The sequence below is a fragment of the Streptomyces sp. NPDC052012 genome (assembly GCF_040689265.1).
In the GTDB taxonomy this organism is placed as follows: domain Bacteria; phylum Actinomycetota; class Actinomycetes; order Streptomycetales; family Streptomycetaceae; genus Streptomyces.
Genome location: NZ_JBFAXA010000001.1, coordinates 440,210 through 497,438 on the forward strand (window position 1 = coordinate 440,210; position 57,229 = coordinate 497,438).

The 57,229-nt window shown below is 70.8% G+C and carries 49 protein-coding genes (2 of these 49 cut by a window edge); 23 read left to right on the forward strand and 26 right to left on the reverse strand.

All coding sequences use genetic code 11. The features are described from left to right. Window positions 1-227 carry the start of a 3-methyl-2-oxobutanoate hydroxymethyltransferase gene (gene panB, locus AB0412_RS02020; RefSeq protein WP_366400490.1) on the reverse strand. The gene continues 649 nt to the left of window position 1, outside the view, so only the first 227 of its 876 coding nucleotides appear in the window; the start codon lies at window positions 225-227; its stop codon lies off the left edge, out of view. A 171-nt stretch (window positions 228-398) separates the two neighbouring features. On the opposite strand from panB, the gene AB0412_RS02025 reads away from it, so the two are divergent. The 4 genes from AB0412_RS02025 (at window position 399) to AB0412_RS02040 (ending at window position 5,248) form a co-directional block, all read left to right on the forward strand. Further along, window positions 399-1,988, forward strand: coding sequence for an MFS transporter (locus tag AB0412_RS02025; RefSeq protein ID WP_366400491.1), 1,590 nt, complete (start codon window positions 399-401; stop codon window positions 1,986-1,988). Window positions 1,989-2,019: 31 nt separating this feature from the next. After that, the gene (locus AB0412_RS02030; RefSeq protein WP_366400492.1) at window positions 2,020-2,649 is read left to right on the forward strand and encodes a TetR/AcrR family transcriptional regulator; all 630 of its coding nucleotides are present in this window, start codon (window positions 2,020-2,022) and stop codon (window positions 2,647-2,649) included. 164 nt (window positions 2,650-2,813) lie between these two features. After that, window positions 2,814-3,866 carry an endonuclease/exonuclease/phosphatase family protein gene (locus AB0412_RS02035; protein ID WP_366400493.1) on the forward strand — a complete coding sequence of 351 codons (1,053 nt, stop codon included), beginning with the start codon at window positions 2,814-2,816 and terminating at the stop codon, window positions 3,864-3,866. A 134-nt stretch (window positions 3,867-4,000) separates the two neighbouring features. Next, window positions 4,001-5,248, forward strand: a complete 1,248-nt coding sequence (locus AB0412_RS02040) for an MFS transporter (protein ID WP_366400494.1) — start codon at window positions 4,001-4,003, stop codon at window positions 5,246-5,248. 352 nt (window positions 5,249-5,600) lie between these two features. On the opposite strand, the gene AB0412_RS02045 is transcribed toward AB0412_RS02040, so the two are convergent. From AB0412_RS02045 to AB0412_RS02055, 3 genes are all read right to left on the reverse strand, one after another. Then, on the reverse strand, window positions 5,601-7,373 hold the full coding sequence (locus tag AB0412_RS02045) for an NAD+ synthase (protein ID WP_366400495.1): 1,773 nt from the start codon (window positions 7,371-7,373) through the stop codon (window positions 5,601-5,603). A gap of 78 nt (window positions 7,374-7,451) precedes the next feature. Next, the gene (locus AB0412_RS02050) at window positions 7,452-8,081 is read right to left on the reverse strand and encodes a DUF305 domain-containing protein (RefSeq protein WP_366400496.1); all 630 of its coding nucleotides are present in this window, start codon (window positions 8,079-8,081) and stop codon (window positions 7,452-7,454) included. 14 nt (window positions 8,082-8,095) lie between these two features. Continuing rightward, entirely contained in the window at window positions 8,096-8,758 is a 663-nt protein-coding gene (locus tag AB0412_RS02055) for a DUF3105 domain-containing protein (RefSeq protein ID WP_366400497.1), read from the reverse strand. A 122-nt stretch (window positions 8,759-8,880) separates the two neighbouring features. Here AB0412_RS02055 and AB0412_RS02060 point away from each other — a divergent pair, with 122 nt between their 5' ends. Continuing rightward, complete coding sequence (locus AB0412_RS02060; RefSeq protein ID WP_366400498.1) at window positions 8,881-9,342, forward strand: Rrf2 family transcriptional regulator; 462 nt, start codon at window positions 8,881-8,883, stop codon at window positions 9,340-9,342. Between the two features lie 90 nt (window positions 9,343-9,432). Here AB0412_RS02060 and glnA (AB0412_RS02065) read toward each other — a convergent pair whose 3' ends face one another. Then, the gene (gene glnA, locus AB0412_RS02065) at window positions 9,433-10,794 is read right to left on the reverse strand and encodes a type I glutamate--ammonia ligase (RefSeq protein ID WP_366400499.1); all 1,362 of its coding nucleotides are present in this window, start codon (window positions 10,792-10,794) and stop codon (window positions 9,433-9,435) included. A 289-nt stretch (window positions 10,795-11,083) separates the two neighbouring features. Between glnA (AB0412_RS02065) and AB0412_RS02070 the strand changes: the two genes are divergently transcribed. Together AB0412_RS02070 and AB0412_RS02075 are read left to right on the forward strand one after the other, a co-directional pair. After that, a complete protein-coding gene (locus AB0412_RS02070; RefSeq protein ID WP_366400500.1) occupies window positions 11,084-12,271 on the forward strand; it encodes a globin domain-containing protein in 1,188 nt (395 codons plus the stop codon). 204 nt (window positions 12,272-12,475) lie between these two features. Next, window positions 12,476-14,032 (forward strand): pectate lyase, encoded by a 1,557-nt coding sequence (locus tag AB0412_RS02075; protein WP_366400501.1) that lies wholly within the window; start codon window positions 12,476-12,478, stop codon window positions 14,030-14,032. A 72-nt stretch (window positions 14,033-14,104) separates the two neighbouring features. Here AB0412_RS02075 and rox read toward each other — a convergent pair whose 3' ends face one another. From rox to AB0412_RS02090, 3 genes are all read right to left on the reverse strand, one after another. After that, entirely contained in the window at window positions 14,105-15,532 is a 1,428-nt protein-coding gene (rox, locus tag AB0412_RS02080; protein WP_366400502.1) for a rifampin monooxygenase, read from the reverse strand. A gap of 172 nt (window positions 15,533-15,704) precedes the next feature. Further along, the gene (locus AB0412_RS02085; RefSeq protein ID WP_366400503.1) at window positions 15,705-16,151 is read right to left on the reverse strand and encodes a VOC family protein; all 447 of its coding nucleotides are present in this window, start codon (window positions 16,149-16,151) and stop codon (window positions 15,705-15,707) included. A gap of 22 nt (window positions 16,152-16,173) precedes the next feature. After that, window positions 16,174-16,689, reverse strand: coding sequence for a pyridoxamine 5'-phosphate oxidase family protein (locus AB0412_RS02090; RefSeq protein WP_366400504.1), 516 nt, complete (start codon window positions 16,687-16,689; stop codon window positions 16,174-16,176). 161 nt (window positions 16,690-16,850) lie between these two features. Here AB0412_RS02090 and AB0412_RS02095 point away from each other — a divergent pair, with 161 nt between their 5' ends. Beyond that, window positions 16,851-19,850: a bifunctional [glutamine synthetase] adenylyltransferase/[glutamine synthetase]-adenylyl-L-tyrosine phosphorylase gene (locus AB0412_RS02095; protein WP_366400505.1), complete on the forward strand. Its 3,000-nt coding sequence runs from the start codon at window positions 16,851-16,853 to the stop codon at window positions 19,848-19,850. A 128-nt stretch (window positions 19,851-19,978) separates the two neighbouring features. Here AB0412_RS02095 and AB0412_RS02100 read toward each other — a convergent pair whose 3' ends face one another. Beyond that, window positions 19,979-20,845: a phosphatase PAP2 family protein gene (locus AB0412_RS02100; RefSeq protein ID WP_366400506.1), complete on the reverse strand. Its 867-nt coding sequence runs from the start codon at window positions 20,843-20,845 to the stop codon at window positions 19,979-19,981. 88 nt (window positions 20,846-20,933) lie between these two features. Beyond that, window positions 20,934-21,965, reverse strand: coding sequence for a LacI family DNA-binding transcriptional regulator (locus tag AB0412_RS02105; protein WP_366400507.1), 1,032 nt, complete (start codon window positions 21,963-21,965; stop codon window positions 20,934-20,936). A 486-nt stretch (window positions 21,966-22,451) separates the two neighbouring features. Here AB0412_RS02105 and AB0412_RS02110 point away from each other — a divergent pair, with 486 nt between their 5' ends. The 8 genes from AB0412_RS02110 to AB0412_RS02145 all read left to right on the forward strand — a co-directional run bounded on the left by AB0412_RS02110 (window position 22,452) and on the right by AB0412_RS02145 (window position 36,056). Next, complete coding sequence (locus AB0412_RS02110; RefSeq protein WP_366400508.1) at window positions 22,452-23,723, forward strand: extracellular solute-binding protein; 1,272 nt, start codon at window positions 22,452-22,454, stop codon at window positions 23,721-23,723. A gap of 93 nt (window positions 23,724-23,816) precedes the next feature. Further along, window positions 23,817-24,821 (forward strand): sugar ABC transporter permease, encoded by a 1,005-nt coding sequence (locus AB0412_RS02115; RefSeq protein ID WP_366400509.1) that lies wholly within the window; start codon window positions 23,817-23,819, stop codon window positions 24,819-24,821. A gap of 13 nt (window positions 24,822-24,834) precedes the next feature. Further along, a complete protein-coding gene (locus tag AB0412_RS02120) occupies window positions 24,835-25,746 on the forward strand; it encodes a sugar ABC transporter permease (RefSeq protein ID WP_366400510.1) in 912 nt (303 codons plus the stop codon). A 191-nt stretch (window positions 25,747-25,937) separates the two neighbouring features. Then, a complete protein-coding gene (locus AB0412_RS02125; RefSeq protein WP_366400511.1) occupies window positions 25,938-27,650 on the forward strand; it encodes a glycoside hydrolase family 13 protein in 1,713 nt (570 codons plus the stop codon). 144 nt (window positions 27,651-27,794) lie between these two features. Continuing rightward, window positions 27,795-29,168, forward strand: coding sequence for an alpha-amylase family protein (locus AB0412_RS02130; protein ID WP_366400512.1), 1,374 nt, complete (start codon window positions 27,795-27,797; stop codon window positions 29,166-29,168). Window positions 29,169-29,320: 152 nt separating this feature from the next. Further along, window positions 29,321-29,983: a hypothetical protein gene (locus AB0412_RS02135; RefSeq protein WP_366400513.1), complete on the forward strand. Its 663-nt coding sequence runs from the start codon at window positions 29,321-29,323 to the stop codon at window positions 29,981-29,983. Window positions 29,984-30,235: 252 nt separating this feature from the next. Next, window positions 30,236-35,644 (forward strand): pullulanase-type alpha-1,6-glucosidase, encoded by a 5,409-nt coding sequence (gene pulA / locus AB0412_RS02140; protein ID WP_366400514.1) that lies wholly within the window; start codon window positions 30,236-30,238, stop codon window positions 35,642-35,644. Window positions 35,645-35,699: 55 nt separating this feature from the next. Continuing rightward, complete coding sequence (locus tag AB0412_RS02145; RefSeq protein WP_366400515.1) at window positions 35,700-36,056, forward strand: isomerase; 357 nt, start codon at window positions 35,700-35,702, stop codon at window positions 36,054-36,056. Between the two features lie 21 nt (window positions 36,057-36,077). On the opposite strand, the gene AB0412_RS02150 is transcribed toward AB0412_RS02145, so the two are convergent. The 3 genes from AB0412_RS02150 to AB0412_RS02160 form a co-directional block, all read right to left on the reverse strand. Continuing rightward, a complete protein-coding gene (locus AB0412_RS02150; RefSeq protein ID WP_366400516.1) occupies window positions 36,078-36,770 on the reverse strand; it encodes a TetR/AcrR family transcriptional regulator in 693 nt (230 codons plus the stop codon). A 64-nt stretch (window positions 36,771-36,834) separates the two neighbouring features. Next, a complete protein-coding gene (locus AB0412_RS02155) occupies window positions 36,835-38,757 on the reverse strand; it encodes a hypothetical protein (RefSeq protein WP_366400517.1) in 1,923 nt (640 codons plus the stop codon). Between the two features lie 56 nt (window positions 38,758-38,813). Continuing rightward, the gene (locus tag AB0412_RS02160; protein WP_366400518.1) at window positions 38,814-39,332 is read right to left on the reverse strand and encodes a tetratricopeptide repeat protein; all 519 of its coding nucleotides are present in this window, start codon (window positions 39,330-39,332) and stop codon (window positions 38,814-38,816) included. Between the two features lie 141 nt (window positions 39,333-39,473). Here AB0412_RS02160 and AB0412_RS02165 point away from each other — a divergent pair, with 141 nt between their 5' ends. Continuing rightward, window positions 39,474-39,917, forward strand: coding sequence for a hypothetical protein (locus AB0412_RS02165; RefSeq protein ID WP_366400519.1), 444 nt, complete (start codon window positions 39,474-39,476; stop codon window positions 39,915-39,917). 68 nt (window positions 39,918-39,985) lie between these two features. Here AB0412_RS02165 and AB0412_RS02170 read toward each other — a convergent pair whose 3' ends face one another. From AB0412_RS02170 to AB0412_RS02215, 10 genes are all read right to left on the reverse strand, one after another. After that, complete coding sequence (locus AB0412_RS02170; protein WP_366400520.1) at window positions 39,986-41,539, reverse strand: DUF1996 domain-containing protein; 1,554 nt, start codon at window positions 41,537-41,539, stop codon at window positions 39,986-39,988. 214 nt (window positions 41,540-41,753) lie between these two features. Then, a complete protein-coding gene (locus tag AB0412_RS02175) occupies window positions 41,754-42,407 on the reverse strand; it encodes a response regulator transcription factor (protein ID WP_366400521.1) in 654 nt (217 codons plus the stop codon). Then, window positions 42,392-43,678 carry a sensor histidine kinase gene (locus AB0412_RS02180; RefSeq protein WP_366400522.1) on the reverse strand — a complete coding sequence of 429 codons (1,287 nt, stop codon included), beginning with the start codon at window positions 43,676-43,678 and terminating at the stop codon, window positions 42,392-42,394. The genes AB0412_RS02175 and AB0412_RS02180 overlap by 16 nt, the downstream gene beginning before the upstream one ends. A 70-nt stretch (window positions 43,679-43,748) precedes the next feature. Beyond that, window positions 43,749-44,753, reverse strand: a complete 1,005-nt coding sequence (locus tag AB0412_RS02185) for an SDR family oxidoreductase (RefSeq protein WP_366400523.1) — start codon at window positions 44,751-44,753, stop codon at window positions 43,749-43,751. 60 nt (window positions 44,754-44,813) lie between these two features. Then, window positions 44,814-45,431, reverse strand: a complete 618-nt coding sequence (locus AB0412_RS02190; RefSeq protein ID WP_366400524.1) for a winged helix-turn-helix domain-containing protein — start codon at window positions 45,429-45,431, stop codon at window positions 44,814-44,816. 103 nt (window positions 45,432-45,534) lie between these two features. Continuing rightward, entirely contained in the window at window positions 45,535-45,657 is a 123-nt protein-coding gene (locus AB0412_RS02195) for a hypothetical protein (RefSeq protein ID WP_366400525.1), read from the reverse strand. A gap of 171 nt (window positions 45,658-45,828) precedes the next feature. Continuing rightward, window positions 45,829-46,857, reverse strand: a complete 1,029-nt coding sequence (gene glnII / locus AB0412_RS02200) for a glutamine synthetase (RefSeq protein ID WP_260827811.1) — start codon at window positions 46,855-46,857, stop codon at window positions 45,829-45,831. Between the two features lie 354 nt (window positions 46,858-47,211). Further along, a complete protein-coding gene (locus tag AB0412_RS02205; protein ID WP_366400526.1) occupies window positions 47,212-47,940 on the reverse strand; it encodes a hypothetical protein in 729 nt (242 codons plus the stop codon). 109 nt (window positions 47,941-48,049) lie between these two features. Continuing rightward, window positions 48,050-48,409 (reverse strand): arsenate reductase family protein, encoded by a 360-nt coding sequence (locus tag AB0412_RS02210; protein WP_366400527.1) that lies wholly within the window; start codon window positions 48,407-48,409, stop codon window positions 48,050-48,052. Window positions 48,410-48,446: 37 nt separating this feature from the next. Then, window positions 48,447-49,910, reverse strand: a complete 1,464-nt coding sequence (locus tag AB0412_RS02215) for a regulator (protein WP_366400528.1) — start codon at window positions 49,908-49,910, stop codon at window positions 48,447-48,449. Window positions 49,911-50,153: 243 nt separating this feature from the next. Between AB0412_RS02215 and lipB the strand changes: the two genes are divergently transcribed. The 4 genes from lipB (at window position 50,154) to AB0412_RS02235 (ending at window position 53,227) form a co-directional block, all read left to right on the forward strand. Further along, window positions 50,154-50,951 (forward strand): lipoyl(octanoyl) transferase LipB, encoded by a 798-nt coding sequence (gene lipB, locus AB0412_RS02220; RefSeq protein ID WP_366400529.1) that lies wholly within the window; start codon window positions 50,154-50,156, stop codon window positions 50,949-50,951. A 108-nt stretch (window positions 50,952-51,059) separates the two neighbouring features. Beyond that, the gene (gene lipA, locus AB0412_RS02225; protein ID WP_366400530.1) at window positions 51,060-52,025 is read left to right on the forward strand and encodes a lipoyl synthase; all 966 of its coding nucleotides are present in this window, start codon (window positions 51,060-51,062) and stop codon (window positions 52,023-52,025) included. 267 nt (window positions 52,026-52,292) lie between these two features. Beyond that, the gene (locus AB0412_RS02230) at window positions 52,293-52,493 is read left to right on the forward strand and encodes a hypothetical protein (RefSeq protein ID WP_366400806.1); all 201 of its coding nucleotides are present in this window, start codon (window positions 52,293-52,295) and stop codon (window positions 52,491-52,493) included. Between the two features lie 32 nt (window positions 52,494-52,525). Continuing rightward, window positions 52,526-53,227 carry a DUF4191 domain-containing protein gene (locus tag AB0412_RS02235; protein ID WP_366400531.1) on the forward strand — a complete coding sequence of 234 codons (702 nt, stop codon included), beginning with the start codon at window positions 52,526-52,528 and terminating at the stop codon, window positions 53,225-53,227. 112 nt (window positions 53,228-53,339) lie between these two features. On the opposite strand, the gene AB0412_RS02240 is transcribed toward AB0412_RS02235, so the two are convergent. Continuing rightward, on the reverse strand, window positions 53,340-53,807 hold the full coding sequence (locus AB0412_RS02240) for an RDD family protein (protein WP_366400532.1): 468 nt from the start codon (window positions 53,805-53,807) through the stop codon (window positions 53,340-53,342). A gap of 210 nt (window positions 53,808-54,017) precedes the next feature. On the opposite strand from AB0412_RS02240, the gene glnA (AB0412_RS02245) reads away from it, so the two are divergent. Then, the gene (gene glnA / locus AB0412_RS02245; protein WP_260829824.1) at window positions 54,018-55,427 is read left to right on the forward strand and encodes a type I glutamate--ammonia ligase; all 1,410 of its coding nucleotides are present in this window, start codon (window positions 54,018-54,020) and stop codon (window positions 55,425-55,427) included. Window positions 55,428-55,562: 135 nt separating this feature from the next. Further along, window positions 55,563-55,820 (forward strand): hypothetical protein, encoded by a 258-nt coding sequence (locus AB0412_RS02250; RefSeq protein ID WP_366400533.1) that lies wholly within the window; start codon window positions 55,563-55,565, stop codon window positions 55,818-55,820. 440 nt (window positions 55,821-56,260) lie between these two features. Here the strand turns inward: AB0412_RS02250 and AB0412_RS02255 are convergent, their stop codons facing one another. Further along, window positions 56,261-56,575 (reverse strand): hypothetical protein, encoded by a 315-nt coding sequence (locus tag AB0412_RS02255; RefSeq protein ID WP_366400534.1) that lies wholly within the window; start codon window positions 56,573-56,575, stop codon window positions 56,261-56,263. A 214-nt stretch (window positions 56,576-56,789) separates the two neighbouring features. Beyond that, a protein-coding gene (locus tag AB0412_RS02260; protein ID WP_366400535.1) for an NAD(P)/FAD-dependent oxidoreductase crosses the window boundary here: on the reverse strand, window positions 56,790-57,229 show its final stretch. The gene runs 958 nt beyond the window's last position; 440 of the gene's 1,398 nt are visible here — the last part of the coding sequence; its start codon lies beyond the right edge, outside the window; the stop codon is at window positions 56,790-56,792.

The window sequence follows — 57,229 nt, forward strand, 5'->3', positions numbered from 1 at the left end:
CAGTTGCCGGCCGAGTCGCCCACCAGCATGACCGGGATCCCGGCCTCGTCGAACACGGACGCGGTCATCGCGTCGTACGCGGTGAGCATGGGCCACTTCTCGCCCCGCTCCTTGGCGAGGGCGATGTCGCGGACGGTGATACGGCGTGTGCCCTTGCCCCCGTACAGCGCCTTGCTGCCGTCGGAGGATGCTGACTTCGCAGTCTGGGCAGCCGAAAGCTGCGTCATTGCAACGGCTCCTAACACGTCATCTCGAGGCGCCCTGACGGCGTCCCCGGACCACGTCCATGGTGGCACCTCGACCGGACGGAGGCCAGAGGCACCCCTGTGAGTTCATCCCTTGGCAAAGAATTCCGATACGAGACGGTCTCGTATCGAAAATCGTGAGAGTCTGGCCGTATGACTACTCCCGCCGCTCCCGACCGCCGCGTACCCGAGGCCGTGCACCGGCGTCGCTGGGCGATCCTCGGCGTGCTGATGCTGAGTCTGCTGATCGTCGTCCTGGACAACTCGATCCTGAACGTCGCCGTCAAGACGATCTCCACCCCCGCACCCACCGGCCTCGGCGCCACCCAGAGCGAACTCGAATGGGCCATCAACGCCTACACGCTCGTCTTCGCCGGTCTGCTGTTCACCGCCGGTCTGCTCGGGGACCGGCTCGGCCGCAAGAAGGTGCTGCTCGGGGGCCTCGCCGTGTTCGGCATCGGCTCGGCGCTCGCCGCCTTCTCCGGCTCCCCGGCCGAGCTGATCGGCTTCCGCGCGGTGATGGGCCTGGGCGCGGCCTTCGTGATGCCGGCCACCCTGGCCGTGCTGATGAACGTCTTCGAACGCGACGAACAGCCGAAGGCCATCGGCATCTGGGCGGGTGGCGTCGGCCTCGCCATCGCCATCGGCCCGATCACCGGCGGTCTGCTCCTGGACCACTTCTGGTGGGGCTCGGTCTTCCTCGTCAACGTGCCGATCGTGCTCCTCGCCCTCGCCCTGATGCTGTGGCTGGTGCCCGACTCCCGCGATCCGCACCCCGGCCGGATCGACCCGCTCGGCGTCGTGCTGTCCGTGGCCGGCCTGGTCCTGCTGGTCTACGGCATCATCAAGGGCGGCCAGCTGGCCGACTTCACCGACGCCACCGTGCTGTCGACGATCGGCGCCGGTCTCGCCGTACTCGTGGCCTTCGTGGTGTTCGAGAAGCGCAGCGACCATCCGTCCATCGACGTGACGTACTTCCGCAACAAGGTGTTCTCGGCCGCGATCGGCGCCGTCGCCCTGGTGTTCTTCGCCCTCATGGGCGTGACGTTCTTCGCGGTCTTCTACACCCAGAGCGTGCGCGGCTACTCGCCGCTGGAGACGGGCCTGCTGATGCTGCCGCTCGCCGCCGCGCAGATGATCTTCGCGCCGCGCGCCCGGCTGCTGGTGGACCGCTTCGGCGACAAGGCCACCACCACCGCGGGTCTGCTGCTGCTCGCCGCGACACTCGCCGCCTTCGCCGCCCTGGACGCCGACACCCCCATCTGGCTCCTGGAGGTCGTCTTCTTCCTGATGGGCGCCGGGATGGCGCACGTCATGACTCCGGTCAGCGTCGTCATCATGCAGACCCTGCCCCGGGAGAAGGCGGGCTCCGCCTCCGCGCTCAGCAACACCTTCCGCCAGGTCGGGGGCGCCCTCGGGATCGCCGTGCTCGGCTCGGTACTCTCCACGGCGTACCGCACGAGCATCGAGGACGAACTGACCGTGCTGCCGCCCGGCGCCCGCCACGCGGCCGGTGAGTCCATCGAGGCCACGCTGGCCTTCGCGGACCGGCTCGGCGCGCGCGGCGAGGCCCTGGCCGGCTCCGCGAACGACGCGTTCCTGCACGCCATGCACGTCACCGCGCTGTGGGGCGCGGGCGTCGCGCTGATCGGCGCGTTCGTCACCGCCCTGTTCCTGCCCGGCCGGGCGTCCGCGCCCGAAGACGACGAGCATGACGGGGAGTTGGTGAGGACGGCGGACTGACGCACACCGGCCCGGAGAAGGAGACGACGACGTGAGCCTCGCCGACACCGGCACCGACACCGACGCCCGGCCGGACGGCCCCGCACGCGGCCGCCCCCGCAGCGAGGCGGTCGAACGCGCCATCATCGAGGGCGTGATGAAGCTCCTGGAGGAGGGCGTGCCCCTCGCGGAGCTCTCCATCGAACGCATCGCCCGCACCGCCGGCGTCGGCAAGGCCACCATCTACCGCCGCTGGAGCGGCAAGGAGGAACTCTTCGTCGACGTCGTACGTGCCGCCGAGCCCCCGGACCCCGAACTCCCCGGCACCTCCGTGCGCGACGACCTCGTCGTCCTGCTGGAGTCCCTGCGCCGGCGCGGACTTGCGAGCAGAACCTCGGCGATCCTGCACAACGTGCACGCCCAGATGAAGAGCAGCCCGAAGATCTGGGCCGCCTACCACGCCACCGTCATCGTGCCGCGCCGCCGCCTCGGCCTGGAGGTGCTGCGCCGCGGCCAGGAGAACGGCGAACTGCGCACCGACATCGACCTGGAGCTGCTGAACGACATCGTCGTCGGCCCCATCCTCGTGCGCACCGTCATGCGCCCCGACGCGGACCTGCCGGACGACCTCGCCGCCCAGGTCGTCGACACCCTCCTCGAAGGCCTGCGCCCCGCCCGCTGAACCCCCGCATGTGCGCGTTTCGTCACAGACGGAACTCGCGCACCGGCCTTGTACGTCATCGCCCCAGTACGGCCGTCCAGGGACGGCAGGAAAGGAACCGATCATCCCCTAGGGTCTTACGGACACGGGGAGACGGTGTGCACGGCAGGTTGTGAGGCGACGGTATGGCGCAGCAGGCGTACATGACGGAGACGGACAACGGCGGCTCGGGTCACGAGCCTCGGACATCCCGGCTTCAGCGCCTGATCGACGCCCTGACCAGAGGCTGGCGCGGCGACCGCCGCATCTGGCGCCGGGGCCTGGTGCTGGCGGCCTGCGCGGTGATCCTCGCCCTGGTCATGCTGGCCCACGCCCACATCCCCAACGCGGTCGGCAACCTGGGCAGTCTGGTGGAGACGTTCCTGCCCTGGCTGGGCCTGTTCATCCCCCTGCTGCTCCTCCTGGCGCTCTACCGGAAGTCGGCCACGGCGCTGATCGCGACGGTGCTGCCCGCCGTCGTCTGGATGAACCTCTTCGGCGGTCTGCTCACCGACAAGACCACCGGCGGCGGCGACCTCACGGTGGCCACGCACAACGTCAACGCGGAGAACCCCGACCCGTCGGGCACCGCCCGTGAGGTGGCCGCATCCGGCGCCGACGTGCTGGCCCTGGAGGAGCTCAAGGCGTCGGCGGTCCCGGCCTACGAGAAGGCCCTGGAGTCCACGTACCGCTACCACGCCGTCGTGGGCACGGTCGGCCTGTGGAGCAAGTACCCCCTCAGCGACGTCGAGGCCGTCGACATCCGCCTCGGCTGGAAGCGCGCCATGCGGGCCACGGTGACGGCGCCCGCCGGCCAGGTCGCGGTCTACGTCGCCCACCTCCCGTCGGTCCGGGTGAAGCTGGAGGCCGGCTTCACGGCCCGCCAGCGCGACAAGAGCGCCGACGCCCTGGGGGAGGCCATCGCCGACGAGCCGCTGGAGAACGTGGTCCTGCTCGGCGACCTCAACGGCACGATGAACGACCGCGCCCTGAACGCGGTCACCTCCCAGATGCGCTCCACCCAGGGGGCCGTGGGCAGCGGCTTCGGCTTCAGCTGGCCGGCGTCGTTCCCGATGGCGCGGATCGACCAGATCATGGTCAAGGGCGCGGAGCCGGAGAGCTCCTGGACCCTCCCGCAGACCCCGAGCGACCACCTCCCCATCGCGGCCCGTGTGAGGCTGACCACAGGGCAGGACTGAAAACCCCAGGTCACCGCGGTCTGTCCGCCTCCCGGACACCCGTGGGTCACCCGATGGAGAGACGGACCTGCGAGACTTTGTTCAGTCGCTGAACATAAGCATCGAACGCAACGTCCCGAAAGGTCCGCCCCTCCATGCCCCTGGCCCTCCTCGCCCTCGCCGTAGGCGCCTTCGGCATCGGCACCACCGAGTTCGTCATGATGGGCCTGCTCCCCGACGTCGCCGCCGACCTGGGCACCTCCATCCCCAGCGCCGGCCACCTGGTCTCGGCGTACGCGCTCGGCGTGGTCGTGGGCGCACCCCTGCTGGCCGCCGCGACGGCCCGCATCCCGCGCCGCACGGTCCTGATCCTCCTCATGGCCCTCTTCGTGGCGGGCAACGCGCTCTCCGCGCTCGCCCCCGACCACACCTGGCTGCTGGCCGCCCGCTTCCTCAGCGGTCTGCCGCACGGCGCCTTCTTCGGCGTGGGCGCCGTGGTGGCCGCCGACATGGTGACCCCCGACCGCAAGGCCCGCTCGGTCTCCCTGATGTTCCTCGGCCTCACCCTCGCCAACGTGGTGGGCGTCCCCCTGGCCACGCTCATGGGCCAGCACTTCGGCTGGCGGGCCACGTTCCTGGCGGTCTCCGCCATCGGCCTGGCGGCGATCGCGTCCCTGGCCGTCCTGATCCCCGCGGCCGCCACCCCCGCCACCCCGCAGACGGGCCTGCGCGGCGAACTGGCGGCCCTGCGCTCCCTGCCCGTCTGGCTGGCCCTCGGCACGACCGTCGCGGGCTTCGGCGCGCTCTTCGCGGCGTACAGCTACATCACCCCGATGCTGACGGACGCGGCAGGCTACACCGACGGCACCGTCACCCTCCTCCTCGCGCTGTTCGGCGTGGGCGCCACAGCCGGCAACCTCCTGGGCGGCCGCCTGGCCGACCACTCCCTGAGGGCGACCCTCTTCGGCGGCCTGGCGTCCCTCACGCTGGTCCTGACCCTGTTCCCCCTCCTGATGAGCACGCGGGCGACGGCGGCGATCGCGGTGACCCTCCTCGGCACGGCCGCGTTCGTCACGGGCTCCCCCCTCCAGCTGATGGTGATGGAGAAGGCGTCCTCGGCCCCGTCCCTGGCCTCCTCCGCCAACCAGGCGGCCTTCAACCTGGCGAACGCCGGCGGCGCCTGGATCGGCGGCCTGACCCTCTCCGCGGGCCTCGGCACCACGTCCCCGGCACTCGCGGGCGCGGCCCTGGCGGCCCTGGGCATCGGCGTCGCGGCGGCCGCGTACGCGGTGGACCGCAGGGCCGACGCCACACCGGGACGGGTGGTGGCGGCGTACGCGCCGCCGGAGACGACGAGCCGGCCGGACGGTATCCGGGTGCACCGAGAGGGCGAGCGGGCCTAGGTCACCGATGCGGTGGCCCCGGGCTCACCTCCCAGGGCCACCGCCACTCCGTCTCCGCTCACCGTGCGTCGTGGCCGTCCTCGGCGCACAAGTCGGCGCGGCCGTCACTGATCACATGCCGGTGCGCACCGGGGGCGACGTCCGCCGGCCCCCGACGGGCACTCCCGGGGGCCGGCGGAGCCGCGAGCCCGGCCCCTGACAGCGCGGTTCACCACACGACTGGCGTCGCGCAGGCTCGAACGCGCCCTGCCGAGGGCAGGGCGAACGCGAGCTCGGCCCCCGGCGGGGATGCCGAGGGCCGGTGGAGGCGGGAGCTCTGCCCCCGGCGGAGGCCGGCGGGGCCGGGGAGTCGTCAGACCGCCGGAGGTACCTGCTCGCTCCAGCCGTTCGTGATCGGCAGCCGCCGGTCCTTCCCGAACCCCTTCGGGGAGATCTTCGTCCCCGGCGGGTACTGCCGCCGCTTGTACTCCGCCCGGTCCACCATCCGCAGCGTCTTCGCCACCAGCTCGGCGTCGAACCCGGCCGCGACGATCTCGTCCGCCCCCCGGTCCCGGTCCACGTACAGCTCCAGGATCGCGTCCAGCACCGGGTAGTCCGGCAGCGAGTCCGTGTCGACCTGCCCCGGCCGCAGCTCCGCACTCGGCGGCTTCGTGATCGAGTTCTCCGGAATCGGCGGCGTCTGCCCCCGCTCCGCCGCCGCCCGGTTCCGCCACTCGGCCAGCCGGAACACCGACGTCTTGTACACGTCCTTGATGGGCCCGTACGCCCCCACCGAGTCCCCGTACAACGTCGAATAGCCCACCGCCAGCTCCGACTTGTTGCCCGGCGCCAGCACGATGTGACCCTCCTGGTTGGAGATCGCCATCAGCAGCGTGCCCCGCAGCCGCGACTGCAGGTTCTCCTCGGCCAGCCCGGTCAGCCCCAGCGCCCCCATGTACGCGTCGAACATCGGCTCGATCGCAACGGTGCGATAGTTCAGGCCGGTCCGCCGCGCCAGCTCCGCCGCGTCGTCCTTGGAGTGCTCGGAGGAGTACTTCGACGGCATGGACACGCCGTACACGTTCTCCGCGCCCACCGCGTCGCACGCGATCGCCGCGACCAGCGACGAGTCGATGCCCCCGGACAACCCGATCAGCACCGAACGGAACCCGTTCTTCGCGACGTACGCCCGAAGCCCCACGACCAGCGCGGAGTACACCTCTTCGGCGTCGTCGAGCCGCTCCGCGTACCCCCCGGTCCGCTCCGGCTCGTACGCCGGCACCGGCTCCTGCGACAGCACGACCCGGTCGATCCGCAGCCCGTCGTCCACGACCCCCGTCGGCGCGTCCGCCACCGGGACGGCCGCCGGCAGCTCCAGATCCACCACCACGCACGCCTCGGCGAACTGCGGCGCCCGCGCGACGACCTCACCACCCGCGTCCACGACGATCGAGTCCCCGTCGAAGACGAGCTCGTCCTGCCCGCCCATCATCGCGAGGTACGCCGTCGTGCACCCGGCCTCCTGTGCCCGCTTGCGCACCAGCTCCAGACGGGTGTCGTCCTTGTCCCGCTCGTACGGCGAGGCGTTGATCGACAGCAGCAGCCCGGCCTGCGCGGACCGCGCCGCGGGAACCCGCCCCCCGTCCTGCCACAGGTCCTCACAGATGGCGAGGGCGACATCCACGCCCCGCACCCGCACCACCGGCATGGTGTCCCCGGGCACGAAGTACCGGAACTCGTCGAAGACGCCGTAGTTCGGCAGGTGGTGCTTGGCGAAGCTCAGCACCACCTCGCCGCCGTACAGCACGGCGGCGGCGTTCCGCGGCGCGCCCGCCGGCTGCCCGTACTTCGGCTGGGCGGTGGCGCTGCGGTCGAGGTAGCCGACGACCACCGGCAGCTGCCCGAAGCCCTCCTCGGCGAGCCGCGCGGCAAGCGACCGCAGGGCGGCGCGGGAGGCCTCCACGAAGGACGACCTGAGGGCCAGGTCCTCGACGGGGTACCCGGTGAGCGCCATCTCCGGGAACGCCACGAGGTGCGCTCCCTGCTCGGCGGAGTGCCGGGTCCAGCGGACAATCGTTTCCGCGTTGCCGGCGAGGTCACCGACGCGCGTGTCGATCTGATTCAGGGCGAGGCGAAGTTGAGGCACGCGCCCAGTGTAATCGTCAAAGCGACGCGATGTGGAAGAGCGGGCGGCAGATCACACGGCCGCGCACCCACCCGCGGCTCACCGAGCGCGAGCGCCCCGCTCCCGGAGCATCCCGGCCATCAGCTCGATCTCCGACCGCTGCCCCTCCACCATCGTCCGGGCGAGCCGCTTCTCCACCCCGACCTCGCACTTGCTGAGGCACCCCTCGGCCATGTGCACGCCACCCTTGTGGTGGTCGGTCATCAGCCGCAGATAGAAGACCTCGGCCTGCTTGCCGTTCAGCTCGCCGAGCCGCTTCATCTCGGCGTTCGTCGCCATCCCCGGCATCAGCGCCCCGTCAGGGTCCTCGCCGGAGGAGCCCCGGCCGCCCATGCCCATCCAGGTCATCGGCGGATCGGCCGACACCTTCGGCAGCTCCCACAGGTCCAGCCACCCCAGCAGCATGCCCCGCTGGTTGGCCTGCGTCTGCGCGATGTCGTACGCGAGCCGCCGGACCTCCTCGTCCTTCGTCCGGTCCCGCACGATGTACGACATCTCGACGGCCTGCTGATGATGCACGGCCATGTCCCGGGCGAACCCGGCGTCGGCGGACCCGGCGGAAGGGGTGCCGCCGGACTCCTCGCCCCCGGCGACGGCGGCGTAACTGATCGCGCCACCGGCGACCAGCACGACCACCGCGCTCGCCGCGATCAACCCGGACTGCCTCATGAAGCCGGGCTGCCTCACTGAGCCAGCCCGTTGGTGCAGGCCGCCCCCGGCTCGGGCGTCTGCTGCCCCTGCACGAACTTCTCGAGGAACGCGTCGACCGCCGGGTCCTCGGCACCGGTCACCGTCCGCTGGTGCCCCCACGCGGTCAGCATGATCGGGTCCTTCTGACCGTCGACCGGGCTCATCAGCGTGTACGGCGTCTTCTTCACCTTCGCCGCGAGCGCGTCGACGTCCGCCTTGTCGGCCTGGGAGTTGTACGTCACCCACACCGCGCCGTGCTCCAGCGAGTGGACGGCGTTGGTGTTGTTGATCTCCTTGGTGTACACGTCCCCGTTGCAGTTCATCCAGACCGGGTTGTGGTCACCGCCGACCGGGGGTGTCACCGGGTAGCTGACCGACTTGGTGACGTGGTTGCGGGCCAGCGTGCCCTCCCACTTCTTCACGCCGTCCTTGCCGGTGACGAAGCGACCGGAGTTCTTGGAGTCGCTCGCGGCGCTGTCGGAGTCGTCCGACTGGGACCGCACGAGGAACACCCCGCCGACCACGAGACCGGCGACGACCACCACGCTCGCGCCGATGGTGAGGATCCGCCCGCGCCGCTCGCGGGCCTGCTCTGCGCGCCGCATCTCCTCTATGCGTGCCTTGCGTGCCGCGCTGCTCTTCTTGGCGGAGCCCATGGGTGTGCCCTTCGGGTGAGGGGTGGGACGATCGGGTGAGCTGATCGTAATGGGGAAGGTGAGACCAGTCGTAGGGGCGCAGAAATTTGAACCCCGGATGCGCATTACCTACGCTGCCCGGTATGCGGCTGCTGCGCTCCACCGACCTGGCCCTGCGCCTGCTGATGCGCCTCGCCGCGACCACGGACCCGAACCCCACGACCCGTGACATCGCGGCGGCGATGGACGTGCCCTACACCCACGCCGCGAAGGTCGTCGCCGAACTCCAGCACAGGGGCCTGCTCACCGCCCGCCGGGGCAGGGGCGGCGGACTCGCGCTCACCGAGCGGGGCCGCACGGCGTCCGTGGGCGCCGTGGTCCGCGCCTTCGAGGGCGAGGGCGACGTCGTCGACTGCGAGGGCACGACCACCACCGCCCCCTGCCCCCTGAACTCCGCCTGCCGCCTGCGCGGAGCCCTCCGCAACGCCCAGGAGGCCTTCTTCGCCGCCCTGGACCCCCTCACCCTCGAAGACCTGATCAGCACCCCTACGGGCCCGCTCCTGCTGACCATCTCGCGAACGCACACCGCGACGGGAAGCAGCTGACGCCGGCCGACGCCCGCGGGCAGCAGCAAGGGCGACGACCCGTGGCCGTCGCCCCTGGTGAACCCGCGAGGCCTTGCGCGGACCCCGTGCCTACAGCACCGGCAGGTTCTTCCGCAGCTCGAACGCCGTGACCTCCGAGCGGTACTCCTCCCACTCCTGGCGCTTGTTCCGGAGGAAGAAGTCGAAGACGTGTTCGCCGAGGGTCTCGGCGACCAGGTCGCTGCGTTCCATCAGGGTCAGGGCCTCGCCGAGGTTCTGCGGCAGCGGCTCGATGCCGAGCGCGCGGCGTTCCGCGTCGGAGAGGGCCCAGACGTCGTCCTCGGCGCCCGGCGGGAGTTCGTAGCCCTCCTCGATGCCCTTCAGGCCGGCGGCCAGGAGGACGGCGTAGGCCAGGTACGGGTTGGCGCCGGAGTCCAGGGAGCGGACCTCCACCCGGGCCGAGCCCGTCTTGCCGGGCTTGTACATCGGCACCCGGACCAGCGCCGAGCGGTTGTTGTGGCCCCAGCAGATGTACGAGGGGGCCTCGCCGCCCGCGCCCGCCGTGCGCTCCGTGCCGCCCCAGATGCGCTTGTAGGAGTTGACCCACTGGTTGGTGACCGCCGAGATCTCCGCCGCGTGCCGCAGCAGGCCCGCGATGAAGGAACGGCCGACCTTGGAGAGCTGGTACTCGGCGCCCGACTCGTAGAACGCGTTCCGGTCGCCCTCGAAGAGGGAGAGGTGCGTGTGCATGCCCGAGCCCGGGTGCTCGGAGAACGGTTTCGGCATGAACGTCGCCTGCACGCCCTGCTCCAGCGCCACCTGCTTCATCACCAGGCGGAACGTCATGATGTTGTCGGCCGTGGACAGCGCGTCCGCGTAGCGCAGGTCGATCTCCTGCTGGCCCGGCGCGCCCTCGTGGTGGGAGAACTCCACCGAGATGCCCATCGACTCCAGCATGGTGATCGCCTGGCGGCGGAAGTCCATGCCGACGTTCTGCGGGGTGTGGTCGAAGTAGCCGGAGTTGTCGGCCGGGGTCGGGCGGCTGCCGTCGACCGGCTTGTTCTTCAGCAGGAAGAACTCGATCTCCGGGTGGGTGTAGAAGGTGAAGCCCAGGTCGGAGGTGCGGGCGAGGGCGCGCTTGAGGACGTAGCGCGGGTCGGCGAAGGACGGGGAGCCGTCCGGCATCAGGATGTCGCAGAACATCCGGGCCGTGCCGGGGGCCTCGGCGCGCCACGGCAGGATCTGGAACGTCGAGGGGTCCGGCTTGGCGATCATGTCGGACTCGTACACCCGGGCGAAGCCCTCGATGGCGGAGCCGTCGAAGCCGATGCCCTCGTCGAACGCCTGCTCCAGCTCGGCCGGGGCCACGGCCACGGACTTCAGGAAGCCCAGCACGTCCGTGAACCACAGGCGTACGAACCGGATGTCGCGCTCCTCCAAGGTCCGGAGCACGAACTCCTGCTGCTTGTCCATCTTCCGCTTCCCCATCCTTGCCGGTCAGGCCGCCTGTTCTCCCGGGCCACGGGAGGCGGTCGGGCACTCGGGTCATCCCACCACACCAGCATTACGTGTGCGTTGCCGACCGCCCTGTCGCCCATCTTGCCCGTTCATGGCGGCATCCGTAACAGCCGGGTCCGCAACCCGGCCCTCCGCGTCGATCAACCACCCCGCGTTAATTGGAATCTTTGATGCAAGTTTTAATGGGGGCGCAAGCAGCCGAGCAAGTCCGGCGCAGCCGGCTTGTCCAGCCAGAGGAGACCCGATGCTGTCCGAGCAGTCCGCTGCCGTCGTGCGTGCCACGCTTCCCGCCGTCGGCGCGTCCCTGGGGGAGATCACCGAACGGTTCTACGCCGGGATGTTCGCCGCCCGCCCCGAGTTGCTGCGCGACCTGTTCAACCGCGGCAACCAGGCCGCCGGCACCCAGCGCCAGGCCCTCGCGGGATCCATCGCCGCCTTCGCGACCCACCTGCTGGACCACCCCGACCGGCGGCCGGACGCGATGCTCCAGCGCATCGCCCACAAGCACGCCTCCCTCGGCATCGCCCCGGAGCAGTACCAGATCGTCCACGAGCACCTCTTCGCCGCCATCGCGGACGTGCTGGGCGAGGCGGTGACACCGGAGGTCGCGGCCGCCTGGGACGAGGTCTACTGGCTGATGGCGAACGCCCTCGTCGCCATCGAGAAGCGGCTCTACGAGGAGCGCGGCGGGCGGAACTGGCGGACCTGGGAGGTCGTCGAGCGTGTCACCGAGACCGCCGACGTGGTGACCTTCCGGCTCCGCCCGGCCGACGGCGGTCCGGTGCGGGACTTCCGCGCCGGCCAGTACGTCTCCGTCCGGGTCGCTCTCGCCGACGGAGCGCGGCAGATACGGCAGTACAGCCTCTCCGGCGCGCCCGGGCCGGACGAACGGCAGTTCAGCGTCAAGCGGGTGCACGGCGGCTCCGCGCCCGAGGGCGAGGTCTCGCACCACCTGCACGCGTGCGTGCGGGCCGGCGACCTGCTCGAGCTGTCCGAGCCGTACGGCGACCTGGTGCTCGACGCCGACGCCGGCACGCCGCTGCTGCTCGCCTCCGCCGGGATCGGGGTGACCCCGATGACCGCGATGCTGGCGCATCTCGCCGAGAGCGGGCACCGCGCGCCGGTGACCGTCGTGCACGGCGACCGCTCCCCGGCCGATCACGCCCTGCGCACCGACCACGAGGCGTACGCGGCGAAGCTGCCGGACAGCGCCGTGCACTTCTGGTACGAGCAGGACGCCCCGGCCGGTGCGCACACCGGGTACGTCGACCTGGCGCACGTGCCGGTCCCCTCCGGCACGCGGGCGTACCTGTGCGGTCCGCTGCCGTTCATGCGGGCGGTGCGGGAGCAGTTGATCGGCAAGGGGGTCGCGCCGGCCGACATCCACTACGAGGTGTTCGGCCCGGACCTGTGGCTGGCCCAGCAGGCCTGACACGCATCCGTCGATGCGGCGGGGGGCCCAACGCCCCCCGCCGTTCCGGAAGTTGACATTCCACAACTGCGCGGAGCGTTGCCAGCCCCTCCCCGTTCACTCTACTGTCGCCGCCAGAAAGCGCTTTCCCCGGGACTGTCATGCGCACGACATGAAGGTGGTCAGGACATTCCACGACGTTCAAGGACGAAAGACGAGGCAGCGATGAGAAGAAAAGTCGCCCTGCGACTCTCCGCCGCACTGGCCACGGGAGCGCTTGCTGCCGTGGCGGGTGTGACCCTGTCGGCGCCCACCGCGTCCGCGGCGGCCGCCGGCCCCACCGGCTACGCGACCCAGAACGGCGGCACCACCGGCGGTGCGGGCGGGCAGACCGTGCGGGCCACCACGGGAACCCAGATCCACCAGGCCCTGTGCGGCCGGGCCAGCAGCAGCACCCCGATCACGATTCAGGTCGAGGGCACGATCAACCACGGCAACACCACCCAGGTGTCCGGCGGCAGCTGCAGCACCGCCGCCGACAAGATCGAGCTCAAGCAGATCAGCAACGTCACCCTCGTCGGCGTCGGCAGCGGAGCCGTCTTCGACCAACTGGGCATCCACATCCGCGAGTCGAGCAACATCATCATCCAGAACGTGACCGTCAGGAACGTCAAGAAGTCCGGCTCGCCCACCTCCAACGGCGGTGACGCCATCGGCATGGAGAGCGACGTCCGCAACGTCTGGGTCGACCACGTCACCTTGGAGGCGTCGGGCGGCGAGTCGGAGGGCTACGACGGCCTGTTCGACATGAAGGACAACACCCAGTACGTGACCCTGTCCTACAGCCGCCTGCGCAACTCCGGCCGAGGCGGCCTCATCGGCTCCAGCGAGAGCGACGTCTCCAACGGCTTCGTCACCTTCCACCACAACCTCTACGAGAACATCGACTCGCGAGCGCCCCTGCTGCGCGGCGGCATCGCCCACATCTACAACAACCACTACGTGAGCCTGAACGAGTCCGGCATCAACTCCCGCGCCGGCGCCCGCGCCAAGGTGGACAACAACTACTTCGAGGACTCCAAGGACGTCCTCGGCACCTTCTACACCGACGCGGCCGGCTACTGGCAGGTCAGCGGCAACATCTTCGACAACGTGACGTGGTCCGAGCCGGGCGAGGACAACAACCCGGCGGGCCCGAACCCCACGTCGAACACGTCCGTCGGCATTCCGTACGCGTACACCCTCGACGCCGCCGACTGTGTGCCGGGCATCGTGAGCCAGACGGCCGGCGCCGACAAGGGCCTGCGCGTCTCGGACGGCAACTGCACCGCGCAGACGCCGTCGCCCACCCCGACCCCGACCGACCCGACCCCGACGCCCACCGACCCCACGCCGACGCCGACGACCCCGCCCGCCGGGACCAACCTCAGCATCGGCGCCGGTGCCGACGGCACCAGCAAGGCCGCCGGCACGAGCTACGGCAACGTGCGCGACGGCAACATGAACACCTACTGGTCACCGTCCGGCTCGACCGGCTCCGTCTCGGTGAAGTGGGGCACCGCCACCACCGTCTCCAAGATCAACATTCGGGAGGCGGCGGGCACCGAGGGGACGATCCGATCCTGGCGGGTCCTCAACGGCGACACCGGTGCCGTGCTGGCCTCCGGCAGCGGCGCGGGCGTCATCGGCTTCCCGCAGACGTCCCTGAAGAAGGTCACCTTCGAGATCACGAGCGCCGGCGGGACGCCGAAGGTCGCCGAGTTCGAGACCTACGCCGGCTAGCCACGGCACAGGACAGCCCGGCCGGGGGCCGCCGCACTTTCTGCGGACGGCCCCCGGACCCCCCACTTCCGTTCATCCGGCCGCGGGCCCGAACCACCGCGGCAGCCGGTCGAGCAGACTCCGCTGGTCGTCGCCGGCCCAGACGATGTGGCCGTCCGGGCGCAGCAGGACCGCTGGTGCGTCGAGGTCCTCGCCGACGTCGCCGACGTGGTCGACGCGGTCCGTCCAGCCGTCGAGCGAGAGCCGGCCGGTCCGGTCCAGCAGCAGGCCGCGGCCGGTGTGCATCAGACCGTAGAGGCGGCCTCGCCCGAGGGGGATGTCGCGCTGGCGGCGGCCGAGGAGTTCGCCGTCCCCGCCGACGTCGTAGCGGATGTCCAGTGCGGTGATCTTCTCGATCAGGTGGCGGTTCACCTCGTCGAAGTCCATCAGCTCCGTGAGCAGGCGGCGTACCGCCCGGGGGCCCGGCTCGGTGGACACGAGCAGCGACATCGCGCGGGTGGTGTCCAGCACGGCGGCGGCCACCGGGTGGCGTTCGGACTCGTAGGTGTCCAGGAGCCCGGGCGGGGCCCAGCCGTGTACCTCGGCGGCCAGTTTCCAGCCCAGGTTGAAGGCGTCCTGGACGCCGAGGTTGAGTCCCTGGCCGCCGAGCGGCGGATGGATGTGCGCCGCGTCGCCGGCCAGCAGTACCCGGTCGACCCGGTAGCGCTCGGCCTGCCGGGTCGCGTCGCCGAAGCGGGACAGCCAGCGCGGGGAGTGCACGCCGAAGTCGGTGCCCGCGGTCGCCCGCAGCTGCCGCCTGACGTCCTCCAGGGTGGGTGCGGTCGCGCGGTCCTCGCTCACCCCGGCCGCCGGGACGACGACGCGGTACACGCCGTCGCCGAGGGGGCCCAGACCGAAGCGTTGCTGGGTCCTGCGCACCTCGGCGACGACGGCCGTCACCGTCTCCTGCGGTACGGCCACCTCCATCTCGCCGATCAGCGTCTCGTTCCTGCTGGGCTCGCCGGGGAAGCCCACGCCGAGCAGCCTGCGCACCGTGCTGCGGCCGCCGTCGCAGCCGACCAGGTAGCGGGAGCGCAGCCGGGTGCCGTCCGCCAGCTCGGCGGTCACGCCGTCCGCGTCCTGGCTCAGACCGGTCAGCTCGCAGCCGCGCCGTATGTCGGCGCCGAGCCCGGCGGCGTGCTCCTCCAGCAGGCGGTCGGTGATCGTCTGCGGGATGCCGAGGACGTAGCCGTGCGCCGTGTCCAGGCGGTCGGGCCAGGGCTTGTCGATGCCGGCGAAGAAGCCGCCGACCCGGTACTGCTTGCCGTGCGCGAGGAACCGCTCCAGCAGGCCGCGCTGGTCCATGATCTCGATGCTGCGCACGTGCAGCCCGAGCGAGCGGACCACCGGCGTGGGTTCGGTGGCCTTGTCCAGGACGACCACGTGCACGCCGTGCAGGCGCAGCTCGGCGGCGAGCATCAGGCCGGTCGGGCCGGCACCGGTGATGATGACGTCGAACACGGCATTCCCCCATGTTTCAGCGCAGAGTGACGCAGACTGTGGCGTCGGCCGGTCATTCTGCGCGACGGAGGGGGCCTTGCCGCAAGGCCCCCTCCGCGCTGTACGTTGAGAGTGGCGAGGAGTCCGTGACTCCTTGCCTTTGTCATGTGAGCCGTCATTCCGGCGGCTTGCGTCAGGCGTTGCGTGCCGCCAGGGCCGCCAGGAGCTTGTGCAGGGGCTCGGTGGCGCGGCGGCGGTACTCCTGGACCGCCCAGCCATTGCCGTCCGGGTCCTTGAAGTGCATGAACGTCGCGCCGTCGTCCGGGGCGTACTGGACCGGCTCGGAGATCTCCAGGCCACGCGCGGTCAGGTCCGCGTGGGCCGCCTTGATGTCGGCGACGCACAGCTGGAGGCCCTGGTAGGAGCCGGGGGCCGGGGTGGGGCCGGGGGTCATCTCCCAGATGCTGTCGCCCAGCGCGATCGAGCAGCCGGAACCGGGCGGCGTCAGCTGGACGATGCGCATGCCCGGCATGACCTCCTGGTCGATGTCCACGTGAAAGCCGACCTTGTCCCGGTAGAAGTCCCTGGCCCGGTCGATGTCACTGACGGGGAGCGGGATCACTTCGAGGGTCATGTCCATGTGCGCGACTCCTTCGTCGACGTCAGGCGAACCGCCACCTCGTCTGGCTGAACGGCTCTCCCTTACCGAAGCCGAAAACCTGGCGGGGCGCCACCGAAAACACCACCGCGTGTCCCGGGCCGTGGTGGAAGTGCCCGTCCCGCACCTCGAAGTGCCAGAAGCTGCCGTACTTCGCCTCCCACGCGGCGGCCAGCTCGCGCAGCCGGGCGTCGTCCGCGACGCGCACCGCCTCGCCCTCCACCACCAGGTCGTAGCCCTTGTTCCAGGTGCTGGTGCCGGTCGTCAGCACGACGTGCGGGTTCGCCGCCAGATTGCGGGCCTTGCGCTCGTCCGGGCCCGTGCAGAAGTGCAGCGCGCCCTGCGACCAGACGGCCGGGAGCGGGGTCACATGGGGGCGGCCGTCCGGGCGGACCGTGGAGATCCAGAAGAGTTCCGCCTCGGCGAGGAGTGCTTCCGCCCGCGCCCAGGGGACCGCGGTCGCCGTCGGGTCGCTGTAGCGGGAGTCCAGGTGCGTCTCGGGTGTGGTCGTGTCGGTCATCGCGTGCCTCCAAGGTCCGGGTCGGCGTGCGGGTCGGGTCCAGGTGTTCAGACCGTGCACCGCGGGCGGACTCATCGCACGCCGTCCCGGGGCCGGTCAGCGGCGGCTTGGTTAGGCTCAGGGCAGTACGAGCCTGATCCGAGGCAGCGAGGGAGGCCGGGATGACGTCGGCGCCGGGGCGCAGGAGCAGTACCTTCACTCGGCTGCTGCGGCACGGCTTCACCGACCCCTCCGCCGCCGAGCGGCTGCTGGACGGGCCCGAGCTGGCGGCCGTCCGGAGCGATCCCGTGCTGCTGGCCGCGCTCGGCGCCACCGCTGACCCCGATCTGGCGCTGCTCGGCCTGGTGCGGCTGCTGGAGGCGCAGCCCGGACCGACCGACCGGCAGGAGCTGCTGGACACCGTGATCGCGGCGAAGCCGCTGCGGGACCGGCTGCTGGGGGTGCTCGGTGCCTCGGCCGCCCTCGGCGACCATCTCGCCCGGCATGCCGGTGACTGGCGGGCGCTCGTCACGTACGAGCCGAGCGACCTGCACCCCGGCATCGAGGAGTTCGAGCGGGGGCTGGCGGGCGCCACCGACCCCGTGTCGCTGCGGGTCGCCTACCGGCGCTGTCTGCTGTCCATCGCCGCGCGGGACGTCTGCGGCACCACCGAGGTCGCCGAGACCGCCGCCGAGCTCGCCGACCTCGCCACGGCCACGCTGCGGGCGGCTCTCGCCCTCGCCGAGGCCGACGCGCCGGGGGATGCCGGGCTGTGCCGGCTGGCGGTGATCGCCATGGGGAAGTGCGGCGGGCATGAACTGAACTACGTGTCGGACGTCGACGTGGTGTTCGTCGGCGAGCCCGTGGAGGGGGCCGACGAGGGAAAGGCGCTGCGGGCCGCCACCCGGCTCGCCTCGCACATGATGAGGATCTGCTCCGAGACCACCGTCGAGGGCACGATCTGGCCCGTCGACGCGAATCTGCGGCCCGAGGGGCGCAACGGGCCGCTGGTGCGCACCCTGGCGTCCCACCTCGCCTACTACCAGCGCTGGGCCAAGACCTGGGAGTTCCAGGCGCTGCTCAAGGCCCGTCCCGTCGCCGGTGATCTCGCGCTCGGGCAGGAGTACGTCGACGCGCTCCAGCCGCTGGTGTGGCAGGCCGCCGAGCGGGAGAACTTCGTCGGCGACGTGCAGAAGATGCGGCGCCGGGTCGTCGAGAACATCCCCGCGGCGGAGGTCGACCGGCAGCTGAAGCTGGGGCCCGGGGGACTGCGGGACGTCGAGTTCGCCGTGCAGCTGTTGCAGCTGGTGCACGGACGGTCCGACGCGTCGCTGCGGAGCGGGACGACACTCGACGCGTTGAAGGCGCTGGCGTCCGGCGGGTACGTGGGGCGGGCCGATGCCGCGCAGCTGGACGAGGCGTACCGGTTTCTGCGGTCGATGGAGCACCGGATCCAGCTGTACCGGCTGCGGCGGACCCATCTCGTGCCCGAGGACGAGGCCGATCTGCGGCGGCTCGGGCGGTCCCTCGGGTTGCGGACGGACCCGGTGGCGAGTCTGCACCGTGAGTGGCGGCGGCATGCGTCCGTGGTGCGGCGGCTGCACGAGAAGCTGTTCTACCGGCCGCTGCTCGATGCCGTCGCCGCGCTCGCGCCCGGTGAGGCGCGGCTCAGTGCGGAGGCGGCGCGTGAGCGGCTGGTCGCCCTGGGATACGCCGATCCCGCGGCCGCGCTGCGGCATCTGGAGGCGCTGGCGTCCGGGGTGACGCGCAAGGCGGCGATCCAGCGGACCTTGCTGCCGGTGCTGCTGGGGTGGTTCGCGGACTCGGCCGATCCGGATGCGGGGCTGCTGAACTTCCGGAAGGTGTCCGACGCGCTGGGGAAGACGCCCTGGTACCTGCGGCTGCTGCGGGACGAGGGGGCGGCGGCGGAGAATCTGGCCCGGGTGCTGTCGGCCGGGCGGCTCGCGCCCGATCTGCTGATGCGGGCCCCCGAGGCGGTCGCCCTGCTGGGGGACGGGGACGGCGGGGGGCTTCGGCCTCGGCCGCGGGCCCATCTGGAGCAGGAGATCCTCGCGGCCGTGGGGCGGGCCGACGACGCGGTTCAAGGGGTCACCGCCGCTCGTGGGGTGCGGCGGCGTGAGCTGTTCCGTACGGCCGCCACGGACATCGTCGGATCGTACGGGACGGAGTCCCAGCCTGCTGAGGCCGATGCGGGGGCGCTGGTCGAACTGGTGGGGGGAGCGGTGTCCGATCTGACGGCCGCGACGCTCGCCGGGACGTTGCGGGCCGTGGTGCGGGAAGGGTGGGGGGACACGCTGCCCACGCGGTTCGCGATCATCGGCATGGGGCGGTTCGGGGGCCATGAGCTGGGCTACGGGTCCGATGCCGATGTGCTGTTCGTGCATGAGCCGCGCGACGGCGTGGACGAGGGGGAGGCGGCCAGGGCCGCGAACAAGGTCGTCGCCGAGATGCGGCGGCTGTTGCAGCTTCCCAGTGCCGATCCGCCGCTGCTCGTCGATGCCGATCTGCGGCCGGAGGGGAAGTCCGGGCCGCTGGTGCGGACGTTGAAATCGTACGAGGCGTACTACCGGCGGTGGGCGCTGGTGTGGGAGCGGCATGCGCTGCTGCGGGCCGAGTATGTCGCGGGCGACGAGGATCTCGGGCGCAGGTTCGTCGAGATGGTCGATCCGCTGCGGTACCCGGAGGGCGGGCTGGGGGAGGAGGCCGTGCGGGAGATCCGGCGGCTCAAGGCCCGGATGGAGTCCGAGCGGCTGCCGCGGGGGGCCGATCCCAAGCTGCACGCGAAGCTCGGGCCGGGTGGGCTGTCGGACGTGGAGTGGACCGTGCAGCTGGTGCAGCTGCGGCACGGGGCGCGGGTGGAGGGGCTGCGGACGACGCGTACGCGGGAGGCGCTGGCGGCTGCGGCCGCGGCTGGGCTCGTGTCCGAGGACGACGCCGGGGTTCTCGACGAGGCGTGGGTGCTGGCCACGCGGGTGCGGAACGCGGTGATGCTGGTGCGGGGGCGGGCGGGGGACACGTTTCCCACGGATCCGCGGGAGCTGGCGGCCGTGGGGCGGTATCTGGGGTACGGGCCTGGGCGGGCCGGGGACATGCTCGATGCGTACCGGCGTACGGCGCGGCGGGCTCGGGGGGTCGTCGAGGAGCTGTTCTACGCCGATTGAATTGTTCGGCCTGGGCTGAGGTCACCGCGCCTTGCGCGGTCCGTGGGTCGCGGGCCGCGGTGGTACGGCACGGCCCGCCGCAGTCGCGCCCCTCCCTGTGGTGGCAGGTGGGCCTGCGTGGGGACCGGCTAAGCGGCGGGCCGCGCCGTACCACCACGTCCCGCTCCGGTCGTCTCGCGGCTGCGGGGCTCGACTCGTCTGGGGAGGCGGTGGGGCAGCGTGCCGTACCAGAGGGTGGCGAGTGCGTAACCGACGGCCAGGCAGAGGATGCCGCCCACCGCGTCCAGCCAGAAGTGGTTGGCCGTTGCCACGATCACTATCAGGGTCAGCGCCGGGTAGAGCAGGCCGAGCACTTTGACCCAGGGGACGGTGGCCAGGGCGAAGATCGTCAGGCCGCACCAGACCGACCAGCCGATGTGCATCGAGGGCATCGCGGCGTACTGGTTGGACATGTTCTTCAGGTCGCCGGAGGCCATCGAGCCCCAGGTCTCGTGGACCATCACGGTGTCGATGAAGGTGTTGCCGTTCATCAGACGGGGCGGGGCCAAGGGGTAGAGGTAGTAGCCGATCAGGGCGACCGCCGTGGTGGAGAACAGGACCAGGCGGGTCGCCGCGTAGCGGCCGGGGTGGCTGCGGTAGAGCCACACGAGGACACCCAGGGTCACCACGAAGTGCAGGGTGGCGTAGTAGTAGTTCATGCCGACGATGAGCCAAGTCACCGAGTTCACGGCGTGATTGACCGACTCCTCGACGGCGATGCCCAGGTGGTGCTCCAGCTGCCAGATCCAGTCGGCGTTGCTCAGGGCCTCGGCCCGCTGCTCGGGGACGGCGTTGCGGATGAGGGAGTACGTCCAGTAACTCACCGCGATCAGCAGGATCTCGAACCACAGGCGTGGCCTGCGGGGAGTGCGCCTCGGCCTGGGTGATGCGTCCGTGACGGGGTGCGGAACGGCCTTCTGCCGGCCCTCCAGCGTTGTCACGGTCGTGTCACCCATAGGCACAGAGTCTGCCAGAAAGACCCTCCCCCTCAGATCATCCTCTGGTCGGGTCCGACCCGCATGTTCTGCTCGGGGCGGCTCCGCCTCAGGGACGATTCGCGGTGGGGGCCGAGGCGGTCGAACCACGTACGACGAGCTCTGGCATGAACACGAACTCGCTGTGCGGGGCGGGGGTTCCGCCGATCTCCTCGAGGAGGGTGCGGACCGCGGCCTGGCCCATCGCCGGGACCGGCTTGCGGATGGTGGTGAGGGGCGGGTCGGTGAAGGCGATCAGGGGGGAGTCGTCGAAGCCGACGACGGAGATGTCGTCGGGGACTTCGAGGTTCCGTTGGCGGGCCGCTCGTATCGCGCCCAGGGCCATCATGTCGCTGGCGCAGACGATGGCCGTGCAGCTGCGTTCGATCAGGGCCGTGGCGGCTGCCTGGCCGCCCTCCAGGGTGTAGAGGGAGTGCTGGATCAGCTCGGTCTCGATGGTGTCGGTGGACAGGCCCAGTTGGTCCTGCATCGTGCGGACGAAGCCCTCGATCTTGCGCTGCACGGGGACGAAGCGCTTGGGGCCGAGGGCCAGGCCGATGCGGGTGTGGCCCAGGGAGGCGAGGTGGGTCACCGCGAGGGCCATGGCCGCGCGGTCGTCGGGGGAGATGAAGGGGGCCTGGACCTTGGGGGAGAAGCCGTCGACCAGGACGAAGGGGACGCCCTGCGCGCGGAGGCGTTCGTAGCGCTGCATGTCGGCCGTCGTGTCGGCGTGCAGGCCGGAGACGTAGATGATGCCGGCGACGCCGCGGTCCACGAGCATCTCGGTGAGCTCGTCCTCGGTGGAGCCGCCCGGGGTCTGGGTGGCCAGGACGGGGGTGTAGCCCTGGCGGGTCAGGGCCTGGCCGATGACCTGGGCCAGGGCCGGGAAGATGGGGTTCTCCAGCTCCGGGGTGATCAGGCCCACCAGGCCCTCGCTGCGCTGGCGCAGCCGTACCGGGCGCTCGTAGCCCAGGACGTCCAGGGCGGCGAGCACGGACTGGCGGGTGGTGGCGGCGACGCCCGGCTTGCCGTTGAGGACGCGGCTGACGGTCGCCTCGCTCACCCCCGCCTGAGCAGCGATATCGGCAAGCCGTGTGGTCACAGGACTGGACTGTAGCTGGCGTGTCTCCCCTTGCACACCGAACGGACGCCTGGTGCGCGCCGTCGAACGGCCCGCTGCGGGCTGCTGGGTCATCGCGGTCCCTCATGTGGTGGTCGGCGTCCGTTCCGCAACGGATGATTCCCCCGACGGCAACGGATGGCAAGTGCTTGCAGAGTCTTGCACAACTGTCCGACGGCCTGTTGGGAAGCGGAAAATCCCGGTCGCGGAGTGGTCGAGGAGAGGTCACGGCGGGATAACTCTCGCGCCGCCTTGCAAAAGTTTTCAGCAAGGTCTTTCGAATCGCTTACATCGCTGTTACGTTCACCATCGCCCGACGGCCGCAACGGCGCAGTCGGCAAGTCGGCGGGAGCGGCAGACGGGGCCGCCACCTGCGGGCCCTGTCGTCCCATCCCCGCCCTCCGGGCGGACGGCGGGGATGGGACGACAGGGCCCACCCACTCGGGCTTTCACCCTCAAGGAGAACTCATGCGGCGTGGCATAGCGGCCACCGCGCTGGTGGCGTCCCTCGCCCTCGCGGCGACGGCCTGCGGCGGAGACGGCGACAGCGGTGACAAGGCCGGCGGGCCGGTCACCATCACTTGGTGGGACACCTCCAACGCGACCAACGAGGCGCCGACGTACCAGGCCCTGGTCAAGGAGTTCGAGGCCGCCAACAAGGACATCAAGGTCAACTACGTCAACGTCCCCTTCGACCAGGCGCAGAACAAGTTCGACACCGCCGCCGGTTCCAAGGGTGCCCCCGACGTGCTGCGCTCCGAGGTCGGCTGGACCCCCGCCTTCGCCAAGAAGGGCTTCTTCCTGCCGCTGGACGGCACCGAGGCCCTCAAGGAGCAGGACAAGTTCAAGTCCAACCTGCTCGAGCAGGCCAAGTACGAGGGCAAGACCTACGGCGTTCCGTTCACCACGGACACCCTCGCGCTGGTCTACAACAAGGAGCTCTTCGAGAAGGCCGGCGTCGAGGCCCCCAAGACCTGGGACGAGCTGAAGAAGGCCGCCGCCACCATCAAGGAGAAGACCGGCGTCGACGGCTACTGGGGCTCCACCCAGGCCTACTACGCGCAGTCGTTCCTCTACGGCGAGGGCACCGACACCGTCGACGTCGACGCCAAGAAGATCACCGTCAAGTCGCCCGAGGCCAAGAAGGCGTACGGCACCTGGCTGAGCCTGTTCAAGGGCAAGGGCCTGCACAAGGCCGACACCACCGCCGACGCCTACGCCCACATCCAGGACGCGTTCGTCAACGGCAAGGTCGCCGCGATCATCCAGGGCCCGTGGGAGATCACCAACTTCTACAAGGGCTCGGCGTTCAAGGACAAGAACAACCTCGGCATCGCCACCGTCCCGGCCGGCTCCGCCGGCAAGGCGGGCGCCCCGACCGGCGGCCACAACCTGTCGGTCTACGCCGGTTCCACCGAGGACAAGCAGCAGGCCGCGCTGAAGTTCGTGAACTTCATGACCTCGGCCAAGGCGCAGGAGACCATCGCGCTGAAGAACTCCACGCTGCCCACGCGTGACGACGCCTACACCGACCAGGTCAAGGCCGACCCGGGCATCGCGGGCTACCAGACGGTCCTCTCCGCCGCCCAGCCGCGCCCGGCGCTGCCCGAGTACAGCTCGCTGTGGGGTCCGCTCGACGACGAGCTGCCGCAGATCGCCGGTGGCAAGGACTCCCTGGACAAGGGCCTGAGCGACGCGGAGATCGCGATCGCCAAGCTGGTGCCGGACTTCAGCAAGTGACGCCCGGGTGGCCGCCGGACCCCGTCCAGGAGGGGAGGGTCCGGCGGCCACCGGCCGTGCCGTACTCCTTGATCATCCAGAAGGTGCCGAACCATGACAGTCGCCATCGACCGTGCGACCGGCAAGCGCCGCGGTGACCGCGCGCCCCGGCCCGGCCCGGTCAGCCGCATGAAGCGGGGATTCGCCAAGCACTGGTACGCCTACGCCATGATCGCGCCCGTGGCCGTCGTGCTCGGCGTCCTCGTGCTGTATCCCCTGGCGTACGGCTTCTATCTGACGCTCACCGACGCGGACAGCCTCAACTCGGCCCGCACCATCGGCGTCAACGAGATCGAGGCCACCTACAAGTTCATCGGCCTGGACAACTACGCCGACATCCTGTGGGGCGAGACGGCCTACGACCGCTTCTGGTCGCACTTCGTCTGGACGATCGTGTGGACGGCGGCCTGCGTCGCCCTGCACTACGGCATCGGGCTGGGCCTCGCGCTGCTGCTCAACCAGAAGCTGCGCGGGCGCACCCTGTACCGGCTGGTCCTCATCCTGCCGTGGGCCGTGCCGACCTTCGTCACCGTCTTCGGCTGGCGTTTCATGCTCGCCGACGCCGGCATCATCAACTCCGGCCTGGACGCGCTCGGACTGCCGACGCCGCTGTGGCTGGAGGACACCTTCTGGCAGCGGTTCGCCGCGATCATGGTCAACACCTGGTGCGGTGTGCCGTTCATGATGGTCTCGCTGCTCGGCGGACTGCAGTCGATCGACACCACGCTGTACGAGGCGGCCGAGATGGACGGTGCCACCGCCTGGCAGCGGTTCCGGCACGTCACGCTGCCGGGACTGAGGTCGGTCAGCTCCACCGTGGTGCTGCTCGGCATCATCTGGACCTTCAACCAGTTCGCCATCATCTTCCTGCTGTTCGGCAACACCGCCCCGGAGGCGCAGATCCTCGTGACCTGGGCCTACCAGCTGGGCTTCGGACAGCAGCCGCGCGAGTTCGCCGAGTCGGCGGCCTACGGCATGCTGCTGCTGGCCATCCTGGTCGTCTTCACCTCCTTCTACCGCCGCTGGCTGAACCGCAATGAGCAGCAGCTCGCGATCTGAGGCAGGAGTCCCCATGAGCACCACGACCGTCGAGACCGCCGCTCCCGCGGGCCCGCCCGCCGGTGAGAGGACCGCGAAGCGCCCGACGCGGCGGCGCGGCGAGGTCAGCCCGCTGGGACGCCTGACCTCCCACGGCCTGCTGATCGGCGCGAGCCTGATCGCGCTGTTCCCGGTCGCCTGGCTGGTCTTCCTGTCCCTCGGCCCGGACAAGGACGACTATCTGCGCCCCGGTGGCATCTGGGGCAAGATGACGCTGGACAACTACACGTTCGTCCTGCAGAACACCAACTTCTTCGACTGGCTCAAGAGCTCGCTGATCGTCTCCCTCGGGACGACCTTCATCGGCGTCCTCGTCGCCGCCACCACCGGCTACGCGGTCTCCCGCATGCGCTTCCCGGGGTACAAGAAGTTCATGTGGGTGCTGCTGGTCACCCAGATGTTCCCGGTGGCCGTCCTGATGGTGCCGATGTACCAGATCCTGTCGGAGCTGCAGCTCATCGACACCTACCTGGGTCTGATCCTCGTGTACTGCACGACGGCCGTGCCGTACTGCGCCTGGCTGATGAAGGGCTACTTCGACACCATTCCGTTCGAGATCGACGAGGCCGGGCGCGTCGACGGGCTGACCCCCTTCGGCACGTTCGCGCGGCTGATCCTGCCGCTCGCCAAGCCGGGCCTCGCGGTCGCCGCGTTCTACAGCTTCATCACCGCGTTCGGCGAGGTCGCGTTCGCCACGACGTTCATGCTGGACGACGAGAAGTACACGCTCGCCGTCGGTCTGCAGAGCTTCGTCAGCGAGCACGACGCCCAGCGCAACCTCATGGCCGCCACCGCGGTCCTGATCGCGATACCCGTCTCCGCGTTCTTCTACCTCGTGCAGAAGAACCTGGTGGCCGGCCTCACCGCCGGCGGCACGAAGGGGTAAGCGCCGTCAGGGGAGCTGTCGTCGTTCGGCTGCCGCGCCCGTTGTGGCTGGTCGCGCAGTTCCCCGCGCCCCTATCGGGGCGCTGCCCCTCCCCGGACTCGAGACGGTCGCGGTGGCCATCCGACCCCGCTGTCACCGCGGCCGCCTCGTTCGGCCCCCATATGACCGCACTGACGTTACGCAAGGACGACATGAGTCAGCAGCACTCCGCCGCCCCGGCCCCGACCTCCCCGACCGAATCGACGCGCTCCACCGACTCGGCCGTCGCCACCGTCGCCAGGCGCCGCGACTGGTGGCGGGACGCGGTGATCTACCAGGTGTACCCGCGCAGCTTCGCCGACAGCAACGGCGACGGCATGGGCGACCTGGAGGGCATCCGCTCCCGCCTGCCGTACCTGCGCGACCTCGGGGTGGACGCCGTGTGGCTCAGCCCCTTCTACGCCTCGCCGCAGGCCGACGCGGGCTACGACGTCGCCGACTACCGCGCCGTGGACCCCATGTTCGGCACCCTGCTGGACGCGGACGCGCTGATCCGGGACGCCCACGCGCTGGGCCTGAGGATCATCGTCGACCTGGTGCCCAACCACTCCTCCGACCAGCACGAGTGGTTCAAGCGGGCCATCGCCGAGGGCCCCGGTTCGCCGCTGAGGGAGCGCTACCACTTCCGGCCCGGCAAGGGCGAGAACGGCGAACTGCCGCCCAACGACTGGGAGTCGATCTTCGGCGGACCGGCCTGGACCCGGGTCACCGAGCCGGACGGCACGCCCGGCGAGTGGTACCTGCACCTCTTCGCGCCCGAGCAGCCCGACTTCAACTGGGAGCACCCGGCGGTCGGCGACGAGTTCCGCTCCATCCTGCGCTTCTGGCTCGACATGGGCGTCGACGGCTTCCGCATCGATGTCGCACACGGCATGGTGAAGGCGGAGGGCCTGCCCGACCTTGGATCCCATGAGCAACTGAAGCTGCTGGGCAACGATGTCATGCCGTTCTTCGACCAGGACGGGGTGCACGACATCTACCGCCAGTGGCGGCTGATCCTCGACGAGTACAGCGGCGAGCGCATCTTCGTCGCCGAGGCGTGGACGCCGACCGTGGAGCGCACCGCCAACTACGTGCGTCCCGACGAGCTGCACCAGGCGTTCAACTTCCAGTACCTCGGCACCCACTGGGACGCCGCCGAGCTGCGCGAGGTCATCGACCGCACCCTGGACGCCATGCGCCCGGTCGGCGCCCCCGCCACCTGGGTGCTGTCCAACCACGACGTCACCCGGCACGCCACCCGCTTCGCCAACCCGGCGGGGCTCGGCACCCAGATCCGCCTGGCCGGCGACCGCGAGCTGGGGCTGCGCCGGGCGCGGGCGGCGACGCTGCTGATGCTGGCGCTGCCCGGGTCGGCGTACGTCTACCAGGGCGAGGAGCTCGGCCTGCCGGACGTCGTGGACCTGCCGGACGAGGTGCGCCAGGACCCGGCGTACTTCCGCGGCGCGGGCCAGGACGGCTTCCGCGACGGGTGCCGAGTGCCGATCCCGTGGACGCGGGAGGGCTCGTCGTACGGCTTCGGTGACGGCGGCAGCTGGCTGCCGCAGCCGGAGAGCTGGGGCGAGCTGAGCGTGGAGGCGCAGACCGGGGTGCCCGGCTCGACGCTGGAGCTGTACCGGGCCGCGCTCGCCGTGCGCCGGGAGCAGCCCGACCTGGGCGCGGGCGACGCGGTGGAGTGGCTGCGCGCACCCGAGGGTGTTCTCGCCTTCCGGCGCGGGGACTTCGTGTGTGTCGCCAACACCACGGGGGAGTCGGTGACCACGCCGGCGTACGGCCGGGTGCTGCTGTCCAGCGGTGAGGTGGCGGAGACCGGCGGCGAGGCCAAGGTCCCGGCCGACACCACCGTGTGGTGGACGACCGCCTGACGTTCGTCCCGCAACTTTTTGCTTCAAGTTCGTACGGCCCGCTGCCCTTTCGGGTGGCGGGCCTTTAACATCTGCGGTGCCGCAAGTTTGCTGAATGTTTCAGCAAGCATCTTCAAAGCCTTCAACGAAGAAGGAACCCCACACATGGCACGCAGAACCCTCGCCGGGGCGGCCGCACTTGCCGCCGCCTCGCTTGTCATGACCCCGACCGCAGCAGAGGCCTCCCCGCCCGGCTCGAAGGACGTCACCGCCGTCCTGTTCGAGTGGAACTTCGCCTCGGTCGCCCGTGAGTGCACCACCGCCCTCGGTCCCGCCGGCTACGGCTACGTGCAGGTCTCCCCGCCCGCCGAGCACATACAGGGCCCGCAGTGGTGGACCTCGTACCAGCCCGTCAGCTACCGGATCGCGGGCCGCCTCGGTGACCGTACCGCCTTCAAGAACATGGTGGACACGTGTCACTCGGCCGGTGTGAAGGTCGTCGTCGACACCGTCATCAACCACATGGCCGCGGGCAACGGCACCGGCACCGGCGGCTCGTCGTACACGAAGTACAACTACCCCGGCCTGTACTCGTCGTACGACTTCGACAACTGCACCTCGCAGATCACGAACTACCAGGACCGCTGGAACGTCCAGAACTGCGAGCTGGTCGGCCTCGCCGACCTCGACACCGGCGAGGACTACGTCCGCGGAGCCATCGCCCGGTACATGAACGACCTGCTCTCCCTCGGCGTGGACGGCTTCCGCATCGACGCCGCCAAGCACATGCCGGCCGCCGACCTCGCGAACATCAAGTCGCGGCTGAGCAACCCGTCCGTGTACTGGAAGCAGGAGGTCATCCACGGCGCGGGCGAGGCCGTCCAGCCCACCGAGTACACGGGCAACGGCGACGTCCAGGAGTTCCGCTACGCCTACGACCTCAAGCGCGTGTTCAACAACGAGAACCTCGCCTACCTGAAGAACTACGGCGAGGGCTGGGGCTACCTGAACAGCTCCGTCTCGGGCGTCTTCGTCGACAACCACGACACCGAGCGCAACGGCTCCACGCTCAGCTACAAGGACAACGCCACCTACACCCTGGCCAACGTCTTCATGCTGGCCTGGCCCTACGGCGCGCCGGACATCAACTCCGGTTACGAGTTCTCCGACCACGACGCGGGCCCGCCGAACGGCGGTCAGGTCAGCGCCTGCTGGCAAAGTGGCTGGAAGTGCCAGCACGCGTGGCCCGAGATCAAGTCCATGGTCGCCTTCCGCAACGCCACACGCGGCCAGGCGGTGACCAACTGGTGGGACAACGGCGGCGACGCGATCGCCTTCGGTCGTGGCAGCAAGGGCTTCGTGGCCATCAACCACGAGTCCGGCTCGCTGACCCGCACCTACCAGACGTCCCTCCCGGCAGGCACGTACTGCAACGTCCAGAACAACACCACCGTGACGGTGAACGGTTCCGGGCAGCTGACCGCCACCCTGGGCTCGAACACGGCCCTCGCGGTGTACGCGGGCAGGAGCAGTTGCTGAAGCACAACTGTGACGTCCGGCGGCCGGAACCCCGGTCGCCGGGCGCTAGCGTAAGCGCGGGGTAAAGAACTTCCCCCGCGGGAGGAGGAGGCGCGGCGCGATCCGTTTCCACGCGCCGCACGAACGTCCGCGCCGCAGGGGGAGCCATCCACATGGCCTCGAACAACACCACTCAGCGTCCGAGAGGGCGCGTGGCGGGATGCCTGCAGGCGCTGCTGGTCCCGCTGATCCTCTTCGGCATCGCCGCCGCGTGGAACTACTACAAGGACGACGACAACTCGTCCTCCTCGTCGTCCTCTTCCTCGTCCTCGTCGTCCTCCTCGAACGGCGAGTCCACCGAGTGGAAGGCCGGCGACTGCGGCGGCCCGGATCCGGAGGGGTCGGCCGACAGCTACAAGGCGTTCGACTGCGACGACTCCGGGGCCACCTTCAAGGCGCTCAAGATCATGGACGCGAGCATCCTGCCGGACGCCGTCCAGTGCCCGGCGGGCACCGACCTCATCGTCCAGGTGTCCATCACCTTCGGCTCCTCCGACAGCGGCGGCGGCATCCCCTCCAGCACCGTCTGCGGCCGCAACCTGTCCGGCGACCACCCCGGTGACGCGGGCGCCGGCGGGGGCCAGTTGGTGAAGGGCGACTGCATCGACGACACCGCCAAGGAGATCGCGTGCGCCCAGGCCGGCTCCGCTGACTACAAGGTCCTCGGCCTGGTCAAGACGGAGGCGGAGTGCCCCTCGGGCACCACGGACCCGCTGAAGCTGACGCTGGCGCTGGGCCGTCCGTACGACGTGATCTGCGCGACCAAGGCGGCCTGACGGACCGTCGCCCCGCACACTGCGCCGCCGGTGTCCCGCAACGGGAGACCGGCGGCGCTTGTGTGTGCCGGACTCGTCCGCACCTTCCCGAAAGCTCCCGCTGGAAGTCCTTACCGTTACTTTCAGATCTCTTGCTGTAAAGCTTTCAACGGCGATACGGTCACGCCGGCGCCCCGGTGACGTGGCCGTACCGGTCGTTCCGAGGCGTGGGGTCGGACCCGAATGAGCCGTCATCGCAAGGAGTTCACGCCTGTGATACCCAGTTGGCCCGCGCCCCCGGGGCGCCGCATCGCGCACGGCAGACGGGTTGCCGCAGTCACCGTCGCCGCGCTGGCCGCCGCGCTCGTGCAGCCGCTCGCCGCCCGCGCCGACACCCCGCCCCCGCCGCCGTCGGACGCGTCGCTCGCCAAGGCGCCCGCGCGGCACGACCTGACGCGCGAACAGTTCTACTTCGTCCTGCCGGACCGGTTCGCCAACGGCGACACCCGCAACGACCGCGGCGGACTGACCGGTTCGCGGCTCGCCACCGGCTACGACCCCACCGACAAGGGCTTCTACCAGGGCGGCGACCTCAAGGGTCTCACCCAGAAGCTCGACTACATCAAGGGCCTCGGCACCACCGCCATCTGGATGGCCCCGATCTTCAAGAACCAGCCCGTGCAGGGCACCGGCAAGGACGCCTCCGCCGGCTACCACGGCTACTGGATCACCGACTTCACCCAGGTCGACCCGCACTTCGGCACCAACGAGGACCTCGAGACCCTCATCGACAAGGCCCACGACAAGGGCATGAAGGTCTTCTTCGACGTCATCACCAACCACACCGCCGACGTCGTCGACTACGAGGAGAAGTCCTACAGCTATCTCTCCAAGGGCGCCTTCCCGTACCTGACCAAGGACGGCGAGCCCTTCGACGACGCCGACTACGCCGACGGGAAGCGGACGTTCCCGCGCACGGACGCCGGTTCCTTCCCGCGCACGCCCGTCGTCCCGGCCGCCAAGAAGGACATCAAGGTCCCGTCCTGGCTCAACGACCCGACGATGTACCACAACCGGGGCGACTCCACCTGGGCCGGCGAGTCCACCACCTACGGCGACTTCTCCGGCCTGGACGACCTGTGGACCGAGCGTCCCGAGGTCGTCGAGGGCATGGAGAAGATCTACCAGCGCTGGGTGCGGGACTTCGGCATCGACGGCTTCCGGATCGACACCGTGAAGCACGTCAACATGGAGTTCTGGACGCAGTGGGCCACCGCCCTGGACGCCTACGCGGCCAAGAAGGGCCGGGACGACTTCTTCATGTTCGGCGAGGTGTACTCCGCCGACACGAACATCACGTCCCCCTACGTCACTCAGGGCCGCCTGGACTCCACGCTCGACTTCCCCTTCCAGGACGCGGCCCGCCAGTACGCCTCCCAGGGCGGCAGCGCCAAGAAGCTCGCGGCGGTCTTCGGCGACGACTACAAGTACACCTCCGGCCACGCCAACGCGTACGAGCAGGTCACCTTCCTCGGCAACCACGACATGGGCCGCATCGGCACGTTCCTCAAGCAGGACGACCCGAAGGCGTCCGACGCGGAGCTGCTGAAGAAGGACATGCTCGCCAACGAGCTGATGTTCCTCAGCCGCGGCAACCCGGTGATCTACTACGGCGACGAGCAGGGCTTCACCGGCGCCGGCGGCGACAAGGACGCCCGCCAGACCCTGTTCGCCTCGCGGACCGCCGACTACCTCGACGACGACCTGCTCGGCACCGACCGCACCCACGCCGAGGACACCTACGACACCAAGGCGCCGCTCTACCGGCAGATCAGCGCCCTCGCCAAGCTCCGCAAGGCCCACCCGGCGCTCGCCGACGGCATCCAGCAGGAGCGGTACGCCGCCGACGGCGCCGGCGTCTACGCCGTCTCCCGCATCGACGCGCAGACCGGCACCGAGTACGTCGTCGCCTTCAACAACGCGGACGAGCAGAAGAAGGCCACCTTCGCGACCGGCTCGGCGGGCATGACGTTCCGGGGCATCCACGGCACCGAGGCGACCGTGCGGACCGACGCCGACCAGAAGATCACCGTCACCGTCCCGGCCGGCTCGGCGATCGTCCTCAAGGCGGCGGGCCCGCTCGCCGAACCGGCCACCGAGCCGACGGTGACGCTCAAGGCCCCCGAGGCCGGCGCCACCGGCACCGTCGAGCTCACCGCAGACGTCGACGGGGGACAGCTCAACCGGGTCGTCTTCGCCGCCCAGACCGGCAACGGGAAGTGGCAGACCCTCGGCTCCGCCGACCACGCCCCCTACAAGGTCACCCACACCATCGGCAAGGACGTCCCCGCCGGCACCGCCCTGCGCTACAAGGCCGTGGTGCTCGACTCGGCCGGGCGCACGGACAGCGCGACGGCCGCCTCCACCACCGGCACCCCGCCGGCCGAGACCCCGCCCACCGCCTCCTCCCGCGACTACGCGATCGTCCACTACAAGCGCGCCGACGGGAACTACGACGACTGGGGCCTGTACGCCTGGGGCGACCTCGCCGAGGGCGAGGCCACCGAGTGGCCGGACAGCCACCCCTTCACCGGCCGCGACGCCTACGGCGCCTTCGCCTACGTCAAGCTCAAGCCGGGCGCCTCGAACGTCGGCTTCCTGGTGATCGACAAGGACGGCAACAAGGACGTCGCAGCCGACCGCAGCATCGACGTCACCAAGACCGGCGAGGTCTGGATCGAGCAGGGCAAGGAGACCGTCACCACCGAGCGGCCGGACTACCCCGCGCAGGACAAGACCAAAGCCGTCCTGCACTACCACCGCGCCGACGGGAACTACGACGGCTGGGGCCTGCACGTCTGGTCCGGAGCCGCGAACCCCACCGACTGGGCGGACCCGCTGAAGCCGGTGAAGACTGACTCCTATGGCGCGGTCTTCGAGGTGCCGCTCACCGAGGGTGCCACCAGCCTCAGCTACATCATCCACAAGGGCGACGAGAAGGACCTGCCCACCGACCAGGCGCTGGACCTCACGGCCGACGGTCATGAGGTGTGGCTGTTGAGCGGGCAGGAGAAGTACCTGCTGCCGCAGCCCGCCGGCTCCGCGGCCGCCCTCGACCTGACCACCTCCAAGGCGGTCTGGATCGACCGGGACACCGTCGTCTGGAACGGCTCCGACGGCGCCGCCTCCACCCAGCTGCTCGCCTCCCGCACCGGCTCGATCAAGGTGCAGGACGGCACCCTTACGGGCGCCGACGCGCGCTGGCTGCGCCTGACGAGGACCAGCCTCACCGACGCCCAGAAGGCGAAGTTCCCGCACCTGAAGGACGTCACCGCCTGGTCCGTCGACCCACGCGACCGGGACGGCGTGCGCGCGGCCCTGCGCGGCCAGGTCGTCGCCTCCCAGCGCGCCGTCAATGGAGCCGTGCTCGCCGCGACCGGGGTGCAGATCGCCGGCGTCCTGGACGACCTGTACGCCGCTGACGCGACCAAGGCGAAGCTCGGCCCGGTGTTCCGCCACGGCCGCCCCACCCTGTCCGTGTGGGCGCCGACCGCGCAGGACGTCTCGCTGGAGATCGGCGACCGCACGGTCCGCATGCGCCGAGACGACGACACCGGCGTCTGGTCCGTCACCGGCCCCAGCTCCTGGAAGGGCAAGCCCTACCGGTACGCGGTGAAGGTGTGGGCGCCCACCGCCCGCGAGATCGTCACCAACAAGGTCACCGACCCCTACTCGGTCGCCCTGACCACCGACTCCGAGCGCAGCCTCGTCGTCGACCTGGCCGACCGGTCCCTCGAGCCGCGTGACTGGTCGACGTACGACAAGCCGAAGGCCGTGCCGCTGAAGGACGCGCAGATCCAGGAGCTGCACATCCGGGACTTCTCCGTGGAGGACCGCACGGCGAAGGACCGGGGCACCTACCTCGCCTTCACGGACAAGGACAGCGACGGAAGCAAGCACCTGCGGGAGCTGGCGAAGGCCGGCACCTCCTACGTGCACCTGCTGCCCGCGTTCGACATCGCCACCATCCCCGAGAGGAAGTCCGACCAGGCGACCGTCGACTGCGACCTGGCCTCCTACCCGGCCGACTCCGAGAAGCAGCAGGAGTGCGTCGGGAAGATCGCCGCGAAGGACGCCTACAACTGGGGCTACGACCCGTACCACTACACGGTCCCCGAGGGCTCCTACGCCACCGACCCGGACGGCACCGCCCGCACGGTCGAGTTCCGCAAGATGGTCAAGGCGCTCAACGAGGACGGCCTGCGCGTGGTCATGGACGTCGTCTACAACCACACCGCCGCGAGCGGCCAGGCCAAGACCTCGGTCCTGGACCGGATCGTGCCCGGCTACTACCAGCGGCTGCTCGCCGACGGCTCGGTCGCCAACAGCACCTGCTGCGCCAACACGGCCACCGAGAACGCCATGATGGGCAAGCTCGTCGTCGACTCGGTGGTCACCTGGGCCAAGGAGTACAAGGTCGACGGCTTCCGCTTCGACCTCATGGGCCACCACCCCAAGGCCAACATGCTCGCCGTCCGCAAGGCCCTCGACGCCCTCACCCTCGAGAAGGACGGCGTCGACGGCAAGAAGATCATCCTGTACGGCGAGGGCTGGAACTTCGGCGAGATCGCCGACGACGCCCGCTTCGAGCAGGCCACGCAGAAGAACATGGCGGGCACCGGCATCGCCACCTTCTCCGACCGGGCCCGTGACGCCGTGCGCGGCGGCGGACCCTTCGACGAGGACCCCGGCGTGCAGGGCTTCGCCTCCGGCCTGTACACCGACCCCAACTCCTCGAAGAGCAACGGCACCGAGGCCGAGCAGAAGGCCCGCCTGCTGCACTACCAGGACCTGATCAAGGTGGGCCTGAGCGGCAACCTCGCCGACTACACCTTCACCGACACCAGCGGCAAGGAGGTCAAGGGCTCCCAGGTCGACTACAACGGCTCGCCCGCCGGATACGCGGACGCCCCCGGCGACGCCCTCGCCTACGCCGACGCGCACGACAACGAGTCGCTGTTCGACGCACTCGCCTTCAAGCTGCCGAAGGACACTCCGGCCGCGGATCGGGCGCGCATGCAGGTCCTCGCCATGGCCACGGCCACCCTCTCGCAGGGCCCGGCGCTCTCCCAGGCGGGCACCGACCTGCTGCGCTCCAAGTCCCTGGACCGCAACTCCTACGACAGCGGCGACTGGTTCAACGCCATCCACTGGAACTGCGCCGACGGCAACGGTTTCGGCCGCGGACTTCCGCCGGCCGCCGACAACAAGGACAAGTGGCCGTATGCCAAGCCGCTGCTCGGCGTGGTGAAGGTGGGCTGCCCGCAGATCCAGGGCGCCTCGGCCGCGTACCAGGACCTGCTGAAGATCCGTGCCACGGAGACGGCGTTCTCCCTCGACACGGCCGAGCAGGTGCAGTCCCGGCTGTCCTTCCCGCTGTCCGGGAAGGACGAGACACCCGGGGTGATCACCATGAGGCTCGGTGACCTGGTGGTCGTCTTCAATGCCACCCCCGAGGAGCAGAAGCAGCGCGTCGCCGCGCTCGCCGGAGCGGACTACCGTCTGCACCCGGTGCAGGCGGCGGGCGGGGACGCGGTGGTGAAGACCTCCTCCTACGCCGAGGAGACGGGCACCTTCACCGTCCCGGCGCGCACGGTCGCCGTGTTCACCACGGCCGGCTGACCGGTCGGGGAGCTGCGGTTAGGGTGAGCCCTTCTGACCTGGAACAGGAGGGCTCATGCCGCAGATCACCGTCGACTACTCCGAGCGGCTGGCGGACGGGTTCGACCGGCCCGCCTTCGCGCGGGACCTGCACACCGCCGTCGCGGAGATCGCCGCCGCGAGGCCGCCCGCGTGCAAGACGCGCTTCCGGCGCACCGAGGACGTCGTGGTCGGCGGCGACACCGACGGGCACGCCCTCGTCCACGTCCGGATCGGCCTGCTGGCCGGGCGCACGGACGAGACCAAGGCGCGGCTCACCGAGGCCGTGCTCGAACTGCTGCGGCAGTACGTGAAGTCGGCCGGGGACCTGGTGCTGCACGCCTCCGCCGAGGTGTGCGAGCTGGACGCCTCGTACCGGAAGTTCGAGGAGTAGCGGCGCCTTCCTGCGAGCGTTCTAGGACGCCAGGGCGATCAGCCGGGTGGCGAGGTCGGCGAACGGCCCGTCGCCCGGCTCGTCCTTGAGCAGGCTCCGCAGCAGCGTGCTCAGCTCCTCGTCGTGCGCGGCGGCGACGGCCGCGAGTGCCGCGAAGTCGTGCACCAGCTGTGCCTCCAGTTCGCCGCGCGGGATGCGGCGACCGTCCAGCCAGATCAGGGCCGTCGACTCGACGAGCGAGATCCAGGACCGGATGACCAGTTCCAGCCGGGGCGGTGCCTGACCGACCACTCCCATGTGCGCCAGCATCTGGTCGTACGCGGCCTGCCGCACGGAGTCGATCAGCGCGTTGGTGGTGGAGGAGCCGACCGCGGGGCCGCCGCGCATCAGGGCCGAGAAGCCGGGGCCGTGCTCGTCCACGAAGTCGAAGAAGCGGCCCATCACCCGCAGCAGCCGGGCGCCCAGCGGGCCCTCGTGCGGCTCGGCGAACCGGGAGGCCAGATCGTCCGAGGCGCGCTGCAACGCGGCCTCGTAGAGACTGAGTTTTCCGGGGAAGTAGTGGTAGACCAGCGGCCGGGAGATGCCCGCCGCCGACGCTATCTCGTCGATGGAGACGTCATCGGGCGAGCGGCGGCTGAACAGTTCGAGGGCGACGCCGATCAACTGCTGCCGCCGCTCCTCGACTCCCATCCTGCGGCGTACCCCGGTAGTCATGCGAACACCTTACCGATCGATTCCGGACTCGAACGTCCCGGAGCGGCCACCGGTGTTCACACGGTCAGCGCAGTCCGCTGATCGAGTCGCCGTTGTCCAGGGTCGCGGTGAGGTCGGCCTGGGCGCCGCGCCTGGCCTCGGCGGTCAGCAGGCGGCCCCGCGCGGAGGCCTCGATGCCGCCGGTCGCCTTGACGGACTCGGTGCCGCGGCTGCCGGCGGCCAGCAGGTACCAGGCGCCCTTCGAGGACTTCCACAGCACCCCGGCGAGCACGTGTGGCGCACGGGGGCCGCAAGCCGGCACGCTCTCGGCCTGGGCCGCCACCGCGCCGAACCGCCCGCCCGGCGTGTGGAACTGCGCCAGCACCCGCGCCCCGTCGCCCCGCCACGTCTCCGCCCGGGTGCACACCCACGCCGCCTCGTTGCCGGTGTCCGGCAGCGGCTGCCGCGCGTACGCCCAGGCGTTCACGCTGCGCACCCCGGCCGAGTGCAGCGCGCCGAGCGAGCAGGCGTACGGCGCCCAGGTGCGCAGCGCCTCGGCACCGGAGGCCTCGGCCGGCGCGTCGGGCGGCCCGGCCGTCAGATGCGCCGGGACCAGCTCGCCGAGGTCGGTCACCAGCCGGGTGCCGGTGCCGTCCGTCACCTGCAGCACGTTCCACGACGTGCAGCCCGCGGCCCGCAGCGTGGGGCCGGCCAGTGGTGCCGTCACTCCGTCGGTGAGGGCCAGGTCCATCGTCCCCGAGCCCGGCGCGCGCAGGTCACGCTCGCCGGCCTTGCGCACCCAGGGCGCGGTCAGATAGCGCAGGTTGCCGTCGGTCCGGCTCAGCACCACCGCGCTCGCCCCGGCCCGGCCGGCGCCGTCGACGCGGGCGAAGTCGAGGGCGGCACCCTGCGCGTCCTTCTTCGGCTCCGCGTAGCGGGTGATGCGCAGCCCGTCGTGGAGGATCACCACGCGGGAGTCGTCGACCGTCCCCGCGTACAGCAGCTGCGGCGGTCCGGCCGGGCCGCCGGTCGGGGTGCCCGGCGTGGCCGACACCTTCACCTGATCGCCGGGGCGGGCCCACACGGCGAGGGCGCGGCGCAGCAGTGCCCGGTCGCGGGTGAGGTCACCGCGTGCGGGCCACACCGAGAAGTCGGTGCGCGTGGAGGTCTTCCAGGCGGTGGGGGAGACCCGGGTGAGCTTTCCCGGGTCCAGGGCGGCCTGCGCGGCCGGGTTCCGCGCGTACGGCGGGGCGGCGGCACCGTCGGGGCCCCAGCCGTCGCCGGGCAGCGCGAGCAGCATGCCGCAGACGGCGAGGGCGGCACCCGCGGCCAGCGCGACCTTCAGGTGCCGGCGGCGGCGCATCAGGTCGGTGGGGCGGGCCTGCAGCGAGCAGGGGTCGAACTCGCAGGAGTCGAGCAGTCCGTACTCGGCGGGGATCGTGTCCGCCTCGGTCAGCGCGGCGTCGGGGTCGGCGACGCCCGCCTCCGTGAGCACCTTGCGCACGTCACCGTCGCTGAGCCGGTCCAGGCCGCGCAGCGCGTAGGCAGCACGGGCGGGGCCCGACAGCGCGGACAGCCGCTGGTCGAGAGCGAGTTCGTCGGCGCCGCCCGGCCGGGGGAAGAGCTTCAGCCCCCACACCTGGGGCAGCAGCGGCGGCAGCTGCGCCCGCTTGGGCCACGCCTTCCGCCGCAGCGGCAGGCCCGCCTCCAGCGCCGTGCGCACCACCTGGAGGCGGACCAGGGCGTAACCCGGGTCGCTGTCGGGACCCGCCGACTGGGCGGGGATCACCGGTGCGGAGGCCCGGGTGCGGGGCAGCGCGCGCTGGGTCAGGGAGTGCGCGGTCAGCACCCGCCTGCCGCGCCCCAGCGTGGGCGGCAGCACCAGATAGGCGAGCCGGACGAGCCGCGGATAGTGCTCGACGAGCGCGGCCTCGGCCTGCTCGACGTCGACCACGGGACCCGTGGGGGCGGAGGGGGAGGGGGGCGGGGCGACATCCTGTGACTGCACGTTCAGCAGAACGAGCGAATCGGCGGATGGTCACCTGGCCGCGGACGGTCACTCCGTCATCGGGCGCCCGGCTCCACGAGCTCCCGCGCGTACGCGGCCATCGACCGCTGATAGCGCGGCAGATGCGGGGCGAGCGCGCCGAGGACCAGTGACAGCCCCTCGCGGTCCCGGCCCAGGCTCGACAGGCACAACGCGAGGCAGGCGCGTACGGCGTCGTCCAACTCGTCGGAGGGCGCGTCCAGTTCGGGCGTCAGCAACGCCACGCCCTCCTGCGGGCGTCCGACGTTGCGCAGCGAGCTGGCCAACTGGATCTTCGCCCGCCGCGCCTTGTACGGGCCGGCCTTCTCCAGTCCGCCGTCCAGCGCCTCCCGGTACAGCGCCACCGCCTCGGCGGGGTGGCCCGTCGAGTCGAAGGCGCAGGCCCGCTCGAACGGGCCCAGCGGACTGTCCTCGGGCAGCTCCGCCACCAGCGCGTCGATCACGGCCCGGAACGCCGCCGCGTCCTCCTCGGAGCCGGCGTAGTCGTCGAGGGTCGCCCAGGCGGCGGTCACACGTTCTTCCCAGTCCTGATCCATGGGCTCAGACTGGCACGCCTGCCTCCGTCGTGGCACCGGGGTATTGAGCGCTGCGGGCGTCCGGGCCGTATCCACGGGGAGAGCCCTTCGTCGGGGCTCTGCGCGGCATGTCGCCGATGGACCGGAGGACCGGAGGAACTCATGAGGCTGACCCGACCGATGCTCGCGCTGACCGGCGCGGTGGCGGCACTGGCGCTGGCGGGCTGCGGATCCGGTGGCGAGGACGGGCACCAGGGACATGGCGAGGGGCCGGCCACCGCGACCGGCAGTCTCGAGCACCTGGCGGCCGAGGTGAAGTGCAAGCCGAACATGCAGACGGACGCCGACGAGATCCGGCAGGCTCTCTGCGACAACCGCGCTGGCAAGTTCGTCCTCGCCACGTTCGCCACCGATCGCGGCCAGCGCGAGTGGCTCAACGGCGCGAAGGACTACGGGGGCTACTACCTCGTCGGCCGCAAGTGGGTGGCCGTGGGCGAGGAGAAGACCGTCGCGGAGCTGCGGTCCACTCTCGGCGGGACGCTGGAGGAGGGGTCGGAGCACATGAACCCCGGTGGCAGCCACAACCGCGGTGGTCACCACGGCTGATCCCGCGGGCGAGCGAAGAGGAGCCGGCGGTGGGAGATCCCACCGCCGGCTCTCTCACTGCTCCGGGACTACTGGCAGTCCTGGCCGCTGTTGATGCAGTCGACCATCTCGTTCATCAGGTCCTCGTCGAAGAAGTTGATGAAGTCGTTGTGGTCGGTGATCGGCTTGTGCAGCTGGTCCGGGAAGGAGTCGATCGCGTAGGCGTTCTGCACCTGTCCGTTCTCGATCTGCGGGGCCGGGATGTCGTAGACCAGACGGACCTGCAGCTGGGGGATGGCCTGGAAGCCGTTGGAGCAGCTGCCGTCCGCCTCGACGAAGTCGACGTGCGTGCGGTGGTTGGCGCTGTCGATGTTCTGGCCGTCCCAGCAGCTCTGGAAGAAGGACGTCCGCACCACCGAGCTGCCCTCGGGGCAGATCGGGTACTTGTCCGTCACCACGCGGTCCTCGAAGCCGGTGCAGCTCCAGTTCGTGTTGGCGTTGTTGAGGCCGTTCACGAAGGACTTGGCGTCACCGGTGATGATGCGCAGGGCCTGCGGCATCGCCACGACGTCGCTGGTCTTGTTGCCGACGAACTTCAGCTCCGCCTGGGCCGGCTCGACGATCTGGCCGACGTTGCCGTCCTGACCGCCGCCGGGCTGGCCCGCGTCGATGTCGTTCTGGCCGTTCTGCAGACGGATCACCGGCCAGAAGTACGACGACTTGTCGCCCTGGTTCTGGCAGGTCGTCTCGCCGTTCGCCAGGTCCTCGTCGCTCGCGAACGCGTTGTTGGCCTGGTTGCCGACGTAGTCGTGCTGGTGCTGCGCACCGTTGGACACGCCGGGCGCGACGATCACGTTGTCGGAGTTGCGGTTCTCGTTCTCGTTGGTACCGCACTCCGTGGTGAAGCTGCCCGTCGAACCGGTGTCCCCGTTGGCGGGCAGACCGTTGCCGTTCACGCCCTGCGGACCGCCGTTGGGCTGGACGTCCTCGATGTTGACGAAGTCGTCCGCGACGGGGCCGTTGCCGGCCTGACCGCCGTTGCCGCCCTGGTCCTGACCGTTGTCCTGGCCGCCGTCACCCTGGTCCTGACCGTCGTTGTTCTGGTCCTGACCGTCATTCTGGTCCTGGCCGTCGTCGTTCTGGTCCTGACCGCCGTCATTGAGCTCCGGCTGCTCCACCGGGACGCCCTCGCACCGGGCGAACCCGCCGAGGCTGCGCGGCGCCTGACCGCCCGCACGGTTGATGGTGATGCGGATCCGGTCCAGGGTGGCCGCCCGCTTGGACTGAAGCGGTCCGAGGATCGCGTTGCTGACGTAGTCGGCGTCACCCGCCTGAGCCTGGCGGGTGTCGGCGAGCCGCTTGTAGGCGGCGGTGACCTGCTGGTCGAGCCGGGCCAGCTCCGTGGCGACGCCCCTGCGCGCGCTGCGCGGCACCTTCGTCAGCTTCTGGCCGACGTCCGGGCAGTTGATCGTCGCGATCTGCGCCGCGCCGGACCTCGTCCGGTTGTCCGGCCCGTTCTCCTCGTGTGCCGAAGCGTAGAAGTTCGCCCAGATCAGCCCGCCCCCACCGAGCGCTAGGGCCGCCGATGCGGCTATGGCCTTGGTGGCCAGCGGCGTACGGCGTTTTCTTGTGTTGCGTCCCATGGAACTCCTCTGACTTCCTTGCGGGGCATCCCATTGCGGGGCATCGAGGCGCCCGACAGGAGTGAAGCGGCTCCCTTGAGTACGGGAACCGCCTCACGGGTGTTCACCCGTCCCACGAATTGCAGAGAAGTTCGTACGGTTCCGGTGTTTCAACAGGCCCTGGAACACCGGGAGTTGCGGATCACGCACGAGGGGTGAATGTCCGCGTCCGGTTTCATCGGCCGTGGTCGAGATGAGCGAGAACCGCCAGCACGCGCCGGTTGTCGTCGTCCGAGACCGCGAGGCCCAGTTTCGTGAAGATGTTCGCGGTGTGCTTCGCGATCGCCCGTTCCGTCACCAGCAGCCTGGCCGCGATCGCCGCGTTGGACCGCCCCTGCGCCATCAGCTCCAGCACCTCCCGCTCCCGGGGCGTCAGCCGCGCCAGCGGCCGGTCGTCGCCCGACTGCCGCGCCAGCAGCTGCTGGATCACCTGCGGATCCATCGCCGTACCGCCCGCCGCCACCCGTCGTACGGCGTCCACGAACTGCTCCGCGTCGAACACCCGGTCCTTCAGCAGATACCCGACCCCGCCACTGCCGTCGGCCAGCAACTCCCGCGCGTACAGCTGCTCCACGTGCTGGGAGAGCACCAGCACCGGAAGGCCCGGCCGTCTCCGGCGGGCCTCGAGGGCGCACTGCAGCCCCTCGTCGGTGTGCGTGGGCGGCAGCCGTACGTCCACCACGGCCACGTCCGGCTCCAGCTCGGCCAGCGCCCGGGCCAGCTCCGGACCGGACTCCACGGCCGCCGCGATCTCGAAGTCATGGGCCTCGAGGAGCCGGACGAGCCCGTCGCGCAGCAGGAACAGGTCTTCGGCTAGGACAACGCGCAAGGGATCTCCATGGTGACCATGGTGGGACCGCCCGCGGGAGAGCTGACGGCCAGGACGCCGTCGAATGTACCCAGTCGCCGCTCGACCCCGGTCAGCCCCGAGCCGGCCCCGATCACCGCACCGCCCTTGCCGTTGTCGGTGACGGACATCCGCAGATGGCCGTCGCTGTGGTGCAGGTCGACCCAGATCCGGTCGGCGCCCGCGTGCTTCACCGCGTTGGTGAGCACCTCGCTCACCGCGAAGTACGCGGCCGACTCCACCGGCGCCTGAGCCCGCCCGGGCAGCTCCACCGTCACCTCGGTCTCCACCGGCAGCCGCAGCGCCAGCGCCCGCACCGCGTCGCCGAGACCCCGCTCGGCCAGCACCGGCGGATGAATGCCGCGCACCAGCTCCCGCAGCTCGGCCAGTGCCTCCACGGACGACGTGCGGGCCTGCGCGATCAGCTCCTTGGCCTTCGCCGGGTCCTTGTCGAGCAGCATCTCGATGGTCCCGAGATCCATGCCCACGGCCACGAGCCGTGCCTGCGCCCCGTCGTGCAGATCACGCTCGATGCGGCGCAGCTCGGCGGCGGAGGCGTCGACGGCGTCGCGCCGGGTCTCCGTCAACACCCGGACACGTTCGGCGAGTTCCGCCTGGTTGGAGGCGAGGACGGCGCGGGTGAGGCGGAAGTGGGCGTGGAACGCGGGCACGGCGTACCGGTGCGCCACGATGAGCAGGACGGCGGCCAGCGCGCCCGCGCCCAGCGCGGACGTCTGGTCGCTGACCGGCACGAATCCGTACCAGTACGGGCCGTACTCGCCGTACGGGCCGCCCGTCATGGTCCGCCACAGGCCGGCCGCCAACGCGAAGCCCTCCAGCGGGTAGAGCACCAGCACCGCCGGCAGCAGCGCGGTCACGAAGCCCGCCGTCATGTCCACCGGCAGCCACCGCAGATCCCGGCAGGTGGCCGGGTCGCGCAGCATCGCGAACGTGCGCGTCCAAGGATTGGCGTCCTCGGGGACCGGCCGGTAGGCGGGCGGGATGCGCACGCCGCCCCATTCGGCCGCCAGCACCCGCCGCCAGTTCGCGAACGTCCGCACCCCGTTCAGCACGTACGGGGTGGTGACGATGCCGATGCCGAGGGGGATCAGCGCCACGGACACGGCGGTCAGGGTGAGGCACAGCACGGCCAGGGGCAGGGACACGACCGCCAGCACGAGCCCCCGCCAGGCGGCGCGCACCATTCCCCGTGCCCTCGATGCGTCGCCGTCGCTCTTCGTGGTGGTGTTCATGGGCGCCAGTCTGGTCGAGCGGGGGAGCGGCCGTCACTGGGCCGGAGCCCCGCTCACGTGGTGGTGCTACCTACACCTCACCGGCGAGCACCTTCGCCTCCACCTCCGGATCCAGCCCCACCGCGGGGCGGTCCGGCCGCTGCGGGGCGACCCCGCCGATGCCCTGCAGCCACGCCCAGGTGTCGGCGACCGTCTCGTGGACCGGCCGGCAGCGCAGGCCCGTCGCGACCGCCCGCGACACGTCCGCGCAGTGCAGCGCACCGTGCTCCTCGGTGTCCGGCGGAACCCACACCGGCAGCTGGGTCCACGGCTCGATGCCCGCCTGGAGGATCACCTCCGGGTCGGTCCAGCGCAGGTCGGCCTTCTTGCCGGTGACCTCCGCACACGCCTGGAGCAACTCGCCCATCGTGGCGTGGCCTTGGGGAGAGATCAGGTTGTACGGCCCGCTCAGCTCCCGCTCCGCCGCCCCGAGGGTCCACTCGGCGAGATCGCGGGCGTCGACGTACTGCAGCGGCAGCTCACGCGGCCCCGGAGCGAGGACCGGGCCGCCGCGGGCCGTCCGGTTCAGCCACCAGGGCAGCCGGCCGATGTTCTCGTACGGCCCGAGGATCAGCCCGGCCCGCACCAGGACCGAACGGTCCGCTCCGAAGGCGCCCACGGCCGCCAGCTCGCCGCCCCGCTTGTCGCGTGCGTAGTCCGTCCCGTCGGCGTCGGCGAAGGCGCCGTTCACCAGCGGAGCCTGCTCGGTGTACCCGGCGGGCGGCGCCCACGCGTACACCGAGCAGCTCGACACGTACACGTACCGCCCGGCGCGGCCCCGCAGCAGCCGCGCCGTGTCCCGCACCGCCCGCGGCGCGGCCGACCAGGTGTCGACGACGACGTCCCAGTCCCCGGCGGCCTCGTCGAGCGCGGCGAGACCGTCGACCGCGGTGCGGTCGCCGAGCAGCGACCGCACGCCCTTCGGTGCCTCGTGCCGCCCCCGGTGGAAGACGGTCACCTCCCAGCCCCGGCCGAGGGCCGCCTCCACGACGGCCCGTCCCACGAACTCCGTACCACCCAGCATCAGCAGCCTCATGCCGGTGACTCTGCCCGCTGGAGCGGAGGGAGGGAACAGGGATCTGCTGTGGGCAGACCGTCAGCGTCCGGCCGGCGGCACGTACTTGTAGCCGACCCGGCGCACCGTGTGGATGGTGCCCCGGTAGCGCGCCCCGAGCTTGCGGCGCAGCCGGGCGATGTGGACGTCGACGGTGCGGCCGTCGCCGACATGGCCGTAGCCCCACACCGTGCCGACCAGCTGGTCGCGGGTGTGCACCCGGCCCGGATGCGCCACAAGATGCGCGAGCAGCTCGAACTCCAGGTAGGTCAGGTCGAGTTGCCGTCCGTCGACCGCGGCGGTCCGCTGCACGGTGTCGACGCGAATCAGCGGGTCGCCGCCGGTGCCGGTGCTTGAGCCCGTGGCGGTTCCGGTTCCAGTGGCGCTCGGAGTGACGGCCGGCTGAGCGGCGGCGGACAGGACCGGCGGCTGCTGGTCGGCCGGGACGAGCACCAGGTAGCCGACCATCGGCGGCTGCCCCGGCAGGACGGGCAGGGCGTGCTGGGGCGCGGGCAGCCAGGTGGCGCCCGGTGGCAGGAGGTCCGCGACACTCACCGCCTCGTCCGGGCTGACGGCACGCAGCCGGTGCCGCGGGCCGTTCTCGGACGGGGCGGTGACAGGGGAGAGAGGGGCGGGGGACAGGGAACGAGTGGTCGCCATGAGAGGTCAGCTCTTTCGCGCGAGAGGTTCGACGAGGGACGTACGTCGGTGCGCGCGGGCCGAGGACCGCCGGGGTACGGCGTGGAGGGCCGGGTGTTCGGCGTCAGCGGGCCTGCGCGGTGAACGCGCGGCAACACACCCGGTCGAAGTCGTCGTGCTGACGGGAGGGCCAGAAGGGCTCGAGGTCATGGCGACCCGTCGCGAGGTGCTTCTGGAAGCTGGCCATGGCCCCATTGAAGCAGACGCCCGTCCGTCGCAGGAGCCGTCTCTCACCCACTGGACGCCGGGCCCGCCCCGGACCGCCCGGCCCATGCCCCACGAGACGACACGGCCCGCCGACAGCGCGAGGGGCGCCCACCGGCGACGGTGAGCGCCCCTCGGAGCGACTGCGGGCGGGTCAGACCTGGCCGGCCTTCTCCAGCGCGGAGCAGCACGTGTCGACCAGCAGGCGGGTCACCACGTACGGGTCGACGTTGGCGTTGGGGCGGCGGTCCTCGATGTAGCCCTTGCCGTCCTTCTCGACCTGCCACGGGATGCGCACCGAGGCACCGCGGTCGGAGACGCCGTAGGAGAACTTGTCCCACGGGGCGGTCTCGTGCAGACCGGTGAGGCGGTCGTCGATGCCGGCGCCGTAGTTCTTGACGTGGTCCAGCGGCTTGGAGCCCTCGCCGAGCGACTCGCACGCGGTGATGATCGCGTCGTAGGACTCGCGCATCGCCTTGGTGGAGAAGTTGGTGTGCGCGCCGGCGCCGTTCCAGTCGCCCTTGACCGGCTTGGGGTCGAGGGTGGCGGCGATGCCGAAGTCCTCGGCGGTGCGGTAGAGCAGCCAGCGGGCCACCCACAGCTGGTCGGCGACCTCCAGCGGGGCCAGCGGGCCGACCTGGAACTCCCACTGGCCGGGCATGACCTCGGCGTTGATGCCGGACAGGCCGAGGCCCGCCTTGAGGCAGTTGTCCAGGTGGGCCTCGACGACGTCACGGCCGAAGATCTCGTCGGAGCCGACACCGCAGTAGTAGCCGCCCTGCGGGGCCGGGAAGCCGCCCTTGGGGAAGCCCAGCGGGTAGCCGTCCTTGAAGAACGTGTACTCCTGCTCGATGCCGAAGATCGGCTCCTGCGCGGCGAACTTCTCGGCGACCTCGGCCAGCGCGGCACGGGTGTTCGTCTCGTGCGGCGTCATGTCCGTGTTCAGGACCTCGCACAGCACCAGCACGTCGTCGCCGCCGCGGATCGGGTCCGGGCAGACGAAGACCGGCTTGAGCACACAGTCCGAGGCGTGGCCCTTGGCCTGGTTGGTGGACGACCCGTCGAAGCCCCAGATCGGCAGCTCCGCGCCCTTGGCGTCGTCGGAGAGGATCTTCGTCTTGGAACGCAGCTTGGCCGTCGGCTCCGTGCCGTCGATCCAGATGTACTCAGCCTTGAAGCTCACGGTCCACATCCTTCGGGGGTGGGTCTGGCGCATGTGCGGGTGCGGCGGCGCTGCGGCACTGGGGCGCCACGCTCTCGATGCCCCGCAGCCTGTCAACAGGCGATTTCCCGGCCATTGCCCGAATGTGAACCCCGTGTTACCTGGCCCTGCTGTGGCTCACTTCACCTGGTGAGGGCGGCCGGTGCGCGAGTGTCGTACACAGTCGTGCGCGACAGGGGAAGGCCCCGCCGCTCCTGGCCGGGAGCGACGGGGCCTTCGCAGAGGCGGCGGCCGGAGCCGAGGCGTTGCCGACGTACGACGCCCCGCCCCCCGAAACCTGGCCGCCGCCCCGGGGAATTCCTGACGACCCGAGCCTCACCCCACCTTCTCGATGACCGCCCGGCGGATCAGGAACTTGCCGGGCTCGCGGACCTGCTCGAAGGCGGCGTTGTTGAGCAGCACACAGCTGCCCGAGACGGAGGTGACCTCCACCGTGGTGGACTTGTTGTTGTCCAGGTTGGTGACCTTCAGTTTGGTGCCCGCCGGGAACTGGTTGCTGGACGCGGCCGGGGCGCCGCCCTCGCCGGACAGCGTGACCGTCGACCCGTTGCACACCTGCTCACCGGAGGCCGCGGCGCCACCGCCACCGGCCTGCTCGCCACCGGCCTGTTCACCAGCGCCTGCCTGCTCGCCACCGGCCTGCTCGCCGCCGCCGGCCTGTTCACCGCCGGCCTGTCCACCCTGCGCGGGCTGGGACGGCGCGGCCGGCTGCTCGGCCTGGGAGCCCTGAGCCGACTCCCCCACCTCGCACCCGGACGCCTCCTGCTTGCGCTGGATCTCGGCGATGACCGCCTCACGGTTGGCGATCCGCGCCTCGGACTGCGCGTCGGGATTGGCCCGCTGGCCCTCGATGAACTTCTGGTTGTTGCCGAGTGCGGTGGCGAGGCCCTGACAGACGGTCGAGTCCGCCGCCGACTTGGTGGTCGGCGTCTGCGCGGCGTTCGAGGTGGTCGCCATGACGAAGGCACCGCCACCCGCCACCGTCGCCGCACTCACCAGAAGTGCGAGCTTCTTCTTGGGGCCGAGAGTTCTCCTACGCGACATGCGCGCCTCCTGAAGAGGTAGGGGAGCGTACGCCGCTATGTACGAGATACCGAACGGAGTTACTCAGCGGTTGACTCAAGTCGCCGAAGTAACCTGCGTCACAGGCGTGTTACCGGGACAGGGCGTCCCGCACGGCCTCCTCCGTGCGGGCCACGACCGCCGTCCCGTCGTCCGCGGTGATGATCGGCCGCTGGATCAGCTTGGGGTGCGCGGCCAGCGCCGCGATCCACCGGTCGCGCGCACCGGCGTCCCGCGGCCACTCCTTGAGCCCGAGCTCCTTGGCCGCGGCCTCCTGCGTCCGCGTGATGTCCCACGGCTCCAGACCCAGCCGCTCCAGCACGGCCCGGATCTCGTCCTCGCTCGGCACGTCCTCCAGATACCGGCGGACGGTGTAGTCGGCGCCCTCGGCGTCGAGCAGGCTGAGGGCGCTGCGGCACTTGGAACAGGCGGGATTGATCCAGATCTCCATGCCGCACACGGTACGCCGAGGGCCGGGCGCGATCCCGTCACCCCAGCGCGGCCACCCTGTCCCGGTACGTCCGCACCGGCATGGCGTCCTTGTACGGCTCCAGCCGCCGTTCGAAGTCCCGTACGTACTCCACCGCCCGCACCGACCGCATCTCCGCCGCCTGGCCCGCGGCCTCCGCCGCCAGCTGGCAGGCCTGGTCGAGCTCACCGAGGCCGAGCCGGGCGGTGGCGAGCACGACCCGGCAGAACAGGCGGCTGCGCGCGTACCCGGGCGCGCGCAGATGCAGCGAGCGCTCGGCGTGCTGGGCGGCGGCGCGGAACTGCTGAAGGTCGCGGTGGCAGTGCCCGAACTCGTCGGCGAGCTGGGCCTCGTCGAAGAAGCGCGCCCAGTGCGGCACGTCGTCGCCGGGCTTGGCGCTCTCCAGGGCCCGTTCGGCGCGTACCAGCGCGGCCGTGCAGGCCCGCACCTCGCCGAGAACCCCGTGCCCGCGCGCCTCGGCGGCGTGCAGCAGCGCCTGCACCACCGGCGGGACGGAGCTGCCCGCGCCCTGCTGAGCCACCCGCGCCAGCTGCACCGCCTCCCGCCCGTGGCCGAGGTAGACGGCCTGCCGGCTCATGGAGACCAGGACGTAGGCGCCGAAGGCCCGGTCCCCGGCCGCCTGCGCCAGCCGCAGCGACTGCACGAAGTACCGCTGGGCGAGCCCGTGCGCGGCGATGTCGTACGACGTCCAGCCGGCCAGCCGGGTCAGGTCGGCGGTGGCCGCGAACAGCTTGCGGCCGGTCTGCTCGCCGTAGGTGCCGCGCAGCATCGGCTCGCACTCGTGCTCCAGATAGCGGACCAGGGCCTGCCGGGCGTGGCCCCCGCCGTAGGCGTCGTCCAGGGTGCGGAACAGCTCGCCGACCGAGCGCAGCGCGGCGATGTCACCCCCGGTGACCCGCTGGCCGGGGGCGCGTTCGGCAGCCTGGCGGCGGCGGGAGCCGAGGTCGGCCGGGGCGGAGCTGCGGACGGCCGGACGGCCCTGGGCGGGAATGCGCAGGGGCGGCTCGGTGCGGGCCACCCTCTCGTCGGCGCGGCCGATCAGCCAGTCCCGGCTGGGGACCACCAGGCCCGCGGAGGTGAAAGCGATCTTGCGGAGTTCGGCGTGGCTGCCGGAGTCCTTGCGCCACAGGCCGCTGACGATGTCCACGGCCTCCTCGGGCGTCGCGGCGAACTCCAGGCCCGCGTAGACGGGGGTGCAGGAGTCGAGCCCGAGGTCCTGGGCGGTGAGGCGGCGGCCGAGGCGCCGGGTGAACACCTCGGCGATGAGCGCCGGTGTGGTGCCCCGGGGCTGCTGCCCGCGCAGCCAGCGGGTGACGGACGTCTTGTCGTATCTCAGGTCGAGCCCGTGTTCGAGACCGAGCTGGTCCACCCGACGGGCGAGTCCCGCGTTGGAGAACCCCGCTTCTGCGATGAGCGCGGCGAGCTGTCGGTTGGGGGTGCGCTGCGCGGGTCGGTCCGTCATCTGCGGTGCGGTCTCCTGCCTTCCGGCGAAACGATGTGCCCGTATTGCCTGTGAGCAGCCCTTATGGCGCCCCGGACGGCGCGAATGTAGCGGAGAGTAAACACCCGATCGCATTCTTCGAGGGGCATTCATCCGATCGTGTGAGGATTGGCTCCTGAGGCTGACGGAGGCCGTCCGGTCGCACGGACGTACAGTGGCGTGGGTGCGTTTCGTGCCTTACGACCTTCTAGGGAGGCGCTTGCCGTGAGTGAGTTGCGGTTCGTCCGGATGGGTTTCGGTGCCGAGGCCGTCGACTATCGGGTGGCCTGGGACGAGCAGCGCCGGGTGCACGCGGCGCGGTTCGCCGACGAGGTGCCCGACACCGTGATCCTCCTGGAGCACCCCCCCGTCTACACGGCAGGCCGGCGCACCGAGGACAGCGAGCGCCCCCTCGACGGCACCCCCGTCATCGACGTGGACCGCGGCGGCAAGATCACCTGGCACGGCCCCGGCCAGCTGGTCGGCTACCCGATCCAGAAGCTGCCCCGGCCGGTGGACGTGGTGGCCCACGTGCGCCGCCTGGAGGACGCCCTGATCCGCACCTGCGCGGAGTTCGGTCTGGAGACCACCCGGGTCGAGGGCCGCAGCGGGGTCTGGGTCCTCGGTGACCCGGTCGAACAGCGCCCCGCCCTCGGCGGGCTCTCCCTCGACTTCGACCCCCGTCTGCACGACGAGGAGTTCGACCCGCGGCTCAACGGCCCGGAGTACGCCCCGTCCAACGCCGGCCAGCGCCGTGAGGACCGCAAGATCGCCGCGATCGGCATTCGCGTGGCCAAGGGCGTCACGATGCACGGCTTCTCGCTGAACGTGAACCCCGACAACAAGTGGTTCGACAAGATCATCCCGTGCGGGATCCGTGACGCGGGCGTGGCGTCCCTGGCGAGCGAGCTGGGCCGGGACATCACCATCGAGGAGGTCCTGCCGGTGGTCGAGCGGCATCTGCGGGACGTGCTCGAGAACGCCGAACTCAAGCCGAGGGTGATCGAGAAGACGCCGGCATAAAAACGGCCCGCCGGGCGTTGGAGCACGGGGCCAGCACTCACACCGGGCATTCAAATCAACGGGCGTACCCTGAAGGTCGCCGAAGAATCAATCGTTAGGGAGCCGGTCGTGTCCGCAGTCGCACCCGACGGACGCAAGATGCTGCGCCTGGAGGTCCGCAACAGCCAGACCCCCATCGAGCGCAAGCCCGAGTGGATCAAGACCCGGGCGAAAATGGGTCCCGAGTACTCCAAGATGCAGAACCTCGTCAAGAGCGAGGGTCTGCACACGGTCTGCCAGGAAGCCGGCTGTCCGAACATCTACGAGTGCTGGGAGGACCGCGAGGCGACCTTCCTCATCGGCGGCGACCAGTGCACCCGGCGCTGCGACTTCTGCCAGATCGACACCGGCAAGCCCGAGGCGCTCGACCGCGACGAGCCCCGCCGCGTGGGCGAGTCCGTGGTCACCATGGACCTGAACTACGCCACCATCACCGGCGTCGCCCGCGACGACCTGGAGGACGGCGGCGCCTGGCTGTACGCGGAGACGGTGCGCCAGATCCACCGGCAGACGGCGAACCGCGAGGCCGGCCGCACCAAGGTCGAGCTGCTGGCCCCCGACTTCAACGCGGTCCCGGAGCAGCTGGAGGAGGTCTTCTCCGCCCGCCCCGAGGTCTTCGCGCACAACGTCGAGACGGTGCCGCGGATCTTCAAGCGGATCCGCCCCGGCTTCCGTTACGACCGCTCCCTGAAGGTCATCACCGCCGCCCGGGACTACGGCCTGGTCACCAAGTCGAACCTGATCCTCGGCATGGGCGAGACCCGCGAGGAGGTCAGCGAGGCGCTCAAGCAGCTGCACGACGCCGGCTGCGAGCTGGTCACCATCACGCAGTACCTGCGCCCGTCCGTCCGGCACCACCCCGTCGAGCGCTGGGTGAAGCCGCACGAGTTCGTGGAGCTGAAGGAGGAGGCCGAGGAGATCGGCTTCTCCGGCGTGATGTCCGGCCCGCTGGTCCGCTCCTCCTACCGCGCGGGCCGGCTGTACCAGATGGCCATCGAGAAGCGTGGCTCGTACATCGCGGCGCAGGCTGTCTGAATCGGCGTGTGAATTCCCGCACAAGATGCTACTGGCCAGTAATGGCCGAGAGAACGCGGCCCCGGCCGTCCTCGCAGATGAGGGCGCGTGCCGGGGCCGCGCCGGCGTTCGCGGGGCCCCCATCCAGGCTTCATGGGTGTTTGACCGGCCGGTCACGCCCTGGTAACACCAATCAGTGACCCTGGAATCACAGCTCGTGCACCACTGCGTACGTGGCGTACGTGATGTGACCCGCCATCCGGAGCCATGCCGAGGGGGACCTCCACCATGCAGGCCGCGCCTGTTCGCGCCACCGCCATCCCGTCCTTCACCACCGCGCTGCGGGCCGTCGAGTCGCTGCTGATGAGCAGCGGTCAGCGCACCGCCCGCCGCAACGCCTGGACCTCCGTGCTGGAGGACCGCCGTCGCGCCAAGGACCGGGTCGAGGCGCAGCGCGTCCTCGAGCAGTCCCTGTCCGCCCGCCGCTGAGCCCACCGGCGGAGCCACGTAGACTTCGTGGCATGGCGAGGAAGGAAACTGCAGCGGACGCTGCGAACCCCGGGCGACTGAAGCAGATCGCCCTGACCTACAAGATGACCCGCAGGGCCGACAAGAAGATCGGTCTTGTACTCGCGGCTGTCGGAATCGTCACCTTCGGTGTCTTCCTCGCGATCGGTTTCTTGATCGGTCACCCCATTTATCTCGGCATCCTGGGCCTCCTGCTCGCCTTCCTCGCGACGGCGATCGTGTTCGGGCGCCGGGCCGAGCGAGCGGCCTTCGGGCAGATGGAGGGACAGCCGGGCGCCGCCGCGGCCGTGCTCGACAACATCGGGCGCGGCTGGACGACCACCCCCGCCGTGGCGATGAACCGCAACCAGGACGTGGTGCACCGCGCGGTCGGCAAGGCCGGCATCGTGCTGGTCGCCGAGGGCAACCCGAACCGGGTGAAGAGCCTGCTCGCCGCCGAGAAGAAGCGGATGAACCGCATCGTCGCCGACGTCCCGGTGCACGACCTGATCGTGGGCACGGGCGAGGGCCAGGTCGAGCTGAAGAAGCTGCGCACCACCATGGTCAAGCTGCCCCGCGTCCTCACCGGCCCCCAGGTCACCGCGACCAACGACCGGCTGCGCGCCCTGGGCGACCTGATGAGCAACATGCCGCTGCCCAAGGGTCCGATGCCGAAGGGCATGAAGCTGCCGAAGGGCGGACCGAAGACCCGCTGACGTCTCAGGACTCAGGACTTCTCAGGAACGAGGAGGGGCGCCCGGTGTGATCCGGGCGCCCCTCTCTCGTCTGTCTCGACTGCTCATTCGTCCGCTTCCGTCCACGCGGACGTCAGATCCTGACCTCCACCGTGCCCGCCAGCCGGTCGTGCAGGCCGCGGCCGTCGCGGTCCCAGATCAGAGCCGGGATCGCCAGGCACAGCAGCACCGAGCGCAGCAGGGCGCGGCCCGGGTGGACCTGGCCGGTGGCGAGCGTCACGACACGCAGGCCGAACAGGCGCTTGCCGGGGGTGAAGCCGAGCGTGCCGACGGTCAGGACGCTCAGCACCAGGAAGATCAGCAGCGCCCAGTTGCTCGTCGCCTGGCCGTAGCCCTCGGTGATCAGACCGTATGCGATCAAGACGCACAGGGACCAGTCCACCGCCAGCGCCCCGAGCCTGCGGCCCGGCCGGGCGATCGAGCCCGGTCCCGACTCCGGCAGCCCCAGCTGCTCGCCCCGGTGACCGAACTCGGCACCGGCGTCCTCCATGGCCGCGCGCGGGCCGGAGAGCCATGATCCGATTGCTTGCCTGTTGTCCACCCGTCCACGGTACTGCGCCCGGAAATGACCGGGGGACGGCGGGGTGCGTCGGGGCTACCGTGGGAGATGGGCCGGTTAACTTGTGTGAAACAAATGGGTCACGCCCGAGAAATCACCCGTCCCTAGGGTCGAGCACAGCGTGTGCCACCCGCACTGGCCGCACGAACGATCTACCACCCCGGCGGGACGGTCGGGAGTAGGAGGAGCTGGATGTTCCAGAACGCCGACGAGGCCAAGAAGTTCATCGCGGACGAGGACGTCAAGTTCATCGACGTCCGCTTCTGCGACCTCCCGGGCGTGATGCAGCACTTCACGGTGCCTGTAGAGGCGTTCGACCCCGACGAGGAGCTGGCCTTCGACGGATCCTCGATCCGTGGCTTCCAGGCCATCCACGAGTCGGACATGGCGCTGCGCGCGGACCTCTCGACGGCCCGGGTCGACCCGTTCCGCCGCGACAAGACGCTGAACGTCAACTTCTTCATCCACGACCCGATCACGGGCGAGCAGTACTCCCGTGACCCGCGCAACGTGGCGAAGAAGGCCGAGGCCTACCTCGCCTCCACCGGCATCGCCGACACCGCGTACTTCGGCCCGGAGGCCGAGTTCTACGTCTTCGACAGCGTGCGCTTCAAGACCTCCGAGAACGAGTCCTTCTACCACATCGACTCCGAGGCGGGCGCCTGGAACACCGGTGCGCTGGAGGACAACCGCGGCTACAAGGTCCGCTACAAGGGCGGCTACTTCCCGGTCCCGCCGGTCGACCACTTCGCCGACCTGCGCGCCGAGATCTCCCTGGAGCTGGACCGGGCCGGCCTGAAGGTCGAGCGTCAGCACCACGAGGTGGGCACCGCCGGCCAGGCCGAGATCAACTACAAGTTCAACACGCTGCTCGCCGCCGCCGACGACCTGCAGCTCTTCAAGTACATCGTGAAGAACGTCGCCTGGCGCAACGGCAAGACCGCGACCTTCATGCCGAAGCCGATCTTCGGCGACAACGGCTCGGGCATGCACGTCCACCAGTCGCTGTGGAGCAACGGCGACCCGCTGTTCTACGACGAGCAGGGCTACGCCGGCCTGTCGGACACCGCCCGCTACTACATCGGCGGCATCCTCAAGCACGCCCCGTCGCTGCTGGCCTTCACCAACCCGACGGTGAACTCGTACCACCGCCTGGTGCCGGGCTTCGAGGCCCCGGTGAACCTGGTGTACTCGCAGCGCAACCGCTCCGCCGCGATGCGTATCCCGATCACGGGCTCCAACCCGAAGGCCAAGCGCGTCGAGTTCCGTGCGCCCGACTCCTCCGGCAACCCGTACCTGGCCTTCTCGGCCCTGCTGCTCGCGGGCCTGGACGGCATCAAGAACAAGATCGAGCCGGCCGAGCCGATCGACAAGGACCTGTACGAGCTGGCTCCCGAGGAGCACGCCAACGTCCCGCAGGTCCCGACCTCCCTCGGCGCCGTCCTCGACCGCCTCGAGGCCGACCACGAGTTCCTCCTCCAGGGCGACGTCTTCACGTCCGACCTGATCGAGACGTGGATCGACTACAAGCGCACCAACGAGATCGCCCCGCTGCAGCTGCGCCCGCACCCGCACGAGTTCGAGCTCTACTTCGACGTGTAAGCCCGCGTCCCACGGCGCCCCCGTCTCCCGGTCTCCGGGAGACGGGGGCGCCGTGGTGTGTCCGGAACGCTTCCCCCTGTGGGGCGCGTGGGGGGATCATTGGTCTGACACTGTTGTTCGAGGAAGGTCACGGGGATGTCCGAGAGGGACGACGAGGAGCGGGAGTTCGACCTCAAGTGGGCGGACCGGGCCGAGCACAAGGAGCCCTCGGCCCGGGCCCGTATGCTCGCCGCGCGCTGGAAGGACAACCCGCCCGGGCCGGTGCCGTTCCGCGCGGACCCGGAGCACACCTCGTCCGGCCGCCGCTCGTCGTGGGTGTCGACGGCCGTGGTGCTCGGCTGCGTCGCGGCGGTGATCGTCCTGCTCGGCTACGTCAACTTCCGGTCGTACTGATGCGCGGCTGATTCCCGCGACGTGCTGCTCGACGGCCCCGAGCGTCTGGACCGCCCTCGATGCGGGCGTGCGGTCCCTGGCATGGTTCCGGCCTTCCCTGCGCACGGCTTCCACCGCGCTGTCCGAGCCACACCCCGACCGCGCCGTCCGCCGCTTCGCCGTCCGGCTGGCGGCCGGGGACGGGCTGCTCTCGCCCGGCGAGCCGGCGCTCCGTGCCGCCCGGGACGACGACGTCGTCCAGACGCTGTGCGCCGACGCCGCGCTGGCGGCCCTGGCGCAGGGCGGCGCCGGGAACGACGAACCCGCTGCCGCGCCGCCGGACGCGGATGCCGCGCCTCGGGTGGGCGCTCGGGGCGGCGGCGGAGCCACGCCAGGCGCAGGCCGGGGCGGGCGGCCGGCGTCGGTCCCCGCCCCGGCCGCACCGCGGCCTCCTGCGGCTCTCAGCGGTTGTAGCGCATGAACGCGCGCACCATGTGGCACGTCGTGTCCGACGGTGGATGTACGCCGATCAGCTCCGCCGTGCTCCGTATCGTCTCGTTGCGCGCCTGGCTGGGCTGGTAGACGCCGGAGTCGAGCAGGGCGATGGCCAGCCGCATCGCCTTCAGACGGCGGTTGTGCGTGATGTACCACTCCCGCGGGCGGCCCGGTGGCAGCGGCCGCTTCTCCACGGGCGCGCACGGCATCTCGAGCAGGACGGGACGCTTCGCGGTGGACTGGGTGGGCAGGGGCTTCGGCTTGAGTGCGGCAGCGGGCACAGGCATCCTCCTGTCGCGGTCAGGACGGCCCGCCAAAGACCTCGGCGACTTCGGCGCCCGCCCTCGAACACTGCCTCAATTCTACTGCCCGGCACTGACATTCAGGGAGCGCGAGAGTCCTCCAAACTCCCAGGTGAGCAGGGGATTTGTCGCTGTGTCACGCCGGGCTGGTGGGTTGCGTGGGGCGCGATGAAAATTCGAACACGGCGCGCGCTCACGCCGCCCGTGGCACCGTCGGCACCGGGTCCGCGACGTGCATCGAGCCGCCCGCCCCGAGGTCCGTCAGGATCGCCTCCGACGCCCGGTGGGCCGAGTGCAGCGCCCCCTGGACCGTGCTGGTGTCCCGGTGGTCGCCGCACACGTACAGACCCGCCAGCAGGCGTACCGGCCGGCGCAGGTCGTGGGGTGGCCGCATCATCGGGACGGCCTCGGCGGTGTGGTGGACGGCCAGGGTCTCCCAGCGGGCGGTCGACGTGCCGTAGAGCCGGGCCAGATGGAGGCGTACCGCGGTGTCGAGCTGCGGTGCGGGCCGGCCGAGGACCGTCGAGGAGATCAGGGCGCGTCCGGCGGGGGCGCGGGACGGGTCGACGCGGCTGACCACCGTGGTGTGGGCGACCGGACCGCCCCGGTCGGCGTCCAGGAGGAGCGCGGCGC

What these genes read in the sequence shown, in the direction of transcription:
- AB0412_RS02160 (WP_366400518.1), bottom strand. Translation starts at nt 39,332, where the DNA reads ATGGATCAGGACTGGGAAGAACGTGTGACCGCCGCCTGGGCGACCCTC.
- AB0412_RS02035 (WP_366400493.1), top strand. Translation starts at nt 2,814, where the DNA reads ATGGCGCAGCAGGCGTACATGACGGAGACGGACAACGGCGGCTCGGGT.
- AB0412_RS02085 (WP_366400503.1), bottom strand. Translation starts at nt 16,151, where the DNA reads ATGGACATGACCCTCGAAGTGATCCCGCTCCCCGTCAGTGACATCGAC.
- AB0412_RS02095 (WP_366400505.1), top strand. Translation starts at nt 16,851, where the DNA reads ATGACGTCGGCGCCGGGGCGCAGGAGCAGTACCTTCACTCGGCTGCTG.
- AB0412_RS02040 (WP_366400494.1), top strand. Translation starts at nt 4,001, where the DNA reads ATGCCCCTGGCCCTCCTCGCCCTCGCCGTAGGCGCCTTCGGCATCGGC.
- AB0412_RS02195 (WP_366400525.1), bottom strand. Translation starts at nt 45,657, where the DNA reads ATGGCCAGCTTCCAGAAGCACCTCGCGACGGGTCGCCATGACCTCGAG.
- AB0412_RS02215 (WP_366400528.1), bottom strand. Translation starts at nt 49,910, where the DNA reads ATGACGGACCGACCCGCGCAGCGCACCCCCAACCGACAGCTCGCCGCG.
- AB0412_RS02180 (WP_366400522.1), bottom strand. Translation starts at nt 43,678, where the DNA reads ATGAACACCACCACGAAGAGCGACGGCGACGCATCGAGGGCACGGGGA.
- AB0412_RS02125 (WP_366400511.1), top strand. Translation starts at nt 25,938, where the DNA reads ATGAGTCAGCAGCACTCCGCCGCCCCGGCCCCGACCTCCCCGACCGAA.
- AB0412_RS02170 (WP_366400520.1), bottom strand. Translation starts at nt 41,539, where the DNA reads ATGGGACGCAACACAAGAAAACGCCGTACGCCGCTGGCCACCAAGGCC.
- AB0412_RS02205 (WP_366400526.1), bottom strand. Translation starts at nt 47,940, where the DNA reads ATGTCGCGTAGGAGAACTCTCGGCCCCAAGAAGAAGCTCGCACTTCTG.
- AB0412_RS02130 (WP_366400512.1), top strand. Translation starts at nt 27,795, where the DNA reads ATGGCACGCAGAACCCTCGCCGGGGCGGCCGCACTTGCCGCCGCCTCG.
- AB0412_RS02230 (WP_366400806.1), top strand. Translation starts at nt 52,293, where the DNA reads ATGCAGGCCGCGCCTGTTCGCGCCACCGCCATCCCGTCCTTCACCACC.
- AB0412_RS02075 (WP_366400501.1), top strand. Translation starts at nt 12,476, where the DNA reads ATGAGAAGAAAAGTCGCCCTGCGACTCTCCGCCGCACTGGCCACGGGA.
- AB0412_RS02090 (WP_366400504.1), bottom strand. Translation starts at nt 16,689, where the DNA reads ATGACCGACACGACCACACCCGAGACGCACCTGGACTCCCGCTACAGC.
- glnA (WP_366400499.1), bottom strand. Translation starts at nt 10,794, where the DNA reads ATGGACAAGCAGCAGGAGTTCGTGCTCCGGACCTTGGAGGAGCGCGAC.
- AB0412_RS02190 (WP_366400524.1), bottom strand. Translation starts at nt 45,431, where the DNA reads ATGGCGACCACTCGTTCCCTGTCCCCCGCCCCTCTCTCCCCTGTCACC.
- AB0412_RS02070 (WP_366400500.1), top strand. Translation starts at nt 11,084, where the DNA reads ATGCTGTCCGAGCAGTCCGCTGCCGTCGTGCGTGCCACGCTTCCCGCC.
- AB0412_RS02100 (WP_366400506.1), bottom strand. Translation starts at nt 20,845, where the DNA reads ATGGGTGACACGACCGTGACAACGCTGGAGGGCCGGCAGAAGGCCGTT.
- AB0412_RS02050 (WP_366400496.1), bottom strand. Translation starts at nt 8,081, where the DNA reads ATGAGGCAGTCCGGGTTGATCGCGGCGAGCGCGGTGGTCGTGCTGGTC.
- AB0412_RS02235 (WP_366400531.1), top strand. Translation starts at nt 52,526, where the DNA reads ATGGCGAGGAAGGAAACTGCAGCGGACGCTGCGAACCCCGGGCGACTG.
- AB0412_RS02145 (WP_366400515.1), top strand. Translation starts at nt 35,700, where the DNA reads ATGCCGCAGATCACCGTCGACTACTCCGAGCGGCTGGCGGACGGGTTC.
- AB0412_RS02250 (WP_366400533.1), top strand. Translation starts at nt 55,563, where the DNA reads ATGTCCGAGAGGGACGACGAGGAGCGGGAGTTCGACCTCAAGTGGGCG.
- AB0412_RS02210 (WP_366400527.1), bottom strand. Translation starts at nt 48,409, where the DNA reads ATGGAGATCTGGATCAATCCCGCCTGTTCCAAGTGCCGCAGCGCCCTC.
- AB0412_RS02120 (WP_366400510.1), top strand. Translation starts at nt 24,835, where the DNA reads ATGAGCACCACGACCGTCGAGACCGCCGCTCCCGCGGGCCCGCCCGCC.
- AB0412_RS02110 (WP_366400508.1), top strand. Translation starts at nt 22,452, where the DNA reads ATGCGGCGTGGCATAGCGGCCACCGCGCTGGTGGCGTCCCTCGCCCTC.
- AB0412_RS02025 (WP_366400491.1), top strand. Translation starts at nt 399, where the DNA reads ATGACTACTCCCGCCGCTCCCGACCGCCGCGTACCCGAGGCCGTGCAC.
- AB0412_RS02185 (WP_366400523.1), bottom strand. Translation starts at nt 44,753, where the DNA reads ATGAGGCTGCTGATGCTGGGTGGTACGGAGTTCGTGGGACGGGCCGTC.
- AB0412_RS02055 (WP_366400497.1), bottom strand. Translation starts at nt 8,758, where the DNA reads ATGGGCTCCGCCAAGAAGAGCAGCGCGGCACGCAAGGCACGCATAGAG.
- AB0412_RS02150 (WP_366400516.1), bottom strand. Translation starts at nt 36,770, where the DNA reads ATGACTACCGGGGTACGCCGCAGGATGGGAGTCGAGGAGCGGCGGCAG.
- AB0412_RS02060 (WP_366400498.1), top strand. Translation starts at nt 8,881, where the DNA reads ATGCGGCTGCTGCGCTCCACCGACCTGGCCCTGCGCCTGCTGATGCGC.
- AB0412_RS02165 (WP_366400519.1), top strand. Translation starts at nt 39,474, where the DNA reads ATGAGGCTGACCCGACCGATGCTCGCGCTGACCGGCGCGGTGGCGGCA.
- AB0412_RS02135 (WP_366400513.1), top strand. Translation starts at nt 29,321, where the DNA reads ATGGCCTCGAACAACACCACTCAGCGTCCGAGAGGGCGCGTGGCGGGA.
- AB0412_RS02115 (WP_366400509.1), top strand. Translation starts at nt 23,817, where the DNA reads ATGACAGTCGCCATCGACCGTGCGACCGGCAAGCGCCGCGGTGACCGC.
- glnA (WP_260829824.1), top strand. Translation starts at nt 54,018, where the DNA reads ATGTTCCAGAACGCCGACGAGGCCAAGAAGTTCATCGCGGACGAGGAC.